Consider the following 57,671-nt stretch of genomic DNA (forward strand, 5'->3'; position numbering starts at 1 on the left):
TCGCGAGCTACCAAATGCGGAGTTCGTTCGGGGCCCACGAGTCGCGCCCGGGCCGGATGACGCTGAATGAGAGTATGCCGCCCTGGGTCCGCGATGACCTCAGGAAAATGGGCTACACCCTCGACTTTGCCCGGAGCACCTCCGGACCGATCAACGCAATCTTCTTCGACTGGGTCCACGGATCGTTTTGGGGCGGTTCGAGCACCGATGGGGAAGACTACGGCATTGCCTGGTAGGACCTTACGGCTCCAGTCGGAAGGATGGCGTGTGGCGGGGCCGGACCGCTGGAAAATGGCGCCGGTCGGTGGTGAGCAAGGTGGTGACCAGACCCCGCTCGGCCGCCGCCACGAGGCTCGCGTCGACAAAACCGAGCCCGGCCGACTCATATTGCCTGACCAGGTCGGCCACCCGGGCCAGGTCCTCATCGGCCAGGAATGGATCGAGGAGGAACTCGCCGTCGGCCAACGCCCGGATGAACAGCGATTCGGCCCGAGACCCGATCCGGGTGGCCAGCAAGTGGGTGACCTCGGCCAGGATCGTCTCGGGTAACCGAATCTCGCCGGCGTTCCGCTCCCAGAACCCGGTGACCCGGGCGTGCCACGCGTCGTCGCGATCAAGCAGCGCGAACACGGCCCCGGTGTCGGCGAGGATCACCGATGGGGATCCTGCCAAAGGAGTTCGTCGACCCGTTCCGCCGTATCGGAATGGCCCGAGGCGAACTGGCCGGCCAAGCTGGGCAGTTTGCGTTTCATGTGGTCCTCCTCCGTGATGTGCTCCAGGAGCGCCTCGCGCACCACTTGGGCGAAGCTCTTTCCCTCTTTGGTTGCGTAGCGCTGGGCCTTTTTCAAGAGATCCTCTTCCAGGAAAACCGTGGTTCGACGCATGGCATATATATGCCATCATGGATATGCCTTCGTCAAGGGTCAGCCAGCCGACGACCCAAGCTAGGGCTTGGGTGAAGTCGGTGGTAACCAGATTTTAGGGGATTTGGAGCCTTCCGCCGCTGCCGGCTACCCGGGGATGACGAGTCGCTCCATGTCTTTCCAGCGGCCACGGGTAAAATCCGGAATGGAGACCGGCTTGCTCCGGTTGGCCACCGACTGCTCGGTGGTCGCGCAGATCACGCTCCAGGCGGCGGCGTCATAGACGTTCTGGTCGGTCGGGAGCCCCTGCCGAAGGCAGTGGATCAGGCGCCAATCCTCCAGGAAGTCCATTCCGCCGTGGCCGCGGGTGGCCTGCTTGACCCGGTCCGATTTCCAGAGCGGGTGGTCGTGGCTTTCGAACCATCGCTCGATCGAATCCCACCGATCCTCCCGTTCGCTCTTGCCCTCGACGTAGACCCGGCGGGGATAGCCTTCGACCAACCCCTTGGTACCCTGCAACACGTACTTGCGGCTATAGGGCCGGGGCAGGTTGGTGTCGTGGGTGATGTAGATGGTCTGGCCCCGAGTGGTTCGGATCAGCGAGGTGTTCACGTCACCCAGCCGGTAGGTCTCCCTCCGCTTTGGGCTGTCGGCCGGGATGTGCTCGGCCGCCCAGGCTTGGAGGCCTCGGGACGGACCGCTCATCGAGACCACGTAGTCGAACTGATTGCCTCGATTGATATCCATGGCCTGGGCAATGGGGCCGAGCCCGTGGGTCGGGTAGAAGTTCCCATTCCGCTTGGTGGCGTGAGCCCGTCGCCAGAGGCCTTCACCCTCGTCGGCGAACTTGATGGCCCGAAGGTCGTGATTGTAGCCGCACTCCCCGTGGAGGATTTCGCCAAGGATTCCCTGCTGAGCCAGGTGCCACGCCAGCATTTCGAGCTGGTCGTAGCAGCAGTTCTCCATCATGACGCAGTGTTTCTGGTAGCGCTCCGCCGCCTCGACCAACGCCCAGCAATCGTCCACCGTGTAGGCGGCCGGCACTTCGGTGGCGCCGTGCTTGCCGTGCGCGAGCGCGGCCAGCAGAACCGGGACGTGCCATTCCCACGGCGTCGCGGTGAACACCAGGTCGAGCTCCTCCTCGGCACAGAGCCGCTCGAAGTCGCGCTCGCCGCGGGTGTAACCGGTCGGTTTCCGGTGGCCCGCCTTGACGGCCAAGTCCTGGGCCCAGGCAACCCGCTCGGGCACGATGTCACAGACCGCGGTGAGTTCGACCCCGTCGATGGCCAGCAGGTTCTCGACGTGGGTTCCCCCCTGACCGCCGATCCCGACGAAACCGATCCGGACTCGTTCCATTGGTGGGGCCCGGAAGAAGCCGCCCGGCTGTGGGTCGGCCTGGAGCAGCGAAGGCAGCAGCGAGGAGGCAGCCCCGAGGGCCGCGGTCTGTCCGATGAAGTTCCGGCGGGTCTGGTCGTGGCTCATGGGGGGCTCCCGGTAGTCCGCCGGATGAAGCCGGCGAACCCGGTCATATAGGTATCGCGGTCCAGTTCCCAGGCGGAGTCGTGGTCGCCGCCTAACGCGATGAACGTCTTCGGGTCGGGAGCCACCCGGAACAGCGTTTCCCCGTGCGCGAAAGGAATCGTCCCGTCGGCCCGGGCATGCATGACCAGCAACGGCATCCGGAGTCGGCCGAGTTTGGCTTCGTTGTCGAACCGGTTCTCGGCCAGGGTTTCGATCGGGAGGTACGGGTACCGCCCTTTGGCGACACGGGGCACCGACCGGAAGGTGCCTTCGAGGATCAGTCCGGCCGCGGGCGCTCTGGTGGCCAGCTCGGTCGCGACTCCGCCTCCGAGCGAGTGTCCGTAAATGACGATCCGGGCCGGATCGATCCCGATCGTGTCCCGCAGGTAGGTGTACACCGCCCGGGCATCCTGGTAGAGGCCAAGCTCGGTCGGCACTGAGTCGGTGCTGGCGCCGAATCCCCGGTAATCGAATGCCACGACGTTGATGCCGTGCTTGACCACATCCGCGTAGAACCGCTGCCGTTTGAGCAGGGTGATGTTGCCGGCATTACCATGGCACGTGATGAGCCAGGGGCCCGCCGAGTCAGCGGAACGGACGATCCAGGCTACCAGTTCGATGCCTGGCGCCGATCCAATCCGCCTGGCTTCGATTGCGAGGCCAAGCGAATCGGCGATCGGAATCTGCTCACGGCCCCCGTACGAGGTGGGTTGAAACACCATCCGGGGTTCGTTGGCCAGCAAGTAGACGACCATCCCGCCATAGCTCAGCGCCGAAATGGCCACCACGGCCAGGACGCTCCGCCGGATCAACGGCTTCATGCGCTCTTGTCGCCGGAGGTGAGCGCCTTGAGGAGTTGATACCAAAACGAAACGGCTTGGTGGAACGGCTCCACGCCGACCCGCTCATCCCGGCCGTGGGCCCGCACGTCATTCGCCTCCTCGAAGATCGCTCCGACCCCGTACACCGGGATTCCGCCGTTCCGAACGAAGAGCCCGTCGGTTGCCCCGGTCGACATTTCAGGGACCATGGTCGCGCCCGGCCACATCTGCTTGGCGATTCGTTCGACCGGCCCGACCACGTCCGAGCGGAGCGGCGACGGCGGGCTCGGCTCGGAGGGCTGGGTCACCGTGATCTGAATGGTGGGATCGGCGACGACCCGCGCCAGCTCAGCCTGCACCGCTTCTCGGGTATCATCGGGGAGCAACCGGCAGTTCACGGTGGCCTTGGCCAACTGGGGGAGGGCGTTGTCGGCGTGGCCCCCCAACAGCCGGGTCGCGACACACGTCGTCCGCATCACCGAGTTGAAATAGGGCGACTGGGCGCTCAGCCGAGCGGCGGCGGCCGGGTCGGCGGTGGCCGCGACGGCCTTCATATCGGCCGCGGTCTGGCCGGTTTCCGCCAGGGCGCTTCGCTCGAAGAACGCCCGGGTGGTTTCGTTGAGGCGGACCGGAAAATCGAACCCCGCCAGACGGCCAAGTCCCCCGACGAGGTGATAGATCGCGTTGTCCCGAATCGGCAGCGAACTGTGGCCTCCTTTGTTTCGGGCCTCGAATGAAAACGTCAGGTAGATTTTCTCGGCCGTTTGGACCGAGAATGTCTGAGGCTTCCCGTTGACCAGCAAACCGCCGCCGCCGTCGGTGTTGAGGGCGTACTCGGCGTCGATCAGCGCCCGGTGTTCCTTCATCAACCAGACGATGCTTTCCTGTACCGTCTCCTCGTCCGCCGTCAGGACCATGATCAGGTCGCGGTCGGGCACGAACTTTTCTTGCTTCAATCGGATGAAATTAGCCACCAACGTAGCCACCCCGGCTTTGTTGTCCGCCGTTCCGCGCCCGTAGTAGAAGCCGGCTTCCTCCTTGAAGATGTAGGGATCGAACGACCAGTCCTCCCTGCGGGCGTCGACTACATCCAGGTGCGCCATCAGCATGATTGGCTTCTTGCCGGAGGCGCGGCCTCGATAGCGGGCCACAAGGTTCTGATACCGCGGCTGGTGGCCAAGGACGGCGATATCGCTCGCTGGGAATCCGGCGGCCTTGAGTCGGGCCGCGATGGCTGCCGCCAGCTCCGGGGTGTGGCCGGCCGAGTCGCTGGTATTGACCTCGATCAGTTCTTTGAGGATGGACCGCTCGAGGACCCGGGCCGGGTCGGCGGATTGGGCCAGTGCGGGGGTGCTCACCAGGGACCCAATGATCCCGATTGCCAAGACGACGCGCATGCGGTGCTCCAAGAAGACCTGCGAGGGGTTGATACCGAGTCTCAAATATACGCCGCTACTACGAGGAAGGCCGTCGGGCCGTCTTGAGGACGACCCGGCGGCCGGGGTAGGGGACCGAGCTGGTGTCTTTCGAGCCTACGGGATCGGATTGCCCTCGCGGGCCACGATCGTGGCCTAGTTCGTATCGGCCACCTTGAGTCGGGCGTCTGGGTCCTTCTTCCAGCCTCTTCAACCCGATGCTGACCGATTTCTTGAAGACCCTCGGAGTCATGTAAAAAAAGCGGGCCGAAGCCCGCCTCCCTTCCCAACGATCCCGTGGTCTAGTTCTCGACCAAGATCAAGAACTTCGAATTGGCCCAGAAGCTCTCGGGGTTGGTAATCTGGAGAGTGCCCCGGACTTTCCCCTTGGCTTGGGCGGCCAAGTTGGCAAACGTCAGGTTCTGATTGGTGATGACCTTGTATTGCTTGTCGGCCTTGGGCATCGGGATCTCGGCGGTCTGGCGCCGGTCGATCGCGGTGAACGCCGACGGGTCGAGGTTGTCGGCCGGCTTCAGGGTCTCACCGGTGCGAGTCACCAACAAGAACCGGGTCCCGCCGACTTCGCGGATGATGCCCTTGTCCATCAGTTCTTTCTTGGAGCCAACGACGTAGTAGACCGTGTTCTCGCGAGTGGTCAAGGCCGAGACGGTGTCTTGGAGGACGGTCTTTTCCACGGCCAGCGTGGCCACCTGGGCCTTGGTCAGGTTGAGCTCGGACTCGAGGTTGGCGATCGAGGTCTTCTGGCCCTCGATCATCGCCTTCAAACCGTCGATCGTAGTCTGGAAATCGGCCAAGACAACCCGGAGGCTGTCGGACTCGCCGGTCAACTGTTTGATTTTCCGCTGGCTCGAAGCCAGCCGGGCTTCGCTGTTCTTGAGCCGCGCGGTCAGGTCCTTCACCTTCTTAAGGACCAAGACCAGGTGGCTCGGTGAGGCGGCCAAAGGGCTTTCCGGGGCCACGACCGGCTCGACCGCCTTCTTCTTGGCGCCGCCGACGGTCGCCAGCTCGACGTTGATGTCGGCCAGGAGCTTGGTGGTTTCCGCCAGATCGCGGAACAGGCTGTCCTTGGTGGCCGACACAGTGGACATTTGCTGGACCTGGGTCCGGAAGAACTCGGTCGAATCGGAGGGGATCGATTGGACCACCTGGCCCCGGGGGGTGGCGTTGCAGGCGAGGCCGGTCAGCAGAGCGAGGGTGACGAGATGGCGTTTCATGGAGCTGTCTTTCTCCGTAGTGGCAAGACCTATCCCTGTCTGGGTCTTCAAGATACGGAAGATGGTCTGGTCGCTTTCCAAAGCCAAGGGACGACCGAGTCGGCCCGGTTGCACATCCTTAGACAGTGTCGGGTGCCTTGACACTTGCCCTATCTGATCCCGAAATTGTAGTCAGGCAATCAGTTCGGCCTCATCTTAGGGCCGATGTCCACTTTCTAACTTGAGGGATCCGGTATGCCTCGTTTCCTGCAATCGTGGCTGTTGGTGTTCACCCTGAGTGTCGTCCCCGCCTGGCTGGCGGCCCAAACGGGGTCGATCGCGGGCCGAGTCACCGACAGCGCCCGCTCCGTCGGCTTGGGCGGCGCTCAGATCTTGGTTCGCGATCCCAGCGGTCGGGGCGCCGGGTCGGCCGTGAGTGCCTCTGATGGGAGTTTCCGGGTTGATCAGTTGGCTGCCGGGGTGTATTCGGTCTCGGTGGCGTTGATTCCGTATAGTGCGAAGCGGTTTGACGGCGTGACGGTCACGGCCGGCGGGACCGCCACGGTGACCGCGGCGCTCGTCAACCGAGCGTTCCTGCTTGATGAAGTCCGGGTCAGCTCGGTCTCCCGGGTCCCCGAGAAACTGAACGATGCTCCGGCCCGTATCACGGTGATTCCGGCGGTGCAGATCCAGGAGCGAGCGGCCCTTTCGGTGCTCGACCACTTGAAGACCGCGCCGGGCGTGTCGTTCTCGGAGGGTGGTCTGGTTCAATCGAACATCGTGTCCCGCGGCTTCAATAACATCTTTTCCGGGTCGCTGCTGACGCTGATCGACAACCGGTACGCGGCGGTGCCGTCGCTCCGGGTCAACGTACCGGCCTTCTTCTCCTCGACCAACGACGACATCGAACAGATCGAGTTCGTGCTCGGACCTGGGGCGGCTCTCTACGGCCCCAATGTCACCAACGGCGTGCTCCACATCATCACCAAGTCGCCGTTGACCTCCCCCGGCACCACGATTTCAGTCGAGGGTGGTTACCGAGGCAAGTCGCCCTCCGTGGTGGGGACCTCGGCGGCCGACAAGAACGGCGGCGTGTTCCGGATGGGCTTTCGGCACGCGACGCGGCTTTCACCGAAGCTCGGATTCAAGGTGTCGGGCGAGTATCTGGCCGGCGACGACTGGCGCTACGCCGACCGGGGCGACACTCTCCGGCCGAAGGCGACCGGTGGCAAAGATCGGTGTACGTCGACGGCCATCGGCTGCCGCGATTTCGATATCCGGCGGTGGGGCGGTGAGGCCCGGGTCGACTTCAAGCCCAACGACAACACGGAGTGGATCACCAGCTACGGTCGGACCGAGGCCGGCAGTCTGATCGAGCTGACCGGGATTGGCGCCGGTCAGGCCCGGAATTGGCGATTCCAGCACCTCCAGAGCCGGTTCCGCCACAAAGAGTTCTTTGCCCAGGTCTTCGGCAACTACAGCAACGCCGGCGAGACCTTTCTGCTCCGCGACGGCAACCCGATCCGCGACAACTCGCGAACCCTGGTTGCTCAGGCCCAACACGGTTTCGGGTTGGGTGCGAAGCAGACCTTCATCTACGGCGTCGACTACATCTACACCGACGCCCGGACCAGCGGCACGATCAACGGGTCGAACGAGGGCGACGACACCATCAAGGAAGTCGGGGCGTATATCCACAGCGTGACGAAGCTGAGCCCGACATTCGACATCGTCTCAGCGCTCCGGGTCGACAAACACAGCCGGCTCGAATCCGCCGAGTTTTCGCCCCGGCTCGCGTTGGTCATGAAGCCGAATGAGGACGTCAACCTCCGCTTGACCTACAACCGCGCCTTCTCGACGCCCAGCAACAACAGCCTGTTCCTCGACATTGCGGCCGGCCGGGCCGGCCCTTATACCGTCCGCGCCCTGGGGGTGCCGAAGTCCGGGTTTCATTTTCGGGCCAACGGGGGCTGCGCCGGCGGAATCGACAACCTGTGCATGCGGGCGATTCCGGTCCCGGGGGCGCCAACCACGTTGCTCCCGGCGCGGGCCACGGCCCTATGGCAGCTAGCGGTCGGGTTGGTTTCGGCCAATCCGCTGGTTCCCGCCCTCCTGAAGCAGTTGCTGGCGGCCATCCCGGCCCCGACGACGCAGGTCAACACTCAGTTGCGGCTCCTCAACGCCACGACCGGACAGTTCACCGCGATTCAGCCCAACCAAGTAACCGATATCGGCGCCCTCCGGCCGAGTATTTCCAACACCCTCGAATTCGGGTACAAGGGCAATGTCAGCGGCAAGGCGAGGATTTCGGTTGACGTCTACTATGAGCGGCGCGAGAACTTCGTTGGCCCGCTGATCGTCGAGACCCCGAATGTGTTCCTGGACGGCGCCTCGTTGGCGGCCTACCTCACGGCGGCCTTTACTCCCGCGATTGGCGCAGCGGGGGCGGCCCAGGCGGTGGGTGCGTTGGCCCCAGCCCTGGCCGGAATCCCACTTGGCACCGTGGTGCCGAATGACGGTGGGTCGCTGGTGGGTCGTCCTGACATTTTCCTGACCTACCGAAACTTCGGGTCGGTCGATCTTTACGGGAGCGACATGGCCTTCGACTACATCGCCAACGACCGGTGGTCGTTTGCGGCGACCTACTCACTGGTCAACAAGGACTACTTCACCGCGGCTGAAGTGAACGGCCCGACGAACATTGCACTCAACGGCTCCAAGAGCCGGGGGTCGGCCACGGTCCGGGTTCGGAACGACCCGCAGGGGTGGGCCAGTGAGGCGCGGGTCCGGTACGTCAAGGGGTTCCCAGTCAACTCCGGTGTTTACGTCAGCCCGCAGAACTCCGACGGCAGCTTCATCCCGACCGATTCCTACGGTGTGGTCGACATCCAGGGGAGCTATCGGCCCAAGTTCGGGGCTCGGAACATGATCATGTCGGTCAGCGTCAACAATGTGTTCGACAAGGGCTATGCCACCTTCGTCGGGGTGCCGAAGATCGGGCGCCTGATCATGTCGAAGGTGTCGTACACGTTCTGAGCGAGGGCCTGGGAACCACCGAATGCTGAAAAGCCTGATCGAGCGGCACCCGTGGATTTTCTACGTGGTGCCGTTCGCGGCGTTTATGGCCATGCTGGTCATCGGCCCCGCGTTGCCGGTGCCGCCCCGGGTCGAAGCCATCATCCGAGTGGCGGTGTTGATTGCGGTGATCGTGCTGGTGGCCCGACCGGTCCTGCACGTTTCGGTTGACCCAGCCACTCGGCGCGATTGGGCTCGGGGTTTTGGTCTTCGTGCTCTGGATCCTGCCTGACCTGCTGATGCCCGGCTACCGCGATTCGTTCTTGCTTCAGAACGGCCTCACCGGGCGGGTCGAAAGCTCGATTCCGGTCGAGGCGCGGACCGAGAGCTTAGGCGACCTGATCTGGTGTCACGCGGTGACGAATCGGTGTTTGTCGGTGTGGGTGGTGGGGATGGGGGAGTGGAGGTAGTTGGTGAGTTTTCGCCACTCGGCACTCGGCACTCGGCTTAGGTTTCGGGGGTGAGGGTGTCGGGGGGGGCGCTGTCGGGGGCGACGAAGATCCGGCGGACGCTCTTCCAGTAGGTTGATTTGGCCCTGGAGATGTCGCTCTCGATGACGCCCTTCCGCCGGTTGGCGGCGTGCACGTACTTGCCTTCACCGACGTAGATCCCGACGTGGGTGACCTTCCGGCCTTTCCCGAACATCAAGAGGTCGCCGGGGAGGAGTTGGGCGGTGTCCTTGGGGACGTCAATTCCGGTGTTGGCTTGCTGGGCGGCGGTGCGGGGGAGGTCCCGGCCGAACAGACCGGCGATCCACTGGACCAAGGCGCTGCAGTCGAAGGCCTGGCCGGGTTCCTTCGCGCCGAACCGGTAGCGAAGGCCGATTTGCTGGCGGGTCAAGGTCACCAACGAATCGCGCCCTTCCAGAATCGTTCGGCTGAGGGCCTCGAACGGTTTGGGCTGGGATTGAGCCACGGCCATCGATCGCGTCGAACCGACGAGACAGAAAGCCAGCAAGGCGAGGCGTGGGGACCGGATCATCACCCAGAATATTTAGCGCCCCGACCGTCCCAAGTCCACCGTAGAAAATCCGAAGAGCGGACTTTCGGTCGGTCAGGGTCGGTGGTATAATCAGCGACGTCGCTACGTCGGGACGAATCCCAATCAATTTCGAGAACCCGGATGCTCAAGACCACTCCGTTCCACCAACGGACGGCGCCGCTGATGCTCGGACAGGCGTGGCGGCGCTGGGCCGGGCACACGGTGGCGAGTTCGTATGATCTGCTCCACGACCGGGAGTATGCGGCCGTTCGGAGCGCCGCGGCGCTCTTCGACGTCTCCCCGCTCCACAAATATCTGATTACCGGCCCCGACGCCGGCCGCCTGCTCGACCGGATGGTGACTCGCGACGTGGCGAAGTGCAAAGTGGGGCAGGTGCTCTACACCCCCTGGTGCGACGGCCATGGCAAGGTGATCGATGACGGCACGATCAGTCGTCTCGCCGACACCACCTATCGCCTGACCGCGGCCGAGCCGAGTCTCCGGTGGATCGATCAGAACGCCTTCGGGCTGAACGTCGCCGTCGAAGAGGTGTCCGATGCGCTCGGCGCGTTGGCGCTGCAGGGGCCGTTGTCGCGAACGATTCTCAATCAAGTGGCCGAACACTCGCTGGACGGCCTCAAATATTTCCGGGTGATGTCGACTCGGATTGCGGGGGTCCCGGTCGATATTTCCCGAACCGGCTACACCGGCGACTTGGGCTACGAGCTCTGGATCCCGGCATCCGACGCGGTCAAAGTGTGGGACCGTCTCATGGAGGTCGGGTTCGACTACGGCATCGTGCCCGCCGGGATCTACGCCCTGGATCTCGTCCGGATCGAGGCGGGCTTGGTAATGGCCGATGTAGACTACCACTCGTCGCACCGGGCCCTCATCGAGGATCAGAAGTCGTCGCCATACGAACTGTCGTTGGATTGGACCGTCAACCTCGACAAGGGCCCTTTCAATGGGCGGCAGGCCTTAATTGCCGAGCGCCGGCGCGGGCCGGCCTGGCGTTTCGTCGGGATTGAAGTCGACTGGGAATCGCTCGAAGGGCTGTATGCGTTCCACGGCCTGCCGCCGGCGTTGCCGAGCGTGGCTTGGCGCACGAGCACTCCGGTCTATCGGGATGACCAGCAGATTGGGTACGCCTCGAGCGGGTGCTGGTCGCCGTTGCTGAAGAAGTATCTCGCGTTGGCCCACATCAAGTCACCCCATTTTGCACCGGATACCCGGGTCGAAATGGAAGTGACGGTTGAACATCACCGCCGTCGGGCCGCCGCCTGGGTCAGAAAGCTTCCGTTCTTTGACCCGGAAAGGAAGAAGACATGACCGCGCCCTATGATGCCATCATCATCGGCGGCGGCCACAACGGTTTGGTGGCGGCCGCGTATCTGGCCCGGGCCGGCAAGCGAACCGTGGTGCTGGAGCGCCGCCATCTGATCGGCGGAGCCGCGGTGAGCGAGCAGGTGTTCCCGGGCTTTACCTTTTCGGTCTTTTCCTACGTCGTGAGCCTGCTCCGGCCGGAGATCATTCGAGATCTCGAACTCCCGAAGTACGGGCTGCACATCCTGCCGTTGGAGAGCACCGTTACTCCGATGCACAACGGCGATTACCTGGCCGGCTGGGGCGATCCCGACCAGACCAGACGGGAGGTCTACCGGCATTCGCCGAAGGACGCCGAGGCGATGGTGGAGTTCGGCCGGCTGATGCATCACATGGCGATGGCCGTCAAGCCGATCTTGAGCATGATTCCACCCGATCCGACCTCGATGGCGCCGAGCGACTTGGCCGGGATGCTCAAATTGGGTGGCCACATGCGCTCGCTTGGGCCGGAGCGATTTCATGCGCTCTACAAGCTGATGACCATGAGTTCGGCCGATTATCTCGACGAGTGGTACGAGTTCGAAACGCTGAAAGCCACCAAATCGGCCAGCGGCATCATCGGCACTTTTCTCGGGCCCCGCTCCCCGGGCTCGGCCTATGTCCTCTTGCACCACTACATGGGCGAAATCGACGGCGCATTCAGGGCGTGGGGCTTTGCCAAGGGCGGAACCGGCGGCATCAGTAATTCGATCGGTCGGGCGGCCGAGGCCCTCGGGGCGACGATCCGGACCAACGCCGCGGTCCAGCAGGTGCTGGTCCGGGGCGGTAATGCCGTCGGTGTCGTGCTCGACACCGGCGAGGAAATCAAAGCCCCGATCGTGGTGTCGGGCCTCGACCCGAGGCGGACCTTTCTTGATTTGGTCGAGTCAAAAGAGCTGCCGGACGATCTGCTCGAGACGGTGCGCCGGTTCAAGTTCCGGGGATCGTCGGGCAAGGTGAATCTGGCGCTCTCGGAGCTGCCGAACTTTATCTGCATGCCGGGTATCGGGCCGCAGCACCGGGGGGCGTTCTCGATCAGTCCCGACATGGACTACTTGGAGCGAGCGTACGACGATGCCAAGTACGGAGAGTTTTCGAAGAATCCCTATATGGACGTCGTGATTCCCTCGATGATCGACCCGAGCATGGCGCCTCCCGGAAAGCACGTGATGAGTGTGTTCGTCCAGTACGCCCCTTACAACCTGAACGGCGGCTGGACCGACGACAAGCGGGAGGCCTTCGGTGATGCCGTGGTCAACACCATCAATCGGTTTGCCCCGAACTTCAAGTCGTCGATTCTTCATCGCCAGGTTTTGACTCCGCTCGACATCGAGCGGATGACCGGCCTTTCGGAAGGCAACATTTTCCAGGGAGAACTCGCGCTGCAGCAACTGTTTTTCCTCCGGCCGGCGGCCTCGTGGGCCAAGTACCGCACCCCGATCCGCGGGTACTACCAATGTGGTGCCGGTACCCATCCCGGTGGCGGGATCATGGGGGCGTCCGGCCGGTTGGCGGCGCAGAAGATCTTGGCGGACCAATGAAACAGGTCGATACGGTCGTGATCGGGGCCGGCGCCAGCGGATTGGTCGCGGCGGTGGCGTTGGCCCGCGGGGGGTCGCGGGTCGTGGTGGTCGAGCGAAGCTCGCTGATCGGAGGCGCCTTCCGGGAGATCGAGTTTGCCCCCGGGTTCAAGGCCGCCCCGCTGGCCGGCGATCTCGGCTGGATTCCGCCGGAGGTGGCTCGGGGCCTGGGCATCACGCTCGCTGCCCCGGCCGGCCCCGCGGTCTCGGTGGCGTCGGCCGACGGAAACGGCGGCTGGCTCGAGCTCCGGGCGGATCTGGCGGGCACCGCCGCGGGGATTCGGAAGTACTCTCCCAAGGATGCCGACAAATGGCCGGCGTTCGCCGCCCGGGTTCACAAGATCAGCGGGTTTCTCGGGGCGCTCTACGTCGCGCCGCCGCCCCGGATCGACGCCGACAGCCTGGGTGAGTTTCTGGAGTTACTGAAGCTCGGCCGGAAGCTGAAAGGCCTCGGCAACGCCGAGATGATCGAAGTGCTCCGGACGATTCCGATGTCGGTGGCCGAGCTGCTCGATGATTGGTTCGAGTCGGACGTGCTCAAAGGCGCGGTGGCGGCCGATGCGATCACCGACATTTGCCGGGGACCGATGGGCGGGGGCACTGCGTTCAACCTGTTGCACCATCACGTCGGTCTCGCGCCCGGGGCCATTCGGGGCCGGCCGCTCCCGGCCGAGGGAGGCGCCGGGCTGGTGAAGCAACTGGCCGACCTGGCGCGGGCCGTCGGGGTCGAGATCAAGACCGGCGTGGGGGTCAGGCAGGTCGTGGTCTCCAATGATCGGGTGTCCGGCGTGCTGCTCGACTCCGGCGACCCGATTGAATGTCGGGACGTGGTGTCGAGCCTCGATCCGTACCAGTCGCTGCTTGGGCTGGTGGATCCGGTTCACCTGGATCCGGACATCATTCGGGCGGTTCGGAACATCAGGTTCCGAGGGGTGGTCAGCAAAGTGATGGTGGCGTTGGACGGTCTGCCGCCGCTTCCCGGGGGGGCTGCTTCGGTCGGCGCGATTTCGATTTCGCCGTCGATCCGGTATCTCGAGCGAGCCTTCGACGCGACGAAGTACGGACAACGGTCGGAGGCTCCGTACGTGGAGGTCCGGTTTCCCTCGATGGGCCGGCCGGACCTGGCCCCGGGCGGCAAGCATGTGGCGGTCCTGCATGTCCAGTACACGCCCTACCAACTACGAACCGGAGGCTGGGGACCGGCCGAGCGGGCGGCGTTAGGCGATCTCGCGGTGGCCACGGTCGATCAGGCCTTGCCGGGGTTTGCGGCGCGGGTGCTCCACCGGACCGTCCTCGCCCCGCCCGACATCGAGGCGGAGTTCGGACTCCGTGAGGGCGGCATCAATCAAGGTGAGATGACGTTGGACCAGATTCTTTTCATGCGGCCGATTGCCGGATGGTCCCGATACGCCACTCCGGTGCCGGGGTTGTTCCTGTGCGGATCCGGCACTCACCCGGGCGGCGGCGTGACCGGCGCCTCCGGATGGCTGGCGGCCCAGGCGGTGCTCAAAGCGAGGAAATAGCGATGACGACCTTTCAACGCACGGTGGAGAGTTTTCAGCAGGGAACCTTGACGATGCCGGCCGAGCAGTATGTGTCGCCGGCGGTCTTTGCCGAAGAAGTCGATCGGATCGGCCACAAGGAATGGCACTGCGTCGGCCGAACCGAGCGGATCGCCAAGCCGGGCGATTTCTTCCTCCGGACTCTGGCCGGCGAGCCGCTGATCATTCTCCGCGACCGGCACGGCCAAGCGCGGGCCCATTTCAACGTCTGCCGGCATCGCGGGACCCAGATCTGTGAGAAAGAGTCGGGGCACTTTTCCGAGACGATCCAGTGTCCCTACCATGCCTGGACCTACTCGACCGACGGCCGGTTGATCGGGGCGCCCCACATGCAGGACACGGTTGGCTTTGCCAAGGCCGACTATGGCCTCCATCAAGCCCGGGTGGCGGAATGGGAGGGCTTTGTCTTCGTGAATCTCGACCCGAACGCGGCCCCGTTCGAGGAAGTGTTTGCCCCGATGATCGGCCGGTTGGCCCGGTTCGGCTTGGCTAACCTCACGATCGGGCGGCGAGTGTCGTACGACATCAATTCGAACTGGAAGCTGGTGTTCCAGAACTACAGTGAGTGCCTTCATTGCCCGACGATTCATCCCGAGCTCAACTGCAAGCTCCCCTACACCAGCGGGGCGAACGACCTCGTGGAAGGCCGCTATCTCGGCGGCTACATGGAGCTGACCGAGGGGAACGACAGCGTCACGATGTCCGGCAGACCGTGCGCCAGGCCGATTGCGGACCTCTCGGTGGCCGATCGCCGGCGAGCGTACTACTACACGCTGATGCCGAACCTGATGCTGAGCATCCATTCCGACTACGTCAACTACTACATGATGTGGCCGGTCTCAGCGGAGCGGTGCACCGTGGAGAGCGAGTGGCTGTTCCACCCCGACGCCTTCGGTGATCCGGCGTTCAATCCGGAGGATGCGGTCGCGATGTGGGATATCACGAACCGGCAGGACTGGCACATTACCGAGCAAAGTCTGATCGGCATCAAATCCCGCCGGTATCAGCCGGGCCCATTCTCGGCCCGGGAGAGTATTCCGGCCGCTTGGGACCGCGCCTACCTCGCGATGATGGGCCGCTGACCGCCTAGCGGGCCAACGCGGCTCGAGCTCTCGCGCCGCGGTGGTCGAGCGGGTCAGGTCGGTCTTGGGGTCGCCCACCAGTTCTTCGAGTCGGATTCTGGCGGAGTCGACGTCTTCGATGGCGGCGCCTCGGTTCCTCCCGAGGGTTCCCACTAGGTCCAGGAGCACCGTCCGTTCGATCTCAGTCCACTGCTCCCAATAACCATCGGGCACCTCGCGGACCAGGGCGGCTCCCTCTTTCAGCCGCTTCAGGGTGTCGTCGGCGTCGGCCAGATCGGCGGCGGCACAGATGGCGGTGGCCACCACGGGCTCCAACTGGGCCGTCGCTCGGGCCGAAGTGGACCGGGCGGTTCAAGCCGGCGGAAGGCTTGGCCGTGGACTTCATCGCCCGCCGGGTTCCGGACGAGGAGGCGTTCTACGCCAAGCTCACCCAGACGGTTTGGGATTTGACGACCGAGATGTTTTCGAGCCAGGTGGTGACGCCCGGTACGATCCGGACCAGCGACCTGGTGTGGTGGTGGCGGCAGCGGGTCAATGATCTGGGGCTCGGGACCTGGTTCCAGCCGTCGGTCGGGGTTCAACGACGGGGGAAAACCGCCAGTGAGTTAGGCGACGACCCGATCATCGAGCGGGGCGACGTGCTCTGGTGTGATGTCGGGATTACGGCCCTCCGTCTCAACACCGACACTCAGCACAACGGCTACGTGTCCCGGACCGGCGAAACCGATGTGCCGGCCGGGCTCAAGAAAGCGCTTGCCAACGCCAACCGGCTCCAAGACATCCTGCTTCAGGAAACGAAGCCCGGCCGGACTGGGAATGCGGTCTTAGCCACGGTGCTAGGGCAGATGAAAGCGGAGGCTTTGGACGGCACCATGTACCCCCCCGATTGGGATGCACAATCACGGCGCCGGACCACTGATCGGGCTGTGGGACTACCAAGAAGGCGTGCCGGGCCGGGGCGACCACACGATCATTCCAGGGATGTGGTTTTCCGCGGAACTTCAGGTGACGACCCCGGTGCCGGAATGGGGCGGCCAACCGGTCCGGATTGCCCAAGAAGAAGACTTCATCCTGGGCGCCGATGGAGCCCGGCGCTGGGCGTTCCAGCACCAGGACAAGTTCCACCTGGTTCGGTGAACGCGCGGCAGCGTCAAGGCTGCCGGAGGTCTCGCACGTTGTCCTTGGGGTCGCGGTCGATCAGTTTGTTGTACGGATCGACCCCGGCCTTCTTGGGCTGGGCGTCGACCACCACGGTAATCGTGGTGTCCCGGCTCCGAATCCAGTGTTTCGCAAGGTAGAGCGGCTTGCCGAGTTTGTTGCCCGCCTCCTTCTCACCGAACACCCCGATGTCCACCAGATCAGCCATTGGGATCTCGGTTTGGCGGCCGAGGCTGTCGGCGCGGAACTTGAGCGACCGAATTTTGATCGCCACGTCGAACTTGCCGTCCGGCCGCGTCGTAACGACGGCGTCCTCGGCCTTGTCGTCCCAGAGCGTGATGGTGCGGAAGAAGTCCTCGATGGCGTACTTCACCGAGTCCGGGGTTTCAGCGTCGAGATAGCCGAGGAACTCCCGGCTTGTGGTGAACGGCGGCTTTTGGAACGCCTTGTCTTTGAGGAAGGCCGAGAGCGCGCGGTTCATGGCCGGCTCGCCGATCAGGTCGCGAAGGGCGTAGAGGGCGAGTGACCCTTTGTTGTAGTGGATGTACCCCTGGTTTTCCACCAGCATCAGCGGCAGTTCCTTCTTGCTCTCCGTGCCCCGTCCGCCGAGATATTGATCCAGCTCGTGGGCCAGGAATTTCTGGAGGTTGGTCCGCCCAAACTCTTTTTCCATCGCGGTCAGGGCGGAGTAGTTGGCCAGGCCTTCGGAAAACAGAGTCGAGCCCTGCACGTTGGCGCCGATCACTTGGTGGGCCCACCACTGGTGACCCACCTCGTGAGCCGTCACGTAGTACGGCATGTCGAGGTCCCCGTCGCCCGATCCGGTTCGGAGAATGAACCCGATGCTTTCCGAGTAGGGAACCGTGTTCGGAAACGCTTGCGCGAATCCGGCGTACCGTGGAAACTCGAGGATCCGGACCTGCTTGAACTGGTAGGGGCTGAAGTTGGCCGAGAAGTATTCGAGGGAGGCCTTCATCGAGGCCATCATCCGGTCGAGGTTGTACTCGTGGCCCTTGTGGTAGTAGATCTCGAGCTTGATGCCGTTCCACTCGTCCCGCATCACTTCGTAGCGGGCGGACAGGAAGGCGAAGAACGCCAGCATCGGTTCGTTGGCCTGGTACTCGAACACCCGGCGGCCGTTCTCGTGGTACTCGCGGACCAGGTAGCCCGGCGCGATGGCAATCTGGTCGGGCGCCGTGCTGACGGTGGCCTTGAACGAGATCCAATCGGCGTTCGATCCGAAGTAGGTCAACGCCCGCGCCGCCTCGTCGTCGAGCGAGGGCATTCGGGCTTTCGGGGCGAGCTTTTCCTTCCGCCGGTTGTCATCCGAGGCGATTTCGCCCCCTTCTTGATACCCCAGCACCGGGAAATACTCGTAGTTGACGAACGATCCGTTTGCCACGATTGCGGTGTTGGGCCCGTTCTCCGGAAATCCCCGCTCTTCGAGCCGCGCGCGGTACCGAAGCACGACCGTATCGTTCGGGGCCAACGGCGCGGCCAGCCGATAAATGTTGGTGCCGAGGAGGCTGTCGTTCACCACCACCTCGCCGGACCGATTCCAGGCCAAGGTGTCGATTCGGAGTTCTCGGCGGCTCGTGGTGATGAGCAACGAATCGATCGGCCGGGAGTGGTTGTTGACGTAGGTGAACGTGGCGCCGATCGTGAAGGCCCGCCGCTCGGGCTCCAGGTCAGTTCGAACCACCGCATCGATCATGCGAGGCTGCGGTAGCGTGGCGAGCGGCTTGTAGGTTCGTTCGTACTGGGCCTGGAGCTTGCGATTGGCCTTCGAGCTTCGATAGTCGTTGAGCACGTTGGTGTTGTAGAAGATCGTCCCGCCGGCGGCGAACGCTACGGTCAGGCTGGCTCCCGCCACGCCGCGAACCGGGCCCGCCCACCGACTCTTGGCCAGTCGGCTCCGAACCGACCACCCCGATTCCGTGCCCCGGACCCAGAAGAGATACGCCACGACGCCGAGCAACCCGGCGACCCCAGTCCAGTAGAATGCGTTGAGGACCAGATTCGGAACGAAGGGCCCGAAGCCGTTCATGTCCGAATACGTGAGCGGTGCCGCCGCTGCGTACTGGAATAGCTGATGCTCGAGACCGATTGGGCCCGAGGCCACTCGGAGGACATACACCAGGATCATCACCACATGGCCGACATACTTGTGGTTGACCAAGGCATGCACCGCCGTGGCGAGGATGGTGAGCTGGACCAACGACGGGAAGGTCGTCCCGAAGAAGTACTTGAGGTAGAGGCCGACCTCGAAGTTGTAGTAGCCCTTGCTGGCCTGGATCACCATCCCGGTGACCATCAGCATCACGAGCAACAAGGCTTCGACCATGACAAGACCGCCGAGTTTCCCGAGCAGCGACACGCTGGTTCGGGTGGGCAGGGCATCGACGATCTGGTCGCTCTGGAGTTGCCGCTCGCGCCAGGCCGCCTCACCGGTGTAGATCGTGATCAAGATGATGAAAAACAGGAAGAACTGGCCCTCCAACACCTCGGCCATCGTGTAGGTGACCGGCCAGACTTTCGAGCCGTAGAGGGTGTCGACGAACACCGCGGTCATGCCGAGGTTGATGATCCCGATTGCCACGATCGCGACGAAGGGCACCTGCCGGACGATGGTCCAGAACGAGAGCCGCACGCTCGACACCACTTGGGTCCACCAGGCGCCGAAACCGAACCGCTGGGTCGGGGTCACGGCCCCGACGGCCGGCGCGGGTGGGGCGGCAACCTCGGCCTTTCGCTTCCGGCCGAGCGTGGGGGGCGCGCTCCGGAACCGGAATAGGGAGTAGGTCAGCGCCACCAGGCCGAGTGCCACGACCGACCAGGCGAGTCGGTTGCCCAAGAGCAGGCCGCCGAGAGGAATGAGCTGGGTGTTTTTCTCGACCACCGTCCAGTATTGGGTGAGCAGGCTGAAAGCCTGAAGCCCGAGCGGGTCGAGCAGGGCCGCCAGGGCTTTGTTGTCGAGGTCGGTCGTGAGCCGGCCGGCGATCGACCAGGCCACCAGTAGTACCATGCCTTGGGTGTAGATCGCGAACAGACTTCGGGTCAGGGCGCCGACGGCAAAGAAGATGGCAGAGAGAACCAGGACCGACGGGATGATCAACACGGCGAACGGCGCCAGGTACGCCATCAAGTTCACGGGCAACATCTTGGTCTTGTCGACCCAGGGCATCAGCGAACCGATCAGGAGCCCGAGCGGGATCCCGACGTGCACGAACACCATGATCAAGAACGATCCGAAAAATCGGCCGCCGAGGTAGGCGAAACGGGTAATCGGGGTCGTGAACAGCAACTCATGGGTGCGATACTGGTAGTCGCGGAGCACCGTGCTGCCGACCAGGCCCGTGGTGATCACTTGTCCGATAGCCACCAGGATCAGCATGGCCTGGGCAATGACCCAGGGGGCGTTCCGCATCACCTGTCCGGACCCGCCGCTGATCGTGATGACGTCGGAGGCCGACAAGGAGAAGGCCAGAAGGAAGTAGATCGCGACATACAGATAGGTGACCGGCCGGGTCAGGTGATATCGGACCTCGAACTGAAACATGGTTCCAAACATGGCTCAGGCCGCCTGGCGGGCGGCCAGGCCCAGGTGATGGAAGTACGCGTCTTCGAGGTCGGGTTCCATCGGTTCGAACCCGGCGGGGGCGGTGTCGCTGTAGACGTGAACCACGGGTACGCCCGCCAGCATCTGGGTGGAGATGACGTGGTGGCTGGCCTGAACGCCGGCCAGCTCGCTCTTGGCGATTTCCCGGCGCCAGAGTTTGCCCCGAAGGCCCGCCACGATTTCGCGAGGGTCGCCCGCCAGGACCACTTGGCCTTTGTTGATGATGGCCATCGCGTGGCAGAGTTCCCGGACGTCTTCGACGATGTGAGTCGAGAGGATGACGACGATGTCTTGGCCGATTTCGGCGAGGAGGTTCAAGAACCGGTGGCGCTCGGTCGGGTCGAGGCCGGCGGTCGGTTCGTCGACAATGAGGAGCTTCGGGCTCCCGGCCAACGCGATCGCGATGCCGAGCCGCTGTTTCATGCCGCCGGAGAAGGTCCCGACATGCTTCTTCCGGGCGTCGGAGAGATTGGTCTGCTGCAGCAGGTGGGTAACCAGGTCTTTCCGCTGGCGGCCGTCGGTGACCCCCTTCATGGTCGCGAAGTGATCGAGCGTCAACTCGGCCGAAAGGTTGGGATAGAGACCGAACTCCTGGGGCAGGTAGCCGAGCACTTTCCGGAGTTCGTCCGGTTGGGCCAACCCGTCCAGGGTTCCGAACCGGATCGACCCGCTGTCGGGCGGTTGCAGGGTGGCGATGGTCCGCATCAGGGTCGACTTGCCGGCGCCGTTGGGGCCCAGCAGGCCGAACATCCCGGTGCCGATGGTGAGGCTCACACCGCCAAGGGCCCGAACGCCGTTCGGGTAGGTCTTCGAGAGGTTGTCGATGATCAGCTGCACCAGTCGCTCCGCACGAGGAAGGTGGATTCAAGCCCCGGTAATGTCGTGCCGATACTGGAGGATTGGAAGGATCCCCCTCATGTCGCCCTCTGCTTCCGCCGTGTGGCCTGTCGACGTCCTCCGGCGAAGCTCGGATCAGATCCGGCGGGCCGCTCAGATACTCGCGGACATTACCGACGAGTCCGCCGAGGATCGGGCCGAGCGGTTTGCGGTGCTGTTTCCGGGGCAGGTGCCGCTCGACATCGAGGAGATGAATGCCCACCGCCAGGTCACGCTCCTCACGGCCCAGCGGGCTTTTTCGGCGGGTCTTCGGCTCGGTCAGGACGAAGATCGTCTCTAGCCCCCTCTACCGTCTCCTCCTATATCACCTTATTCTAGGGTGCAACACCCCTTCGATGACGAGGTTGATGTGGCAGACGAGCCAGAATACCTGCAACGACTTAGAAAGAGCCGTGAAGAGCGCGAGGCCCGCCGTGCGGGTCCCGCCAGGGTCGCCGTTGCCGGACCCGTGCTTTCCACCCAGGAGCAGGAGGCGGTCCGCTGGGCCAAAGCGGCCGCCAAGGGCACCGAGCTCCGGTCGGTCCGGAACCTCAATGGGGCCCGGTTTGCGGCCATCCTCAGGCTCCAGGGGGCAAGCGGAGTGAAGTTCGTGTCCCTGGAAGGCTTTGCGAACCGGGAGGCCCTCGTTGAGCGGGTCAAGCCGGGGGCCACGGTCGGCGAAGAGGTCTTGGGTGCCTACGAGGTTAAAGGTGGCCGGCCGGTCGAGGTCACCCTGGACGAGGCCAATCAGGTGGTGCTCAAGATGGGCGCTCCCCGGCCCGGCGCGAACCCGATGACCCCGGCCCAAATGATCCGGAAAGCTGAGGCCGAAGCGGTTGAGCGGGAAAAGAACCGGCCGAAGGACCGGGACAAGGGCGGCCGCCGCTAGCCCAGGCCAGCCGGTCATTCGAACCAAACGGGGGCGCCTCGGCGCCCTCGTGCTATTTCACCAGACCCCTCATATTCGGTCCATGATTGGCCCCCCGGTTCCGGCCCGTGCCCGTCCAGTGATTTGGCGGTGATCGTCGTCATTGGGGCCGGTGCCGCCGGCTTCATGGCGGCCATCCAGGCCGCCCGGACCGGCCAGCCGGTCACCCTGTTGGAACGGACCGCCGACGGCGCCCGGAAGGTCCTGATCAGCGGGGGCGGTCGCTGTAACATCCTCCCGTCGGAACTCGACGAGCGTCGTTTCGTCACCGACTCCTCGCGCCATACCATGGCCAAGATTCTCCGATCCTGGCCGGTGGCGGCGCAGCGGGATTTCTTTGAACAGTCGTTAGGGGTACCGCTAGCGCTGGAGCCGGCCACCGGCAAGCTCTTTCCGGTCTCCAATAAGGCCCGGGAGGTTCGGGATGCCCTGCTGTTCGCGACCCGCCAAGCGGGAACCAGGGTTCGGTTCGGAGCCACGGTAACTGCCGTAACGCCCGCCGCCGGAGGCTGGCAGGTGGGACTCGGTGATGGCTCCTTGGAGCGAGCCGACCGGATCATTCTGGCTACCGGGGGCCTGAGCGTGCCAGCCACCGGCAGCGACGGTTTTGGGTTGTCCGTCGCCCGCCAGCTGGGCCACACCATCCATCAGACCTACCCGGCGCTCACGCCGCTGGTGGCAGACCCGGCGGTCCACGCGGGTCTCGCGGGCGTTTCCCTCGAGGTGACCCTCCGAGGCCGGGACGACCAGGGGCGGGATCTCGCGACGACGGGCGGCTTCCTGTTTACCCACCGGGGGTACAGCGGGCCGACGGCGCTCGATCTTTCCCATTTGGCGGTCCGGTCGCGACTCGCCGGCGGGCCCCGGGCAGAAATCCGGGCTCAATGGACCCGGCATGACCGGGAAACGTGGGAGGGCATGCTTCGGAGCCAGGGTCGTCAGTCGGTGGCCACCGTCGTCCGTCGCGAGCTGCCCACTCGGCTGGCGGATCGGTTGCTCGAGGAAGCGGGTATCTCCGCCGATCGGACCCTGGCCCAGTTGGGTAAAGACGAGCGCCGGGTGTTGGTTGGGCTGCTGACCGACTACGAGCTGCCGTGGACCGGGGATGAGGGTTACCGGAAGGCCGAAGTGACGGGCGGCGGCCTCGCGTTGTCGGAAGTGAACCCGGAGACCCTCGAAAGCCGACGGTTCCCCGGGCTCTTTTTCTGCGGAGAAATGCTCGACGCGTTCGGCCCGATTGGCGGCTACAACTTTGCCTGGGCCTGGGCCACCGGACGAGCCGCAGCGCTCGGCGCCGCGGCGTCCTGACCCTCTTTACTGACTGAGCCCGATCCGAGCCTGGTCGATCACCCGGGCCGCGGCTTCCAGGCGCCCCGCAATCCGGGCCGCCTGTTCCTCGGCCTCTTTCCAGACTCCCTGCTCAATGGCCTCCCGAACGCCGGGCATCGTCTTGACGCCGTAGCCGGTGTAGAAACCGGGGGCATAGATCTGATGACGGTACCAGGATCGCCGGGGTAGGCCTTCAGGGCTGGTGAACGCCTGCTCGACTTGGATCAGGACTCGGTTGGCCGTGGTGCGAGCGGTGCCCGTCAGTTTGAATCCCGCGGCGGCCTGGTCGAACCGATCCGCGGCAAGCCGGAGGGTTCCCATCGCGTTGTCGAGCGGTGCCCAGTTGAGGTGGGGCGCGACGTCCGCTCGGCCGGGCGCTTTCCGAACCAGCCGAGGGTCCTGGATGGCCGCGAAGACTCCTTCGTCCAACTGCCGGTTCCGCTCAATGGCTGCCTCGCGCCGGGCGGCCAGCAAGGCCTTGATCTCGTCGATGTAGGCCTGGTAGGTGTCCGTCATGTTGCCGAACTGGAACGGAAGCAGTTCGGCGCTCGCCAGCCGCATCATGGCCGTCCCCACCGTTTGCGCCAACGCCCGGCCATACACGAAGCTGGTATCACTGAAGCGCATGAAGTGTTCGACATTGTCGTAGATCGAGTGATAGACTCCGTCGCCGCCTTCACCCCCGAAGCCGAGGTTCAGCGAGGCGATACCGGCATGCTGCAGGAACGGCGAGAAATCGGACCCTGAGCCTAACGCCTCGATCCGGAGCTCGGCACGAGACCGGAGCTCGGCCCGGTCAGGCCCGCTCCCGGAGGCCAACCCCGCCAACTGGGCTCGTTTCCAGGCCGACAGTCCGGTTTCGGGGTCGGTGATGTCCCGGGCGACGTCGTTGATGAACCGTTCCAGCGAGTGCGAGCCGGCCATCCCGAGGAAGCCCCGGCCGTTCGAATCGGTGTTGAGGTAGGCGATGGCTTTGTCGGCGAGTTCGGCCCGGTGGGTTTCGACCCATTCGGTGCTGCCGAGCAGCCCTTGTTCCTCGCCGTCCCATGCCGCGTAGATGATGGTGCGGCGCGGTCGCCAGCCCTGTTTGAGCAGCGTGGCCAGCCCGCGCAGCTCCTCCATCTCCGCGATCAGCCCCGACAACGGATCGGAGGCGCCGTTGACCCAGCCGTCCCGGTGGTTGCCCCGAATGATCCACTCATCGGGCCGCTCGGCGCCGGGGATTCGGACAATCACGTTATAGAGGGGGACCCGATTCCAGTTGAAGGCCAGCTTGATCCGGACCCGGGCCGGTCCAGGCGCGCCAGTCTTGTAGGTGATGGGGAGCGCCCCTCGCCACGACGGCGGGACGACGTCGCCGCCGAGGGCCGCCAAGAGCGGTTGGGCATCGCCGTAGGAGATCGGCAGCACCGGGATTTTCGTGATGGTCTCGATCTGATTCAACGGGAGCGGGGTGACACCCGGCACCGAGCCGCGGCCGGGGGTCGACGGATCGCCGGGGTAGAGCGGCATGTCGGCCACGCTGCCCCGCTGCACGCCGTCGGAGGGCCGGTACGGTCCCTTGGGATAGACGTCACCCTGCCCATAGCCATCATCGGCTGGATCGGAGTAGATCAAGGTCCCGATCGCGCCGTGTTCGGCGGCCACTTTGGGCTTGATGCCGCGCCACGAGCCGCCGTACTTGGCAATCACGATGGCGCCTTTGACGGAAATGCCCCGGCGTTCGAGTTCTTCGTAATCGGCGGGCACGCCGTAGTTCACGAAGACGAGCGGGCCGGTGACATCGCCATCGATCGAATAGGCGTTGTAGGTCGGTAGTTGCTCGGCGAGCTGGGCGGACGAGGCGTCGCCCGGCACGATCGGTTCCTTCAGCTTGGCCACGAACCGGGTCGGCGCCACCATCTCGACGATTCGCTCCTTCGGAGTCGGGAAGAGGACCTCGAAGGTTTCGATCTTCGCGTCGAGGCCCCAGCTCGTAAAGAGTTTGACCAGCCACTCGGCGTTGGTCTTGCCATAGGGCGAACCGAGGTGCTGGGGCCGGGCCGCCAGCACTTTGAGATACGACCGGAGGCTGTCGGGGGCCGGGATAGCCTTGAACTTGGCCTCCCACTGTCGCTGGACCCGGCTGCCATCGGCGGAGAAGCCCCGCAGCGGGACGGGGTCCTGGGCCGGTTGCGCGATCAGGATACCGGGAAGGACAAAGATGGCAATGCGGGGCAGCAGGGCCTTCATGAGTAGTTCCTTAGGGGGCAGGGGTCGGACTCAGGCAATTTGGCGGGGCGTACAGTCGCCCGCCACTGGCTGGTTTCGACTCAGCAGGCTTTACCCTTGCCTAGGGGCGAGCCGGGGTGCAACTTTCCGGTATCTACCATCTTAGGGCTGCCCAGTTTGACGACGATCAGCATCACCTTTCCCGCCAAAGACGCCGAGTCCTTCGTGCGCGACGTCAAGAAGGAAGCGGATGCGTATTTCGCATCCCGGAACCTGTCGCCGAAGGCCACCCCGGGGATGGTGATCAAGACCGTTGCCTTACTCACGCTCACCTTCGGCAGCTACGCGGCCATGTTGGTGCTCGATCCGACCTTCTGGCCGATGCTTGGTCTGATGATCCTGATGGGAATCGGGTTTGCGGGGATCGGCTTTGCCGTGACCCACGATGCGCTCCACGGTGCCTACTCCGACCGGCCCAAGGTCAACGCCGCCATCGGCTGGTTGTTCGACTTGCTCGGGGCCAACGGGTACATGTGGAAGATTACCCATAATGTCATTCACCACACCTATACCAACATCGAGGGAATTGACGAGGACCTCACGGTCTCGCCGTTGCTCCGGTTGTCGCCGACATCGCCCTTGCTGCCGATTCACCGGTTTCAGCACTACTACGCGTTTCTTGCCTACGGCTTCTCGACCATTTTCTGGGTGTTTGTAAAGGATTTCAAATATTTCTTCCAGAAGGATCTCGGGCCGTACAAAGACAAGAAGCACCCGACGGGCCAGTGGATCAACCTGTTTCTGACCAAGGCGATCTACTACACCTGGGCCATCGTGGCACCGCTCGTGGTGCTCACAAATGTGACCTGGTGGCAGTTTCTGATCGCCTTCGCGGCCCTGCATTTGGTGGCCGGATTCATCCTCGGGGTGGTGTTTCAGTTGGCCCATGTGGTCGAGGGCATCGAGTATCCGGCCCCGGACCACCATGGCCGGATGGAACACCAGTGGCTTCTACATGAAATGGAGACGACCTCAAACTTCGCCCGGGGCAATGCCGCCCTGACGTGGTATGTCGGTGGTCTCAACTATCAGGTCGAGCACCATCTGTTCCCGAAGGTGTGTAGCGCGCACTATCCGGCGCTCAGCCGGATCGTCGAGTCGGTGGCCCGGCGAAACGGGGTGCCGTATCATGAGCAGCCGACGCTGATGGCGGCGGTCCGGTCTCACTATCGGATGTTGAAACGTCACGGCGCGGAGGCGTGGCGGGCCGGGCACGGCCGAACCGCCCCAATCGCCGCCTAACCCGGACGTGGCGGTCCCCCCGGTCGAGCGGTTCGAATCGAGCACCGGGGTTCGGATTTATCGAGTCTCCTGCCAGGCCTTTCCGACCCTCGTCGTTCACACCTATCTCCTCATTGGCGCCGGTCCGATCACCCTCGTCGATACCGGGAGCGGCTACGGCGATTCCACTCCCCAGTTGATGGCCGGCCTCGACAGCATCCGGACCGAGTTCGGTGAAGCCGTTTCCGCCCGCGATATCGGCCGGGTCATCATCACCCACGGCCACATGGATCACTTCGGCGGCCTGGCACAGATGGCCGGTCCGATCACCGCCGAAGTGGGGATCCACGACCTCGACAAATGGGTCCTCGAGTCGTATGAGGAACGGGTCGTGGTCGCCACCAAGGGCATGGCGTTCTACTTGGAGCAGGCCGGGGTTCCGGCCGAACGCCGGGTCGGCCTGCTCGAACTCTACAGCTACGGCAAACGCCATGTGAAGAGTGTCGGCGTCGATTTCACGTTGTTCGACGGGCAGGTCTTCGACGGACTCGAGATCATCCACACTCCGGGGCATTGCCCGGGCCAAGTGTGCATTATGATCGGGGACGTTCTGCTGTCAGCAGATCACGTGCTGCCGAGGACCACGCCGCATCAGAACCCCGAGAGCATTACGGCGTGGACCGGCCTGGGCCACTATCTCGAAGCGCTCGTCAAGATCGGCAAGGTGCCGGGGGTGCGGTTGGCGTTAGGTGGGCATGAGACGCCGATGACCGATTTCTATCCGCGGATCGAGGCGATCCGGGTCGATCATGAGCGAAAGCTGGACCGGATCTTCGGGATCTTGAAGGAGCCGGCCGGGCAGACGATCCAGGATCTGACCACACGGATGTATCCGATGCTTGACGGCTGGAACGTCCTGCTGGCGCTGACGGAGGTGGGGGCGCACGTGGAGTATCTCTACCAGCGGGGCTCGCTCCACGTGGCGAACATTGACCAAGTGGAGCGCGAGGTGAACCCGCCGCTTCGCTACGCCGCTCGTTAGGCGACGCCGCTTCGGACAGCCTGAATCATCATCTCGGCGAACAAGTCGACGTCATCGATGGTGGTGAACACGTTCGGGGTGATGCGGAGGCCGCCAAATTCCGGGTGGACAATGGCGACCGTCTGGATCTTGTGCTTGTCGAGCAGCCAGGTGTGCAGCTTGACCGGGTCGACACCGTTGATCCCGACCAGCGCGATGGCTCCGGCATAGGGGGTATCGAGCTGAGTCGGGATCATGACCCGGCTGCTCTCGGCCAGGAGCCGCTTGGCCCACCGATCCCGGAGATACCGCAGCCGCGCAATCTTCCGGTCGGCGCCGATCGACCGGTGAAAGGCCAGCGCCGCGGCGATGGCATTGTGATTCGCCGCCGGGTGGGTGCCGATCTCCTCGTATTTCCGAATATTCTCGTCCATCTCCTTCGGCGCCGCCATCAGCGGCCAAAGCCCCTTCTGCTTGTCCTTTTTGACATAGAGGAAGCCGGTGCCGATCGGTGCCAGCAGCCACTTGTGGAGGCTCGTCCCGTAGTAGTCGCATTTGAGGTCATCGCAGCGGAATGGAAAATGGGCGTAGGCGTGGGCGCCGTCGACGAAGACCTCGATCCCGAGCGGACGGGCCATCTCGACGATTTCCCGGACCGGCATGATCTGGCCGGTCAGGTTGGTGATGTGGGTGACTTCGATGACCCGGGTGCGCGGAGTGATGGCGGCCCGAAACTGATCGACCAGGTACTGTGGTGACGGCGGCGGCACCTTGAAGGCAATCTGCTTGACGACGATTCCATCTCGGCGGACCCGTTGGTCCCAACTGGTGAGCATCCGGCCGTAATTCTGATTAGTGACGATCACTTCGTCGCCCCGCTTGAGATCCAATCCAAAAATCATGATCTCGTTGGCCTCGGAGGCGTTCCGGGTAATGGCGATCTCCTCCGGGTCGCAACCGAAATCTCGGGCCAGATCGCGGCGGACACTTTCGATCCGCGGTTCGAGGACGGACCACATGTGGTTGACCGGGAGTTCGTTGCTGAACCGGAGATCGCGAATCATGGCATCGAGCACGTGGGTCGGGGTCGGGCAGACCCCGCCGTTGTTCAAGTTGACCATGGTGCGGTCGGTGTCGAACGCCCGCTGAATTTCGCCCCAGTAACTCTCGTCCTCGGGGCCGCCGTCGCCCCGGTCGTTAGCCCGGAGCACCTTGCGGAAGGCGTCCGAGCGGAAGGCCGGCATGGCGGCGGACACCCCGACGACTGTGGACACGAAATCCCGGCGACTGGCCATGGTCGGACTCTGGGTGGGAGATGCTGCAATCTCCGCATTCCAGGGGATTCCCGCAAGCGGGCACGCGACTTGCCCCTGCCTCACTCCCATGCGAGCCTCCGAATGGAAGGTCCGAAGCGTCGATCTGCATGCCGTTGTCCCGCCGCGATTTGGGCGGCCGACTGCAGTCCGCTGCATCGGTGGGATCGGGCGGTCACTCTTGCGGGTTGCCCGAACCGGCTTGGGCCTCGGCTTGGTGGCCCTCGCCGGATGCAAGGGCACCGGCACCGCCGGGCTCGACCAGGAACCGCCGAAGCCAGGGTCGGCGTTGGTCTCGGTGGCCGGGCTTCCGAGCGGGGCGCCGGCTGCCCTGGTCCTGTCGGGGCCGGCGGGCTACAGCCGATCGATTACCGAGTCGGGGCCGATCGCCAACCTCCCGCCGGGCACCTACACGTTGGCCGCGGCCGACGTGGTGGTCGACGGCGATGGTTATGCGGTCGCGCCGGTGACGCAAGACGTCGTCGTACGTTCCTCCGCCACCGCGCCGGTGGGCGCCACCTATGCGATCCTAACCGGCCGGTTGCTGTTGTCGATCGATGGCGTGGCCGCCGGAACGGCCGATGTCCTCGTGACGGGCCCCACCGGATTCAGCCGGACCGTGACGGGGGCCGATACCGTGAAGGGTCTCCCGAATGGCACCTATGTGGTCCGGCCGAGGCCGGTCACGTTCGCCGGTGACCGCTACGAGTCACCGGTCGATTCCAGCGCCGTGTTGGTGACACCGGGCACTACGCCTTCGCCGGCCTCGGTGCAATACCAGTTGGCCTCGGGCCGGCTCGACCTGTCCATCACCGGCGTCCCCGCAGGGGCCACCCCGATGATCGCGCTCGACGGCCCGAGCGGGTTCTCGCTTGCGGCCACCGGACCCCAGCTGCTGAAGGGGCTCTTGCCCGGACCCTATTCGCTCCATGGCGCCGTCATCAACAGCGACGGCGACCTCTACGAGGCCGACATCGTTCCCTCGACCGTCCAGGTGACGCCGACGCCCGTCGCGCTGAGTGCGGTCGCCACCTATCAGATCAAGACGGGAGCCCTGACGGTCAATCTGACTGGGCTGCCGAGCGGGGTCCTCGGCAATGTGACCGTGACCGGCCCCGGCGGGTTCTCGGACCAAGTCAACGCTGATCGAACCCTCCGGGGACTGGCCCCTGGTACCTACACCCTCGCGGCCGCTCCGGTCGCCGTCGGTGCGTCGTCATATCAGGGGCAGCCCGTGAGTCAGACCGTTGCGGTCACCGCCGGGAAACAGCCGGTGGTCCGCTCGGTGGCATACTCGTTAGGCGTCGGCAGCCTTCGGGTCACCATCGCGGGGGTCCCGTCTGGCTCGGTGGCCGCGGTGTCGGTGAACGGACCCAACGGATTTTCCCAGAACCTGACCGTCACGACGACGCTGTCCGGGTTGGCCCCCGGCAGCTATGTCATCGGCGCCGCCGGACTAGTGGCGGGCGGCTACACCTATGGGGCCACGCCGGCGAGCCAAGCCGCCGTGGTCTCGATCAATGCCACGACCAACGCGACGGTAACGTACGCAGCCACGACCGGGAGCCTCGCCATTGGGGTCAATGGATTGCGGGGCGGGGCGCCGGCCGCCGTCACGGTGACTGGGCCCGGTAGCTTCAACCAGAGCGTGACCGCCGGCACCACGCTGGCTGGGTTGGTCCCGGGGACCTACACTGTGGCTGCTGCATCAGTCAGTTCCGGAGGCACGACCTACAACCCGTCGCCCACGAGCCAGAGTGCCGTCGTCATGGCCGGCGCGACGGTGACCGCGACGGTGAACTACGCGGGGAACTCGGGCAACTTGGCAGTGACGATCACTGGCCTTCCGGGCGGGGCGTTAGCGGCGCTCACCGTGACCGGGCCCGGCGGATTCAACCAGAGCCTGACCGCCACCAAGACCCTCACCGGCCTGACCGCGGGTTCCTACACCATCGCCGCGACCAATGTGACGTCGGGCGGGATCGTGTACCTAGCCGGTCCGGCCTCGCAATCGGCGTCCGTTACCGTGGGGGGAACGACGCCGGCCACCGTGACCTACACGGCGACCGGCACGCTCACCGTGACGATCACCGGTCTGCCGGGCGGCAATCCGGCCGCCGTGACGGTGACCGGTCCGGGCGGATTCAACCGGGCGCTAACGGCGACTCAGTCCCTGACCGGTTTGACGGCCGGCTCCTACACCATCGCTGCTGCCAACGTCCTGGTTGGCGGTACCACTTACCTCGCCGCCCCGGCCTCGCAGAGTGCCACCGTAACCGCCGGGGCCACCACCACCAAGTCGGTGGCCCACACCGCCACCGGCTCGCTCGCCGTGACCGTAGTCGGTTTGCCGGGCGGAGCGATCGCTGCCATCACCGTGACCGGCCCAGGTGGCTACAACCAGTCCGTTACCGCTACGACCACGTTGACGAGCCTCGCGGCCTGGTCGTACACGATCGCCGCCGGGAACACCTCCTCCGGCGGGACCTCCTATACGCCGGCTCCGACTTCTCAGTCGGCGACCGTGACCGGCGGGGCCACGGCCTCGGCGACCGTCACGTACACCATTGGGGCTCCGGTCCCGCTCAACCTGGTCATCGACGGCATGTATCTCACCCAGGCCGCCGCCAAGTACGACGGATCGACTCCGGTCATTGCCGGACGCGATGCGTACCTCCGGGTGTTCGTCAAGGCGAATCAAGCCAATACCGCAACGCCGACGGTCCGGGTCCGGCTGTATTCAGGCCCCTCACTGATCCAAACCTCGACCGTCATCGCGTCCGCCGCGAGCGTCCCGACCACGATCACGGAAGGAACCTTCTCGAGCTCCTGGAATCTCCTGATCCCGGCCGCGACCGTGCAAGCCAATCTCCGGATCTTGGCCGACGTCGATCCGACCAATGCCGTGGTGGAGTCGAGCGATGCGGACAACACGTTCCCGGTGACCGGGACGCCGTTTGTGCTCGATGTCCGGACGGTCCCGACCTGGAATGTCCGGTTCGTTCCCGTGCTTCAGTCGGTGAACAGCCTCCAAGGCAACGTCACCGTCGGCAACGCCGCCACGTTCTTGGTCGATCCGCTCAAGCTGGTTCCGGTCGCGGCCTACAGCGCCGACGTCCGGGCCGTCTACACGACCAGCGCGCCGGTGCTGCAGTCCGGGAACGGCAACGGAGCGTGGGGGACGATCTTGAGCGAGGTGGCGGCGCTTCGGAGTGCGGACGCGAGCAGCCGGTACTACTACGGTGTCGTCAAGACCAGTTACGGCGGCGGCGTGGCCGGCATTGGATATGTCGGCGGCGGAATCCAGACGGCGTTAGGCTGGGACGCCCTGCCGAGCGGATCTGAGATCATGGCCCACGAACTCGGGCACAACATGGGCCGGTGGCATTCGCCCTGCGGTGGAGCCGGCAGGCCTGATCCGGCCTATCCCTACGCCGGTGGCATCGTCGGAACCTACGGATTGGATTTGACGACCCTGGCCGTCAAGGCGCCGACGACCAACTTCGACTTCATGGGGTACTGCAGCCCGAATTGGGTGAGCGACTATACCTGGTCCGGATTGATCACCTACCGGCAAGCCGGGCCGAACAACGCGCCGCCCGCGCCGTCGAGTGCGGTGAGCGGCCTGCTGGTCTGGGGCCGAATCGGTCCGCTCGGTGTCGTGCTCGAACCGGCCTTCCGAGTAGCGCCGCCGGCCGCGATGCCGGCAGCGGGCTCGAGCGGCTATCGGGTCGAGGGCTTAGCGGCCAACGGCCGGATGCTGTTCTCCCATCCGGTTCAGCTCGAGCATACCATGACGATCAACATGGAGCATGAGGAGCACTTCGTGGCGGTCATCCCGCTCGACCAGGCTCAGGATGACGGGCTGGCCCAACTCCGCTTGGTCACGCCGGCGGGGCCGGTCAACCGGCTCTCGCCCCAGGCCATCGTTCAGGCCGGGGGCCGGCTCTTCCTGCGGAATCCCGGGGCCGCTATCACCTCACCCGCGGCGGCGCAGGCCACGATCACGTGGGATGTGGCGACCTATCCAATGGCGATGGTGCGGGATGCCGCCACCGGCGAGATCCTGTCGTTCGCCCGCGGCGGCGCGACGACGATCTGGACCAAAAGCCGGCAGTTTGACGTGACCTTCACCGACGGCGTTCGGTCGACGGTCCACCGGGTGTCGCTGCCCTAACCGCCGAGTTCGCGGTACCACGCGATGAACGCGACCCCGATGAACTGCTTGGTGAAGAGCGTCCACTCCCCGAGCGAGGCGAGGAACGGCCTAGCCCGCCGCCGCGGCCGCCAGGTGAGCGGTGCAGGAGCCGGTCTGGGCCAGGAACTGGCGGCGGGTGTGGGTGGTCATGTCAGAAGGCTCCGAGGGTCGATCCGAGAATCAGCACGGCCACCAAGGCCACCAGCGGCCCGACGACGCTGACCATGAAGATGTCGAGGTACGACTCGCGATGGGTGAGCCGGCAGATGCCGAGCAGGGTAATGATCGCGCCATTGTGGGGCAGCGAATCGAGGCCCCCTGAGGCGATGGCCGCCACCCGGTGGAGTAACTCCGGACTGATCCCGGCGGCGGTGCCCATTTCGAGGTAGGTCTTGCCTAACATGCCGAGCGCGATGCTCATGCCGCCCGATGCCGAGCCGGTGATGCCGGCCATGACGTTGATGGCGATGGCCTCGGAAATGAGCGGGTTGCCGGGGGTGATCCCGATCAACAAGGCTTTGATGGCGGCGAACGCCGCCAGGGAGGCGATGACTGATCCGTAGCCGACTTCCGAGGCGGTGTTGAAGATTGGGAGCAGGGAGGACATCGTCCCCTGATTGACCGTACTCAACAGGTCCGACCACCGCCGCCAGTGCAGCACGATGGCCGCGACCACGGCCACGCCCAAGGCCACGATCAGTGACCAAATGCCGCGCACGTCGTTCAAGGTCACCCCGCCGTACTTCTTGTCGGCCAAGTACGACACGTCCATGGCCGGGATGACCCACTTCGTGACGGCCAGATTGACGCCGATGACCAGGAGGATCGGGAGCAACGCCATCGCGAGTCCGGGTTCAGGCACCGTCGGACCGGCGTCCTGACCCTCGAGCGGGTGATCGCCGTACCCCTCGGCGGCCAAACCGGCCGACCGGCTCCGGTGGTTGATCCAGAGCATCCCAAAGGCCGCCATGACGAGCGCGGCGAGCATCCCGATGCCCGGCGCCGCAAACGGATCGGTGCCGAAGTACGGCATCGGGATGGCGTTCTGGATCGCCGGGGTTCCCGGGAGTGCGCTCATCGTGAAGGTCGCCGAGCCTAGGATGATGGCACCGGGAATCAGCCGTTTGGGTGCGCCGGCGGCGCGGAACAAAGCCACCGCGACCGGGTAGGCCGCAAACGCAACCACGAACACGGATACCCCGCCGTACGTCAGGATCGCGCAGGAGAGCACGATGGCCAACGGAGCCCGCTTGGCGCCCAATCGGGCCACGATCCACCGGGCAATGGTCGAGGCCGAGCCCGAGTCGCTCATCAGCCGCCCGAAGATGGCGCCGAGCAAGAACAGGGGAAAATACTTGACCAGGAAACCACCGAGGCTGGTCATGAAGACCTGGGTGTAGGTCGCGAGCAGCCGAGGCTCACCGCCGAGCAGCGCGGCGAGCAGCGCCAGGACGGGGGCCAGCACCAGCACGTTGATTCCCCGGTAGGCGAGGTACATCAGCAGCGCCAGCGAAACGAGAATGCCGATGACACCGATCATGGACTGAGAATGTCCCCGGGCCGCGAAAAGAGCAAGAGGGTTCGGGGGCGGCTAAGTTTGCCCCAGGCGAATCCATCCCCGACCCGAATCCTGGACGCGACCGTTGGTACTCTTTTTTGTGACTGCTCTGGCGGCGGTAGACCTGGCCGCTACCCCAGATACCCTCCGGCCCCGGTTGGTCGTCGAGGCCGTTACGACGCCGATCCGGCTTGATGGGGTCCTCGACGACGAGGTCTGGCTCCGCGCCAAACCGGCTACCGGCTTCGTCCAAAGCGAGCCCGCCGAAGGCCAGCCGGCGTCCGAGGCTACGGAGGTCCGGGTGGCGTCCGACGGCCGGACGATCTTCATTGCCGCCTATCTCCACGACCGGGAGCCGGGCCGGTTGATCGTCAACGATATCAAGAAAGATTTCAAGGAAGAGGACCAAGACGATTTCGAAGTGCTCCTCGACACCTTCGGCGACCGGCGGAACGGCTACGTCTTCATCACCAACATCGCGAGCGCCAAAGCCGACCGGCAGGTGGCCAATGAAGGGCGAGAGGTCAATACCAGCTGGGACGCGGTCTGGTCCGTCAAGACCCGGGTCACCGAGGACGGGTGGATAGTTGAGATGGCCATCCCGCTTCGGTCGCTCCGGTTTGATCCGGCCGCCGGTCACTCGTGGGGGATCAATTTCTCCCGCCGGATTCGCCGGCGAAACGAAATTTCGTTCTGGGCGCCGATCCCGCGGTCATACAACCTGGCCCGGGTGTCGTTGGCCGGCGATCTGGCCGGCCTCGCGATCGACGGGGCCGGAAAGAACCTCCGGATCAAACCGTACCTGCTGGGTCGGGCGGTCAGAGAGGTCGGCGGCGGGTCGTTTGCGGAACAGTTCGATGCTGGCGCGGATGTGAAGGTCGGTGTCGGATCAGGTCTGACCCTCGACGCCACGGTCAATCCCGATTTTGCCCAGGTCGAAGCCGACGAGCAACAGGTCAACCTGACCCAGTTCAGCCAGTTCTTCCCGGAAAAACGCGAGTTCTTCCTTGAGAATTCCGGAATTTTCTACGTCGGCGACGCCGCCCGCAACAATCGCGTGGTTCTCAGCCCGGCGCCCGATGAGGATCTACTGCTCTTTTTCAGCCGGCGAATCGGGCTCGACAAAACCGGGCGGGAGGTTCCGATCCCCGCCGGCCTCCGCCTGACCGGAAAGCTGGGCGGCTTTTCCCTCGGCGCCGTCTCGATGCAGACGCGCGCCTCCGCGGGATCGCGGGCAACCAACTACGCGGTCTTTCGGCTCCGCAAGAATGTCCTCAAGGGATCCGATTTCGGGATCCTGTTCATGAACCGCCAGGCGACCGATACCTCCCGGGACTACAACCGGGTCTACGGCGTGGACGGGAACATCCGATTCTTCGGCAAGGTCGACTGGAATTCCTACCTGATCGGGAGCGCCACCCCGGGCAAGACCGAGGGTCAATATGCGGCCCGGACTTCGGTCAACTATGAGGGAAACTTCGTGCACGCCAAAGGCGGCGTGCTTCAAGTCGGTGATGGATTCCAGGACGACCTCGGCTATTACCGGCGGACCGGGGTCCGGAAGTATCTCTTCGATATCGGGCTTCGGCCCCGCCCGGCCTGGCTCAAGCGCCGCGGCGTCCGAGAAGCCCACCCGCATATCGTCTGGGACTTCTATACCAATCTCTCGGGCCGGCTCATCGCGAAGAAACTCCACACCGGCAATACGTTTTTCTTCAGTAACGGGGCCTTCGCCGAACTGTCGTGGAATCCCGCCCTGCAGGAGATCATGTCGCCATTCAAGATCAGTCCGGACATCGCGCCGATCCCGGCCGGCCGCTATGCCTGGACGGAAAAACAGCTCTTCGTGAGCACCGATCCTAGTCGGGCATTGAGTCTGTCGAGCCGGTTCATCGTCGGCGGACTCTGGAGCGGCACCCAGCGAACGGTCAATGGCACCCTCACGATCCGGCCGAATTACCGGTTTCGCTTTTCCGCCGGCCTCCAGCGGACGTCGGCTGATCTCAATGCCCCGGCCGGGGCCCATTTTACCAGCACCTTGGTTACCGCCCGGGGCAATTACAGTTTCAGTACCACCATGTTTCTCGACGCCATGGCCCAGTACGATCCGGGCCGCCACACGTTTAACGCCAACGTCCGGTTCAACTTGATTCACCATCCGCTCAGCGACCTCTACGTGGTACTGAATGAACAACGGATCAACGATCCGATGCAGCCCGACCTTGTGCCGGGCCGAAGCCTGATTGTCAAAGCCACCCACATGTTGGCCTTCTGACGAGGTGGCCGTGAACCGTTCCCACGTCCTCGTCACCGGCGCCTCGACTGGAATCGGCCAGGCCTGCGCCGTCCGCCTCGACCGCCTCGGGTATTCCGTCTTTGCCGGGGTCCGAAAGCCCGAGGATGGGGTTCGGCTTCAGGCCGCTGCCTCGGCCCGTCTGGTCCCGGTTCAGCTGGATGTCACCAAGCCGCTCGAGATCGCTGCGGCGGCCGCTCAGATCGCCCTGGCGGTCGGCCCTCGAGGATTGGCCGGTCTCGTCAACAATGCCGGGGTCGCCGGCGGGGGACCGATCGAGTTCGTGCCGGTCGATACGGTGCGCCAGATCTTCGAAGTGAACGTGTTCGGGTTGCTGGCGGTGACCCAGGCGTGCCTCCCGATGCTCCGGACCGCCCGCGGCCGGGTGATCAACATCGGCTCGATCGCCGGCAAGGCCGTGTCGCCGATGGTGGTGCCGTATGGGATGTCGAAACACGCGGTCGAGGCGCTGACCGATGGCCTTCGCCTCGAATTGGGCGAAGCCGGGATTCACGCCTCGGTCATCGAGCCGGGCGCGGTCAAGACCCCGATTTGGGACAAGGGCGTGGAGGCTTTGGGTGACGCCGAGCGAACGTTGCCGAAGGTGGCGCTCGAACGATACGGCGCCAAACTCAAGGTGTTCGGCAAGGTCCTCGCCCACCTCAATGACCGGGGCGTCCCGGTCGAACTGGTGGCCGATGCCGTCGTTGATGCCCTCGAGGCGACCACACCGAAGACCCGCTACCTCGTCGGCACCGACGCGAAGATCCGGGCCTTCATCGCTCGGTTTCTGCCGAATCGTCTGGTGGACAGACTGGTACTTCGGGCCATTCAGCGGATGGAGGACGGACTGTCGTGACCAGCCGCTGGCGGCCGCTGCTGGTCCTGACCGTCGTCCTCGCCGGATGTCTCGATCAGGAGCCGACCGGTGTGGGGGCCCTGCCGGGTTCGGCCGGTCGGATCGTGCCGGCCACCGCATGGCTCGAAACCGGGTCGGCCCTGACCTACCGGACGGTTCCCGACGGACCGTTCTCGCTCCGGCCCTCTCGCTCGGGCGTCGTCTCCCTGGCCGGGGCCACGGCCACCGCGGTGTCGCCCGGCGCCGTCGACCTCGAGGTGTTCGTACCGACGGGCAAGACCCGGGCGCGGGTTCTGGTCCTGCCGCCGGTGCCGTCGCTCCAACAGGGCGGGCTCGATCAGGGGCTAACCGAGGTCAGTTTGTTAGGCGTTTGGTCGGCCGATACCCGGACGGTGTTCGCGGTTGGCGGGGGCGGGACGATTCTGCTCTCCCGCGATGGCGGTCAGACGTGGCGGCCGATGGACTCCAAGGTCAAGGCCGATCTCACTGCCGTCTGGGGCACCAGCGAACAGGACGTCTACGCCGTCGGGGCTCGGGGCGCGGTGGTCCACTACGACGGCGTCCGCTGGGAGCAGATCAACCTCCCGACAGTCGACGCGTTGCTCGAAGTCTGGGGCCTCGATCGCGACCACGTCTACATCGTCGGCGCGAACGCGGCATTCGCCTTTGACGGGACGGCCTGGCGGTCGATGCCCGGTGCCTCGGGTTCGGAACTCTGGTCGGTCTGGGGGACTCGGCCGAATCAGCTGTTCAGCTCGGGCCAGAACGGTGTGATTCTCCAATGGGACGGCCTCCGATGGCGGCCGATGCAGACTCCGACCCAGTACATCCTGTTCGGCCTGCTGGGCTTCGCCCCTGATGACGTCTACGCCGTGGGGATTCGGGGCACCCTGCTCCACTACGACGGTATTCGGTGGAGCCCGATCGTGATCCCGAGCCAGGCCGATTTCTTCGCCATCGCCGGCACCTCGCGGAACAACATCATCTTGGTCGGGAACGGCGGGGCGGTGGTGAGCTACAACGGGACCGCCTGGACCCAGGCGCCCCAAACCGCCTCGTACGAGAACCTCCGCGCGGTCCATTTCGACCCCGCCGGCACGGCCCGGATCGTCGGGTGGTCTGGTACGGTCATCGAGCGGGGCCGCCAGGGCTGGATCAGACGGCTCACCTCCGCGACCCTGTTCGCTTCGGCGCTCGGTTCCGACGGCGCGCTCTACGCGGTCGGATTGGGAAGCACGGTGCTCCGTCGGCGCGGGGGCGTGGTCACGCCGGTGCCGGTGCCGGTGCGGCGCGATCTCTACGGCGTGGCGCGCGGGGCTGACGGGTACCTCTACGTCGTGGGAGACACCGGCACCGTACTCCGCTCGGCGGATGGCGCCACCTGGGAGATCGAAGCCACCCCGTCAACGGTGCTGCTCCGCTCGATCTGGGCCGATCCGACCGACCGGAATGCCATCTTCGTCGTCGGCGACCGGGGGACGATTCTCCGCCGCACCGGCGGGCAGTGGCAGGTCATGCCCGCACCGACCACCCGCTTTCTCCGGCATGTGTTCGGCGTCGGGAGCCGGGATGTTTTTGCGGTGGGCGATAGCGGCATGATCCTCCAGTTCGAGGGCCGAGGCTGGGTCACGATGGAAAGCCCCGTGTCAGAGCGGCTCCGCGGCGTCTGGGGCACGGCCCGAGACAACCTGATTGCCGTCGGCGAGGGCGGGGTGGCGATTCGCTATGACGGCCGGCGCTGGTACCGGCTCGAAACGGGCACCGACAAAGAGCTTCGGGCGGTTTCTGGAACCGGGCCCGCCGCGGTCTATGCAGTGGGCCAGGAAGGCATTGCCCTTCGATTCAACGGTGCCATGTGGAAACCGGTTTCGACTACGTCGCCGGCGTTTCTCGTAGCCCTGAGCCCCGGCCCCTCGGGCGGCCTCGTCGCGGTCGGAACGATCCAGACTTTCCTGGACTTGGTGCCGCCCTGAGGGCGCGATTCGGCGGCGCCGCTACGGCCGCATCGGGCCGCTTCCACGCGGTGAGGGTGCCCCGTAATGAAGGTACAGAACGGTCGCGGCGGCGTTCGGCTTGAGGGTCACAATGTACAGTCGATCGTAGTCGGCGTCGGTCAACTCTCCCACGAATTCGCCCGAAAGCTTCTCGACGATCATCGGCACCACGTTACTGTGACTGACCACGAGGGCCTTGCTGCCGGGCGGCAACGCTTTGAGCGCCGCGATCAGTTCGTCGGTTTTGGCGGCGCCGAGGACGGTCGTCACGAGGCTGAGTTCCTGGCCGAGGGGCGCAGCGGTTTCCTGGGTCCGCTTGAACTCGGAACTGAAAATGGCCGAGACCTTCTGGTCCCGGAGGGTGTGTGCGAGGGCGCGGGCCCGAACGTTGCCCGCGTCAGTCAACGACGGGTCGGGTGTTCCGGGCCCCTTTTCCGCATGGCGAATAACGAAAACCGTGATGGCGCTGTCCTGGGCCACGGCGGGGCGAAGGCTCAAGAGGCCGAGCAGAGCGGTAAGGGCTAGTCGGGTCGAACGCATCGGGTTCCTCGGTATCGGGAGGTTCGAAGCATAAACGGGGCCAGCCGCCAGAGCCGGTTTGGCGTGGCTATCTTGGAGGCATCCTGCAGGGCATCCACCGCGGAGGGATCGCATGGAGTTGGCCTCGATGAACGTGGCGATGGTGGGCGCGGCGCTGGCCGTGGCGGTTGGGTGCGCCCCGAACCCGGCGACCGGCCGACGTGAGTTATCCCTCGTCTCCGAGAGCCAGGAAATCGCCATGGGCCAGCAGGCCGCAGCCGAGGTGCGTCAGTCCATGGGCTTGGTGCCGGATTCAGCGCTCCAATAGTATGTCCGCGCGATCGGGCTTCGGCTGGCCAAGGCGTCCGAGCGGCCCAACCTCCCCTGGTCCTTCGACGTCGTCGACGATCCGGCCGTCAACGCCTTCGCGCTGCCGGGCGGATCGATCTTCGTCACCCGCGGCATTCTGAGTTACATCCAGAACGAAGCCGAGCTGGCGTCGGTCATCGGACACGAAATCGGTCATGTCACCGCCAAGCACTCGGTCCAGCAGATTTCGCGAGCGCAATTGGCGCAGGGCCTGCTCGGGGTCGGCAGCATTCTGAGCAGCGAGGTGGCGGCCGTCGCGGGGGTGGCGAGCCAGGGCCTCGGGATCATGTTCCTCAAGTTCGGCCGGGATGCCGAGACCCAAGCGGATGACCTGGGCTTTCGGTACTCCCTCAACGAGGGCTACGACGTCCGCGCCATGAAGGGCATGTTCGAGATGCTAGGCCGGGTCAGTGGAGGTGCCAGTGCCGGGCGGTTGCCGCAGTGGCTTGCCACCCACCCCGACCCCGAGAACCGGATCGTCAAAACCGAACAGCGGCTGGCCCAAATCACTGTTGATCTGAGCCGGGCCAAGCTCAATCGGGATCTTTTCGTCCGGAACTTGGACGGGATGGTCTTCGGCGAAAACCCGCGTCAGGGGTACTTCGACCAGCAGCGCTTCAACCACCCCGATTTGGCGTTCCGGGTCGACTTTCCCGCCGGCTGGAAGACCCAGAATCAACCGACGGCGGTCGTCGGGGTCAGTGCCGCAGAGGATGCCATGTTCGCGCTGAGTATTCCCGGCAAGGAGGCGCCGTCCCAATCCCTGGCCAAGTTTCTCAGCCAACCGGGGATCCAGTCGGCCAATCAGACCACCGCTGCCGTGAATGGAATGGTCGCCGCTGCGGCGGACTTCCAGGCCACCACGCAGGACAGCCAGGTGGTGGCCGCCCGGATCGCGTTCGTCTCGTATGGGGGAAGCACCTACCAACTGCTTGGCTACACGAAGCAGGCCGGCATCGCCGCCTACCGGGGCGTGTTTGCCCAGATGAATCAGAGCTTCAACCGGCTCACGGACCCAGCCGCACTCGCCAAGCAGCCGATGCGATTCAAGTTGGTCCGGCTCTCCAGAGACCTGAGTGTGGATGAGTTCAACCGCCAGAACCCAAGTGTGGTGCCGGCGCCGACGGTGGCGTTCCTGAACGGGGTCGATGGGGTCACCGACTTGCTCAAGGCGGGCACCTGGGCCCGCCGGGTCCAGTAGCGGTTAGTCCTCTTCCCGGAGGCACTCCTCCAGGATCCCCATCCCGGTGTCGACGTCATATTCGTCGAGGATCAGGGGCGGAGCCAGGCGGAAAGTGCTCTGGCCGCAGCCGAGGAGCAGCAGACCCTTCTTGAAGGCCCGGTCGGTGAGCCGGTCGATCAGCTCCGGAGCGGGTTCTTTCGTGCTCCGGTCTTTCACAAACTCGATCCCGAGCATCAGGCCGCGTCCCCGGACGTCGCCGATCACGCCATAGTGCTCCTGTATCCGCCTGGCCTGGCCGATCATCCGGTCGCCCATCGCCTGGATGTGGGGCAGCGATTGCTCGACGATGTCGAGCGTTGCCAATGCCGCCGCGCAGCACACCGGATTTCCCCCGAACGTGGAGCCGTGGGATCCCGGCTCCCAGGTCATGACGGACTCCTTGGCGATAAAGGCGCCGATCGGCATCCCGCTCCCCAGGCCCTTCGCGGTCACGATGATGTCCGGCTCGACGTTGTCCCAATCGCAGGCCCACATCTTCCCGGTCCGGCCAACGCCGCTTTGGACTTCGTCGGCCACTAGCAAGATCCCATACTGATCGCAGAGATCGCGGAGGGCGTTGAGAAACCCGACCGGCGGGATCACATAGCCGCCCTCGCCCTGAATCGGCTCGACGAAAATGGCCGCGACGTCGTCTGGGCTTACCTGGCGAAGGAACAAGTCGTGCAAAGCCGCCAGCGACCGTTCGACGGCGTTCGGGTTCCGGTACGGGTTGGGGTAGGGTATGTGGTACACTTCCGGCAACAGCGGTCCGAAGTGCTTGTGCTGCTTGACCTTGCTCGACGTTAGGCTGAGCGCGCCGCAGCTCCGCCCGTGGAACGACCCCTGAAACGAAATCAAGGCCGTCCTACGGGTGTGGTAGCGAGCCAGCTTGATGGCTCCTTCAATGGCCTCGGTGCCCGAATTCGACAAGAAGGTCCGCTTCCGGCTCGGCCCCGGCGCCAGTTGCGCCAGGCGCTCGGCCAGCTTCGCAAATCCCTCGAAATAGAAATCGGTGCCGCAAATGTGAAGGAATTTCTCGGCTTGGTCCTTGATGGCGGCGACTACGGCCGGGTGATTGTAGCCCGTCGAGGTGACCGCGATCCCCGCCATATAATCGATGTACCGGTTGCCGTCGACGTCCTCGACCATGGCGCCCCGGCCTCCGGCGATCACGAGCGGATATTCCTTGATATACGAGGTCGACGTCCAGGCGGCATCACGATCGATGATCGCCCGGCCCTTGGGGCCGGGAGGGGTGGTTAACATTCGGGGGTAGTCGCGATTGGTCATGGGGCCCGCCACAATGAAAAGGTCCTGAGTTGTTAAGACGCCGCCGTCTGCGCGGCGGCCTGGTCCCGCCACCACTGCTGGCCTTCGGGCGGCAGGGTGTGAATCGGATCGTAGTATTCATGGCGCTGACCGAGGGCCTCGGCGTTGCCCCATTCGATGCTGGTGAGATAATTCTTGGTCCAGTACGAGATCCCCTTTTCCCGGTCGTACTCGGCCAGTTGGTGGATCCACCGCTTCCCGACGAACGGCACGTCACAAACGATCCTGGGAGTCGCGAACCCGGGGAGGTACCCCATGATGTCGTGCTGAAGCTGTTGCGCTTCTGCGATCGACGTCCGCCAGTGCTCGGAGTTCGGGATCATGTCGCACATATAGAAGTAGTACGGCAGGATCTTGGCGTGGTCGAGCAACATGAAACAGAGGTCCAGCAGATCTTGGCTGGTGGCGTTGACGCCCTGGAGCAAGACCCCCTGATTGCGCACGTCACGGAAGCCGATCTCGAGGAGCCGCTTGGTGGCGCGCCCGACGAGCGGGGTAACCTGCTGGGCGGCGTTGGCGTGGGTGTGCAGGGCCAGATCGACGCCGCGATCGAACGCCTTCTTCGCTAGCCGCTCGAGTCCTTCGAGGACGTTGTCCTGGAGGTAGTGCTGCGGCAACCCGATCAAGCCCTTCGAGGCGAGCCGGATGTCGCGAATGTTCGGAATGTCGAGCAGGGCGGAGACGAACGGCTCGAGCTGGGTGATGTGCAAATTGGCAATGTCGCCGCCGGAAACGACCACGTCGCGGACCGTGGCCGTCTTCCGGAGATAGTCCAGCATCTGCTGATGGCGGTCCTTCTGCGGAATCTGGAACTTGAGCTTGGCGACTTGCGGCACATCGTTGCCGACGAGGTCCATCCGGGTGCAATGCCCGCAATACTGCGGGCAGGTCGTCAGCAACTCGGCCAGGACCTTGGTCGGATACCGGTGGGTCAGCCCCTCGACGACCCACATGTCATGCTCGTGAAGACTGTCGCGCGAGGCCTTCGGATGGTTGGCCCACTCGGTCAGCCGGTCGTTCAGGGCCGGGAGCATGTACCGCCGCACCGGGTCGTTCCAGAGGTCGGCCATGTTCATTGTACTGAGCATGTGCGGAGGCAGCAACATCGACATCGTGGCCCGTTGCTCCTGATCCTGGGCAATGCTGTCCATCAGGCTTTGGGGCAACAGGTCGCCCAAGGTGCTCTTCAATTCCCGAAGATTCTTGACCGAGTGCTTCCGCTGCCAGGTCGCATTCTCCCAGTCCGCCGTCGACACGCCGTGATAGCCGGGAATTCGAGTCCAATCCGGCTCCACGTACTGTTGGGGCGGCGGGTACGGAATCGGTTGGCCGGTCTTCAGTGGCGCTTGGGTCGGGTGCATTTAGGCCTCGCGGACGGAAGTACAGCTTGACGGGAACCAAGATAATATATTATATATTATCGAGCAACCTGAAGGATTCCCCTCAAACTGGTGGAGGTAAGCGCTGTGGATCTCGCGGGGGTGCTCACCCGGATGCCGCGGGTTCGAAAGCAGGCTACCCATGAGTTGGTGGCCTCCGTGCTGCGGGAAGCGATCACGGCAGGCCACCTGCGCGGCAACGAGCCGCTCCCCCAAGACGAGATCGCGGCGCAACTCGACGTCAGCCACATTCCGGTTCGCGAGGCCCTTCGGCAGCTCCAGTCCGAGGGCCTGGTCACGTACCAGCAGAATCGCGGGGCCTCGGTGGCGGCGCTGACCCCCGAGGAAATTCGGGAGATTTACGAGATCCGGGCCATTCTCGAGACCGCTGCCATCACCCAGGCCTGTGCGGACATCGCCCCCGAGAAATTGAAGCGGGCGGTCCGGATTCTGGCCGAGTCGGAGCGAACCGATGACCCAGCCCGATGGGGCTCCCTCGACGTCGAATTCCACGAGTTGATCTATGCCTTGGAGGGTCGGCCCCGGCTTCACGAACTGATCGCCGGGCTCCTCAGACGGGTCGACCGGTATTGGCTGTCCCATGGCTTGATGCTGCGTCACCGCTCGGAGTTCGAGCAGGAACATCGCGCCCTCCTCGGGGCCGTTGCGCAAGGAGATGTGGGCGGGGCCGGCCGGTGTCTTCAGGGTCACCTGGCCGGCGCCTCGCGTCGCCTGATTGCCGAAATGGTTCGCCTGGAAGCCGCGGCTCCGAGCAGTTTGCCCGGAGCCTGACGCCCCGTCCGGGACCGGCTCCGGGGCCGAGTCGTTAGGCACCCCTGGCTATTCCGTTGGGACGACGCAACATGACGCTCAGGTCGCTCCTCCAAAGAGGCCCGGCATCTCACTTGCCTCTCTCGATGCCGACTCCTCAAACGGCACCGTCCTGAATGGCAACTGCCAGCGATCGAAAACCCGAGTTGAGCTATGTGCTCGCGGCCACCACGACCGATGAAGTGCATAAAGCTGCAGCGTGGCTTCGCGAGGCCCGCCTTTCCGAGCGCGTCGAAATTGTCTTGGCGGCCCCCGGCAAGGTGTTTGGTCTGGTCGCCGGCCGGGTTATTCCGCCGTGGGTCCGGCTGGCATCGGCCGACAACACCCCCGACCGGAAGGTGATTCAGGTGGCGGGCGCCCGGCAAACGACGGGCGCGGTGGTGATCGTGGTGAGTTGTGACGATGATCTCGACTTGAAGGTCCGGGATCCCTTTTCCGTCGAGGGCTCGCCCGCCGAAGGCCACGATCCGTAACTATGGGCCGGCAGCGAGCAGGTTGCGTTGCCGCCCATCATGGTCGAAGTCCTGGTCTAGCCGCTTCCGCCGCTACTGCCGGGTGGTCCGCCGCCGCATGAAATCCATCAGGATGAACTGGCCTAACGTCATGGTATTGGTGAAGTAGGCCTTCCCGCGGCAGATCTCGCCGATCGCTTTGACGAACTCGACCAAGGCCCGGTCTCGGGCGAGCATGAAGGTGTTGATGACGATGCCGCTTCGGCGGCAGGCGGCCACCTCATGAAACGTGGCTTTCAGGATGGCGGGGTCGAGCCCCATCGAGTTGACGTAGACCTCGCCGGACGGCATCGTCATGGCCGATGGCTTGCCGTCGGTAATCATGATGATCTGCCGCATGTCTTTCTTCTGCCCCATCAGCAGCCGCCGGGCGAGCTTGAGCCCTTCGGCTGTGTTGGTGTGATACGGGCCGACCTGGGCGCCGGTGAGGGTGGCCAGTGGAATTTCCTCGGCCCGGTCATGGAACAACACCACCTTCAAGGAATCGCCGGGGTACTGGGTCCGGATCAGGTGCGTCAGCGCCAACGCCACCTTCTTGGCCGGGGTAAAGCGGTCCTCTCCATAGAGGATCATCGAGTGCGAGCAGTCGAGCATCAAGACCGTCGCGGCCGAGGAGCGGTATTCCGACTGTTGGACCAGCAGGTCGTCGTACTCGAGATCCAATGGCAACGTCAGTCCGCCGCGGGCAATCGCCCTCCCCAGCGTGCCGGGCACGTCGAGGTTGAGGACGTCCCCGAATTCGTAAGGTTTTGACGATGACTCCGCCTCGACTCCGGTCGAGAGGAACGGGGTGTCGTGAGTACCCAGGCTCGCCTTCCCAACGGTGCCGAGGAGGTTCTTGAGAGTTCGGTAGCCCAGGAAGTCGAGTCCTTTCCCGGTCAGATCAAACTGAACCTGCTCCGCCGCCGCCCGGGCTTGGCCCCCGGGACCGACCACCGCCGAGTAGCCGGCGGGAACCTGGGGGGGCTCTTTTGCCTTGAGGTACCCTTCGTCCATGAGCCGCTGAACGATCTGGTCGAGCATCCGGGACAAGTCCTGGTCCAGTTGCCGGCCCGCGGGCGACTCGGGATCGATCTCGCCGCGGAGGTACTTGACCATGTCCTGGGTGAGTTGGCCGGATTTGAGAAGGGCCTCGAGAATGGCCTCCTTGAGCGAGTTCATCGACCGGTCGCCGCCCTGGGGCGGTTCGGCCCACCAAGGCCATTCCTCGGGTCCGCCGGCAAACCCGGACTGGAGCAGGAAATCGCCGAGTTGGTCCAACAAGGCCTGGAGGTTGACGGCATCACCAAGCTCGGCGGTGTATTTGCCGTAGGTCGTGTATCGCATCATCCGTAAGGTCGTCCGGTCGGGCGGCCGGGGCAACTATCTTTCCCGCGTGCTTTCCAAAGTCCGCGCGGCAATCCTGTCGATCGGTGCCCTCCAGCACCGTAATTTCCGGTTGTTCATTGCGGGGCAATTCGTGTCGCTCTGCGGGACGTGGATGCAGAGCGTGGCCCTGTCCTGGCTGGTGCTCGAGTTGACCGACTCGACCTGGAAGACCGGCCTGGTGAGTTTCTTCGGCGCCTTTCCGGTCCTGCTGTTGACGCTCTGGGGCGGAGCGGTGGCCGATCGGGTCGACAAGCGATTCTGGCTGATGGTGCTCCAGACCTTCTTTCTGGTCGAGGCGTTGGCCCTCGGGATCTTGGCGTGGGCGGGGATGATTACCGTGCCCTGGGTCTACGCGCTGGCGCTGTTGACGGGCGTGGTCAGCGCCTTCGAGATCCCGATCCGCCAAGCGTACCTCGTGGAGATGGTCGGGAAGTCCAACCTGATGAGCGCCATTGCCCTCAACAGCTCGGCGTTCAATCTCTCACGGGTCGTCGGCCCGGCGCTGGCCGGCGTGGTGAACGCCACCCTCGGGCCGGCGGCCTGCTTCTTCATCAATGCCGTCAGTTTCTTCGCGGTGTTGATCGGCCTTTACAAGATCGACCCGCGCGAGGTTCGCTCCGACCAGAGCGGTCGCCGGGCTGGGCTCCGAGCCGGATGGGATCACGTCCGGGCCCTTCCCCTTCCCCGGGCGCTGGTGATACTCACCACCGTGTTCACGTTGTTCGGGTCGGCCTTGATCGCGATTCTTCCGGCCTTTGCCCGGAAGGCCCTGGGCGCGGAGGTCGGCGGGTACGGCGGGTTGATGTCGGCGTTCGGGATCGGGGCGGCCCTCGGCGCCCTCACCTTGGCCGCGATCGGCCAGCGGTTCCAGCGAGAGCGGGTGGCATTCATCGCCGCCATCGCCGTCGGCGTCAGCTTACTGCTGTTGGGGTTGGTTCACGTGTTCGCGGTGGCTGTCGTCCTACTCGTCGTGGCGGGATTGAGCATGGCGCTCAACGCCATCATGACGAATACGATCCTGCAAACCAGCGCCCCCGATCACATCCGGGGCCAGGTGGTCGGCCTTTATTCCTTCATCGTCATCGGCCTGGCGCCGTTCGGTTCCGCGCAGGCGTCGTGGATCGGCGAGCAGTTTGGACCGTCGTTCGCGATCGCATTGGGCGGGGCCGTCTGTTTGGTGGCGGCCCTGGTCATGGCGTGGCGGAATGGGCTCTTTCGTCCCCGGCCTGATGTCGGGCCGCTCGCGCGGATGACCGGGGAATACCCGGTCCTCGATTCCCCTGATGGCCAAGGAGGTGGGCGGTGATCATCACGATCTCTCGCGAACTGGGCGCCGGTGGGAGCGAGGTGGCCCGTCAGGTGGCCGAGGCGCTCGGGTGGCGGGTGGTGGATAACGAGTTGGTCGACCAGATCGCCGCCCGGACCGGGCTGAGCCCGGCCGAGGTCAGAGAACGTGAAGAGCGGGCGCCGGGGTTCCTCGAGCGGCTGATCCGGATGCTCACCAAGGCCGCGCCGGAAATGCTGACCCCGGCAGCCGAACACGTGCCTGAGTTGGAAGAAGCGCATTTGGTCCAGATGACCCAGACGGTGGTGGAAGAAATTGCGCGGGAGGGGCGGGTGGTGCTGGTGGGCCGCGCGGCCCCGGCGGTGTTGAGCCGCGATCGCGATGCGATCCACCTCAAGATCGTCGCTCCGAAAGCCTGGCGGGTCGAGGCTGTCATGGCCAGGCTCGGGATCGGACCGGATGAGGCCGCGGCCGAGGTCGAGTCGTCCGACGCGAACCGGAAGCGCTATCACGAGCAGTATTACGAACGGGACTGGAACGACGCCTCCTACTACCACTTGGTACTCAATACGGCGGCGTTAGGTATCCCGCACACGGTGGCCACGATCGTCGGCCGGGCCAAGACGCTGTGGCCCCACGAAACCCGGGAGCGCCGAGTCCCGCCGCCGGCGCCTTAGTCGTCGACCTCCCGGCGTTTGTCCTGCCGCTGCGTCCGGAGCGCCGTCCAGCCGTAGTCCTCGCTCCGGCTGATCCGATTTTGGGCGGCGAGGGCCTCCAAGACCAACTCGCACGCGGTAACCAGGGTGCCCGGGTCGGTGCCCGGGCCTTCGCTCACCAACTCCGCCACGGTCACCAGCCCGGGAACCACCCGGAACGCCTTGAGGCAGAGGTCGCTCGCTTCGTCGCCGGAGACCTTGAGGGCCTGCCCGCTGTCGAACCACGTCACGATCCGCTCCACTGATTCCGCCTCGATACTGTCGGCCCGGCCCAGGAAGGTTCGGTTGCAGGCCCTCCGGATCAGCTCCTTGGCGATGGCCTCGGATCCCTGCAGCTCGCCCTCATACTCGAGTTCGAGCTTGCCGGTGACCGCCGGGAGCCCGGCGTAGAGATCACTGATCCGGGGCACGACCGGCTGTTCGCGGTGGGCTATGGCGCGGCGTTCGGCATTGGACACAGCGGTCTCGAGCAGCGCGATCGGGAGACGCTGGCTCACCCCGGATCGCTTGTCGACTCGCCGGTCGGCGCGGGCTTCGAAGGCCACCCGTTCAATCACTTCCCGGACAAACTCCGGAATCCGAACCGGTGGTCCCCCCCGCTCGACCCACGCTTCCTGGGCCGTAATCCGGACCCCGAGGTCGACGTCGCGAGGGTAATGAGTTTGGATTTCCGCCCCGATTCGGTCCTTGAGCGGGGTCACGATCTTGCCTCGGGCGGTGTAGTCCTCGGGATTGGCGGTGAACACGAGCAACACGTCGAGGGGGAGCCGGATCGGATATCCTTTGATCTGGACGTCGCCCTCCTGCATGATGTTGAACAGGCCGACCTGGATCTTGCCGCCCAAATCGGGGAGCTCATTGATGCCGAAAATTCCCCGGTTGGCCCGGGGCAAGAGGCCGTAGTGCATCGTGAGCTCGTCACTCAGCAGGTGCCCTCCCTTGGCTGCCTTGATCGGATCGAGGTCGCCGATCAGATCGGCGATCGTCACGTCGGGCGTCGCGAGTTTCTCGACGAATCGCGACTCGCGGTCGAGCCACCCAATCGGCGTCCGGCCGCCCAACTCGGCCAACTGGGCCCGGCCGAACTTCGAAATCGGTCCGAAGGGATTGTCGTTGACTTCGCTTCCCGCGATGATCGGGAGGTGCTCGTCGAGGAACCGAACCAGGCTTCGGAGCAGCCGGCTCTTGGCCTGCCCGCGAAGCCCGAGAAGAATAAAATCCTGGCGGGCCAGCAAGGCATTGACGACTTGCGGCACGATCGTGTCGTCATAGCCGTGGATATCCGGGAACAGAGGCTGGTCGGATTCGAGCGCGGCCAACACGTTGGTCCGAATCTCGTCACGAACCGATCGGTGCCGGCGGCCCATCGCGCTCCAGGGGCTCGATTCCAGCTCGGCGAGGGTGCTCGGGAGTAATAGCTTCGGCATGTTTTCGGTGTAATCGGGGTGGGGTCGCGGTCAATCCGGACGTAAGTCGTTGCGCGCGATTGACAAAGGCTGTTCAATTCGTATCTTAACAAGTCGTGTTTCCCCGCGTCCTGTGCGCGGATTGTCGGTTCCATACCAATGTAAACCCCGCTCACGGAGGAGTACCATGTCGAAGTACGTCTTTGCTGCTGCCCTGCTGGCCTTGTCGGCCTGCGGCGAGAAGAAGGCTGATGCCCCGGCTGTTGATACCGCTGCCGTTGCCGCCCCGGCTCCTGCCGCGCCGGCCGCCGTTGACTCGATGGCTGTCGACACCACCAAGGCGCACTAACGCCTCGGGTGGTTGCAGTCCGAAAGAGCCCCGGTGCTAACGCTTCGGGGCTCTTTAACTTTCTGCCGGTAACGATTCGATCGTCACGCCGTTGATCGTGGTCCCGGGTTCGATTTCGCGCCGGACTTTGGCCAGCCCGAGGGACGACCCATCCTCGAGCTGGAGGACAGAGCCGATTCGGACCACGACCTTCCCGGCCTCGAGAAGCTCGCCGGATGGGGGCGGATTCGTGCCCGGTGACCAACGAACCCGCCGGAGCAACCAATTGGGGTGGCCGCGAAAGTGGAGACGGGCCACCGTCTCCTGACCCACGTAGCATCCCTTGCTATGCGAGACGCCGCCGATCCCCCCATAGTCCACCTCCGCCGGCATGGTTCGGGCGTCGATTTCGGCGCCGAGGGCCGGAAACCCGCCGAGCACCCGGGCCGCGACGAGGTCGTCCTCGGTTCCGAGCTCGGCGTCGCCGGCCGCGAGCTCCGCCGCCGCGGCCAGACACCCACCGGCCGAGCCCAATATCAGGATGCTGAACGGAGCTCGGTCGCTCCCTGGGGCGGCGACTTGGACGGTCTCGTCGCCGATCGGCCAGGTCGAGACCCGGCCCGGTTCGACCGGGTGGCCGAGTCGGTTGCTGATCAGATCCCGGGCCTGGGGGCCCACCACCCAAAGGCACTGGTCCACCGCGGTCCGGTTGGTGACCTTGGCCACCCGGGGCGGGAATTGGCGCCGCAGGAGGTCGGCCAACTGCGATTCGACCGATCCGTCGGCCACGAGGATCAAGTCCGTGACACCGGCAGGACGAAGGACCCAGCAGTCGGCGATGATCATGCCTTTGGGGGTCAAGAGGGCCCCGTACACCAAACTGCTCGGACCCGGCTTGACGATGTCGTTCGTGGTTATGCCTTGGACGCATTGCACCGCGCCGGGTCCGGTCACGGCGAATTGGGCCGGCCGACCTGCGACGACGATCGCGCTGCTTTGCAGCTGGCTCAGCCGGGTATTGGAAATTGCGATGGTCAGCACAACTCAACGATAGGCTAGTGGGGGGACGGGTCGTAGTAGCCGGCCACCCGGTAGGACCAATCGAGCAACTCAACCGGATGGGCCACCTTCGTCCGGAGCCCGGCGGCGGCGAGCCCGGCTCCGATCTGCATCAGGCAACCTGGGTTGCCGGTGACGATCAAGTCGGGCACCGGCGATGCAGCGCCGATCGCGGCGACCTTGTCGTCCAAGACGGCTCTCGAGAGTTCGGGGTGGAGGACCCCGTAAATCCCCGCGCTTCCGCAACACCGATCTGATCCCGGCAGCTCCCGGGCCACCAGGGAGGGGATAGCGGCCAAGACGTCGAGGACTTCGCGATGGACTCGTTGGGCGTGTTGGAGATGGCAGGGCGCATCGTACCCAACCGTGAGGGCGAGCGGCCCTCCTGGCCTCGGTCCGGCGGCGGCCAGGAGCTCGCTGACGTCCCGCGTCCGGCTCCCGACATCGGCCGCGTCCACGGTGCCGAGGAGGTGGCCGAGATCCTTGAGGAGCGCACCGCAGCCGGCGCTGTTGACGACGACGAAATCGGCGCGGCCCAGGAACGCTTTGACGTTGCCCATCGCCAGGGCTCGGGCACCATCCTGATCGCCGGCATGGTCGTGCAGGGCGCCGCAGCATCCCTGGCCCTCCACTTCGACGACTCGGTATCCATTCACCTCGAGCGTCCGGCGGGTTGCCTCATGGACGTGACCGAACAGTCCATCCATGACGCAGCCGCGAAAGAGGGCCACGGTGCCACGGCTCTCCGGCAGCCGTTCCGGATGGCCTCCGCCCTCCCGGCGACTGGGCCGGGTGGCGGCTACCATGCCCGCTAAGAATCCCAGCCGCCCGGATCCGGCAACGAGCCGAGCCAATCCGGTGGCCCGTGCCACTCGAGCGAGGGCCGTGGCGAACCGCCATCGCCACGGTTGACTGAACATGCCGAGGACCGCCCGGGCCTGACCCGAGAGGCCGCGTTCGGCGGAGATCCGGGCCCGGGCGGCCTCGAGGCCCCGGCCATACCCGACACCCGATGGGCACACCGGTTCACAACCGCGGCAGCCGAGGCAGGCATCGAGATGCTGGACCAGGCCGGGATCGTCGGCCGCCAGCTCGCCCCGTTCCAACGCCCGCATCAGCAAGATCCGGCCCCGGGGGCTGTCGCTCTCGTCGCCGGTGGCCAAATAGGTTGGACACGCGGGAAGGCAGAACCCGCAGTGGACGCACGGGTCGAGCGCTTCGAACCCGGCGCGAGCGGTTGAGACCCCGGGGTCAGGCATGGTCGGGGACATCGAGCGGGGCCATCAGAATGCCGGTGGGATCGAACACGGCGCGGACTCGGTCACTTAATGGCCGGACCCCCTCACGGAAGGCGCCGAAATGCCCGGTCTTGGCGCGGAAGCTCCACGGGGCCCGTTCCACGGTGACGGGAATTTCCCGGGCGGCGAGTTGGTGCCGGAGGGTGATCAGCGTGCCCGCCGCCGGGTGCCCCGTCCACCGGAGGCCGCCCCGCCCGGCCGACGCGCTCAGCCGACCGGGGCCGAGGCGTTCGACCACGAGATCGGCCACTTCGGGAATCGACTGGGGGAGGACGCCAAGCCGGATCGTCACCGGCCCGTCGAGCGCCGCTTCAGCGATGGCTGATTGGAACGCCGCCGCCGCGGGGCCGGACAGGACCTCAAATGCCAGGTCGGCCCCGATCCTCCGGGCCCGCTCAGCCTCCGCGAGGACGCCCTCCTCGGTACCCGCGATGTCGACCAAGAGCCACCAGCCTAACGAGCCGGTGGCGGCCGGCGACACCAGTTCGACGGTGACGGCATCAACGCCGGCGTCGACCAACGCCCGGGCCGCGTTGGCGAGGGGATCGAGGTCGCCGATGGCAAGCAGAGTTCGGTGAGCGGCCGGGAGCGCCCGGAGCCGAAGGTTGGTTTCAGCGATGATGCCGAACGCCCCAAACCCGCCGATCTGGACCTTGCTCAGGTCGAAGCCGGCCACGTTCTTGACCACGATGCCGCCGGCCCGAACAATCCGGCCGTCGCCGGTGACGACGGTGGTGCCAAGGACCTGATCGCGGAGCGGCCCGAACCGATGCCGCACCGCGCCGGCCGTGCCGGTGGCGAGGATCGAGCCGAGGGTTCGCTCCGGTGACCCGGGGGGATCGATGGCCACCCAAGTTCGGTGGGCCGCCAGGCGCTCGGCCACCGCGCGCCGAGTGGCGCCGCCCTGCACGGAGGCCACTAGGTCGGACGGGGCAACCGAGAGAATCCGGTTGAGTCGCTCCGTGCTCAGGGTCAAGTCGGCCGGCGCGTCGGCCGGCATCCAGGTGCGGGCGCCCTCGATTCGGACCTTCCACCCCTGCTCGTTAGCCAGCCCCAAGGCCGCGGCCAGCCCGTCGATCGAGTCGGGACTGATCCGGGGGCGCCCGTCCGGTCCCTCGGATCCGGTGAGGCCAAGCGTCGCCTTGATCCGGCCGAGAATACCGGGCGTCATCCGAGGGGTCCCGGTCGCCATTCGCGGCAGTAATGGATCGGAACGACTTTGCCGGGATTGGCCGACTCCGTGGGGTCGAAGGCTCGCCGTACGGCGCACATCGTGGCGAGGGTGGTCGGGTCGAAGATCAGCGGCATGTAGTCGATCTTGTCGGACCCGACCCCGTGTTCGCCGGTGATCGAGCCCCCGGCGGCGATACAGGCCTTCATGATGGCCGCGCTCGCGGCTTCGACGCGCTCGCGAAGTTCAGGGTCGCGATGATCATAGCAGATATTGGGATGGAGGTTGCCGTCGCCGGCGTGGAAGACGTTGGCGATGGTCAGGCCGTACTGGCGGCCCAACGCCGTGATGGTGTCGAGGAGGTCGGGCAGGGCCGTCCGGGGGACGACGGCGTCCTGCACCACCAAGTCCCGCGCGATCCGGCCCATGGCTCCGAACGCCTTCTTCCGGCCCTGCCACAACTTGGCTCGGGCGTCCGGGGTTTCGGCCGACCGCACGGTCCGGGCGCCGAATCGATGGAGCAGGGCTTCGACGACGACGGAATCGGCCCGCACCCCGGACTCGGTGCCGTCGAGCTCCACCAACAGAACCGCCGCCGCGTCGGTCGGATAGCCCGCGGCGTAGATCGATGCTTCCACCGCCTTGATGCAGGCTTGATCGAGCAGCTCGAGCGCGGCCGGCACCACGCCGGATTCGATGATGGTGCCGACCGCCTCGGTGGCGGCCCGCACCGATGTGAAGTCGGCGAGCAGCGTCCGGATCGCGGCCGGAATCGCCTCGAGCCGGACGGTAATTTCGAGAGCAATGCCGAACATGCCTTCCGACCCGACGAAGAGGCCCACGAGGTCCGGTCCCCAGGGTTCACCTTGGCGGCTACCCAACGTGGCGACGGTGCCGTCGGCCAGGACGACCTCGAGGGCCACCACATGGCTGGTTGTCGCGCCGTATTTGAGGCAGTGGGGCCCGCCGGCGTTCTCGGCCACGTTGCCGCCGATGGTGCAGGCGGTTTGGCTCGAGGGGTCGGGAGCGTAGAGGAGTCCGTATGGTGCGGCCGCGTCCGACAGCTTGGCGTTCACGACGCCCGGCTCGATCACCGCCCGGCGATCGACCGGATCGATGGATAGGATCCGGTTGAGCCGGGTCAGCGGGATCAGCACGGCGTTGGGGTTGGCCAAGGCGCCGCCGGACAACCCGGTGCCGGCGCCGCGAGCCACCCAGGGGACCTGTCGCGTCGCCAACAGGCGCACGACGGCAATGACCTCGTCCTTCGAGCCGGGGAGCACGACGAGCATCGGGACCGAGGCATGGGTCGGGAGGCCATCGCCTTCATAGGTTCGCCGCTCGGCGTCCCGGACTTTGACCCACCGGGTGCCGACGATGGCGGCGAGTCCCGCTGCGAGCTCCGGGGCCGTCGTGCCCATCAGTGGTGGGTTCCGTGGCCGTTGGTGCGGGCCCGGGCATGGATGGCGGCCCGGGCCTCGAGGTCCTCGACCAACCCGGGCATCGCGTCGAGCAGGCGGGTGACTCGCTCCCGGTCCGACCTGATGGCCAGAAACGCCCGCTTGGCCTCGAAATCCCACTCGAGGAGGGCGGCCACTTGGAAGCTCAACGGTCCGGGGTCGTTCGAGAGTTCGGATTCTTCCGAACCGGCGGCCATCTCTGTCCGGGCCTTCGCGTATCGTTCGCCGAGTTGTCGCAACGTGAGGTAGTCCGCGGGGCTCGGGACGGTGGCGTCGAAACGGTCGGGGAGTTCGGTCGTCTCGCCGAGCGGGTAGGGAGTGTCGGTGGCCAAAATACCGAGGAGGACCACTCGCTCTTCTCCCGACACGACGAGGTTCGATCGCCCGTCGGGCAAAGGCTGAATGGCCCGAATCCGGGCCACGGTGCCGACCGTGCCGGTCTCGGGCATTCCGCCGCCGGGCCCCGGCGGCAGGATCACGAAGCGGTGGTCGTCTTCGGCGGCGTCCGCCGCGAGGTGGCGGTATCGTGGTTCGAAGACGTGCAGGGTGGTCAGCGCCCCAGGGAAGAGCACGAGGGTCAACGGAAAGAGCGGCAGGCCGGCCATGACGGTAATCTAGTGAGGCCACGAGAGGCGGGACGGAGCCCAAATCCTCTCGTGACCCGCCGTCGAGGGCGGCTAGGCGAGCGGGACGGCGTGTTGCAGGTACTTCACTTCCTCTGAGTTCCGGAGTTTCTCGAAGGCCCGCTCGCGGATCTGCCGCACCCGTTCGCGGGTGACGCCGAGGAGCGCCCCGATTCCTTCGAGCGTGAGGGCTTCCGAGCCCTCGTCAAGTCCGTAGTAGAGCGAGAGGATCCGGCGCTCGCGAGCTGTCAGGTACTGCTCGAACAGCTTGCCGAGGAACTGCTTCTGCAGGCCGGCATCGACGAACTCCTCGATCTCGCCGCTGGCTTGCCCGGAGACCCGTTCGCCGAAGGTAGCGGAGCCGGAGTCGCCCTTCTCGATGGGGGCGTCGAGGGAGATTTCGACGGTCGACACCAACCGAGAGGAGCGGATCGTATCGACCGATTGGTCGAGCACCCGGGCCGTTTCCGCATCAGTCGGCGACCGGCCGAGCTCCTGGCTGAGGAGGCTCTCGACCTTGGCCATCCGGAGCAGGGCGGCGTTCTGGTTGAGCGGAATCCGCACCGTCCGGGTCTGCTCAGCGAGGGCCTTGAGCACGCACTGACGGACCCACCACACCGCATAGCTGATGAATTTGACGCCGTGGGCCGGGTCGAACTTCTTGACGGCCTTGAGCAGCCCT

Annotated in this window: 44 protein-coding genes and 1 pseudogene (2 of these 45 cut by a window edge); 23 read left to right on the forward strand and 22 right to left on the reverse strand. The window is 65.2% G+C overall.

Translation table 11 applies throughout. The features are described 5' to 3' along the window. On the forward strand, positions 1 to 236 hold the 3' end of the coding sequence (locus tag EXR94_08525) for a gamma-glutamyltransferase family protein (protein ID MSR02767.1). Its footprint begins 1,612 nt before the window's first position; only the last 236 of its 1,848 coding nucleotides appear in the window; its start codon lies beyond the left edge, outside the window; its stop codon occupies positions 234 to 236. 4 nt (positions 237 to 240) lie between these two features. On the opposite strand, the gene EXR94_08530 is transcribed toward EXR94_08525, so the two are convergent. The 5 genes from EXR94_08530 to EXR94_08550 form a co-directional block, all read right to left on the reverse strand. Next, positions 241 to 903 carry a PIN domain-containing protein gene (locus EXR94_08530; GenBank protein MSR02768.1) on the reverse strand — a complete coding sequence of 221 codons (663 nt, stop codon included), beginning with the start codon at positions 901 to 903 and terminating at the stop codon, positions 241 to 243. Between the two features lie 107 nt (positions 904 to 1,010). Further along, positions 1,011 to 2,345: a Gfo/Idh/MocA family oxidoreductase gene (locus tag EXR94_08535; GenBank protein ID MSR02769.1), complete on the reverse strand. Its 1,335-nt coding sequence runs from the start codon at positions 2,343 to 2,345 to the stop codon at positions 1,011 to 1,013. After that, positions 2,342 to 3,205 (reverse strand): alpha/beta hydrolase, encoded by an 864-nt coding sequence (locus tag EXR94_08540; protein MSR02770.1) that lies wholly within the window; start codon positions 3,203 to 3,205, stop codon positions 2,342 to 2,344. The genes EXR94_08535 and EXR94_08540 overlap by 4 nt, the downstream gene beginning before the upstream one ends. After that, the gene (locus EXR94_08545; GenBank protein ID MSR02771.1) at positions 3,202 to 4,602 is read right to left on the reverse strand and encodes a M20/M25/M40 family metallo-hydrolase; all 1,401 of its coding nucleotides are present in this window, start codon (positions 4,600 to 4,602) and stop codon (positions 3,202 to 3,204) included. Before EXR94_08545 ends, EXR94_08540 begins: the two co-directional genes overlap by 4 nt. A 320-nt stretch (positions 4,603 to 4,922) precedes the next feature. Then, positions 4,923 to 5,855: a hypothetical protein gene (locus tag EXR94_08550; protein ID MSR02772.1), complete on the reverse strand. Its 933-nt coding sequence runs from the start codon at positions 5,853 to 5,855 to the stop codon at positions 4,923 to 4,925. A gap of 234 nt (positions 5,856 to 6,089) precedes the next feature. Here EXR94_08550 and EXR94_08555 point away from each other — a divergent pair, with 234 nt between their 5' ends. Genes EXR94_08555 through EXR94_08565 form a run of 3 tightly spaced genes read left to right on the forward strand, consistent with a single transcriptional unit; the run spans position 6,090 to position 9,319 of the window. Next, positions 6,090 to 8,870 (forward strand): TonB-dependent receptor, encoded by a 2,781-nt coding sequence (locus EXR94_08555; GenBank protein MSR02773.1) that lies wholly within the window; start codon positions 6,090 to 6,092, stop codon positions 8,868 to 8,870. A 22-nt stretch (positions 8,871 to 8,892) separates the two neighbouring features. Then, positions 8,893 to 9,141 (forward strand): hypothetical protein, encoded by a 249-nt coding sequence (locus EXR94_08560; protein ID MSR02774.1) that lies wholly within the window; start codon positions 8,893 to 8,895, stop codon positions 9,139 to 9,141. After that, positions 9,122 to 9,319, forward strand: coding sequence for a hypothetical protein (locus tag EXR94_08565; GenBank protein MSR02775.1), 198 nt, complete (start codon positions 9,122 to 9,124; stop codon positions 9,317 to 9,319). Before EXR94_08560 ends, EXR94_08565 begins: the two co-directional genes overlap by 20 nt. Before the next feature lie 37 nt (positions 9,320 to 9,356). Here EXR94_08565 and EXR94_08570 read toward each other — a convergent pair whose 3' ends face one another. Continuing rightward, entirely contained in the window at positions 9,357 to 9,890 is a 534-nt protein-coding gene (locus EXR94_08570; GenBank protein ID MSR02776.1) for an NlpC/P60 family protein, read from the reverse strand. Positions 9,891 to 10,031: 141 nt separating this feature from the next. Between EXR94_08570 and EXR94_08575 the strand changes: the two genes are divergently transcribed. From EXR94_08575 to EXR94_08595, 5 genes and pseudogenes are all read left to right on the forward strand, one after another. Continuing rightward, complete coding sequence (locus tag EXR94_08575; GenBank protein MSR02777.1) at positions 10,032 to 11,219, forward strand: aminomethyl transferase family protein; 1,188 nt, start codon at positions 10,032 to 10,034, stop codon at positions 11,217 to 11,219. Continuing rightward, positions 11,216 to 12,793: an NAD(P)/FAD-dependent oxidoreductase gene (locus EXR94_08580; protein ID MSR02778.1), complete on the forward strand. Its 1,578-nt coding sequence runs from the start codon at positions 11,216 to 11,218 to the stop codon at positions 12,791 to 12,793. The genes EXR94_08575 and EXR94_08580 overlap by 4 nt, the downstream gene beginning before the upstream one ends. Further along, positions 12,709 to 14,355, forward strand: a complete 1,647-nt coding sequence (locus EXR94_08585; protein MSR02779.1) for an NAD(P)/FAD-dependent oxidoreductase — start codon at positions 12,709 to 12,711, stop codon at positions 14,353 to 14,355. Before EXR94_08580 ends, EXR94_08585 begins: the two co-directional genes overlap by 85 nt. After that, entirely contained in the window at positions 14,229 to 15,476 is a 1,248-nt protein-coding gene (locus EXR94_08590; protein MSR02780.1) for an aromatic ring-hydroxylating dioxygenase subunit alpha, read from the forward strand. The genes EXR94_08585 and EXR94_08590 overlap by 127 nt, the downstream gene beginning before the upstream one ends. A 368-nt stretch (positions 15,477 to 15,844) precedes the next feature. Next, a pseudogene (locus EXR94_08595) lies at positions 15,845 to 16,613 on the forward strand (M24 family metallopeptidase). A 13-nt stretch (positions 16,614 to 16,626) separates the two neighbouring features. On the opposite strand, the gene EXR94_08600 reads toward EXR94_08595, so the two are convergent. Both EXR94_08600 and EXR94_08605 read right to left on the reverse strand, forming a co-directional pair. After that, the gene (locus EXR94_08600; GenBank protein ID MSR02781.1) at positions 16,627 to 20,205 is read right to left on the reverse strand and encodes a hypothetical protein; all 3,579 of its coding nucleotides are present in this window, start codon (positions 20,203 to 20,205) and stop codon (positions 16,627 to 16,629) included. 3 nt (positions 20,206 to 20,208) lie between these two features. Then, on the reverse strand, positions 20,209 to 21,090 hold the full coding sequence (locus EXR94_08605; protein MSR02782.1) for an ABC transporter ATP-binding protein: 882 nt from the start codon (positions 21,088 to 21,090) through the stop codon (positions 20,209 to 20,211). Between the two features lie 79 nt (positions 21,091 to 21,169). On the opposite strand from EXR94_08605, the gene EXR94_08610 reads away from it, so the two are divergent. The 3 genes from EXR94_08610 (at position 21,170) to EXR94_08620 (ending at position 23,365) form a co-directional block, all read left to right on the forward strand. Then, entirely contained in the window at positions 21,170 to 21,430 is a 261-nt protein-coding gene (locus EXR94_08610) for a hypothetical protein (GenBank protein ID MSR02783.1), read from the forward strand. A 168-nt stretch (positions 21,431 to 21,598) separates the two neighbouring features. Continuing rightward, on the forward strand, positions 21,599 to 22,018 hold the full coding sequence (locus EXR94_08615) for a hypothetical protein (GenBank protein MSR02784.1): 420 nt from the start codon (positions 21,599 to 21,601) through the stop codon (positions 22,016 to 22,018). A gap of 123 nt (positions 22,019 to 22,141) precedes the next feature. Next, the gene (locus EXR94_08620; protein ID MSR02785.1) at positions 22,142 to 23,365 is read left to right on the forward strand and encodes an aminoacetone oxidase family FAD-binding enzyme; all 1,224 of its coding nucleotides are present in this window, start codon (positions 22,142 to 22,144) and stop codon (positions 23,363 to 23,365) included. A 6-nt stretch (positions 23,366 to 23,371) separates the two neighbouring features. On the opposite strand, the gene EXR94_08625 is transcribed toward EXR94_08620, so the two are convergent. Further along, on the reverse strand, positions 23,372 to 25,618 hold the full coding sequence (locus EXR94_08625; protein ID MSR02786.1) for a M28 family peptidase: 2,247 nt from the start codon (positions 25,616 to 25,618) through the stop codon (positions 23,372 to 23,374). Between the two features lie 156 nt (positions 25,619 to 25,774). Here EXR94_08625 and EXR94_08630 point away from each other — a divergent pair, with 156 nt between their 5' ends. Next, a complete protein-coding gene (locus tag EXR94_08630; GenBank protein ID MSR02787.1) occupies positions 25,775 to 26,899 on the forward strand; it encodes an acyl-CoA desaturase in 1,125 nt (374 codons plus the stop codon). Between the two features lie 7 nt (positions 26,900 to 26,906). Continuing rightward, positions 26,907 to 27,920: an MBL fold metallo-hydrolase gene (locus EXR94_08635; protein MSR02788.1), complete on the forward strand. Its 1,014-nt coding sequence runs from the start codon at positions 26,907 to 26,909 to the stop codon at positions 27,918 to 27,920. On the opposite strand, the gene EXR94_08640 is transcribed toward EXR94_08635, so the two are convergent. Beyond that, complete coding sequence (locus EXR94_08640) at positions 27,917 to 29,194, reverse strand: aminotransferase class V-fold PLP-dependent enzyme (protein MSR02789.1); 1,278 nt, start codon at positions 29,192 to 29,194, stop codon at positions 27,917 to 27,919. The two genes, EXR94_08635 and EXR94_08640, sit on opposite strands and share 4 nt — an antisense overlap. A gap of 199 nt (positions 29,195 to 29,393) precedes the next feature. Between EXR94_08640 and EXR94_08645 the strand changes: the two genes are divergently transcribed. After that, positions 29,394 to 33,389 (forward strand): hypothetical protein, encoded by a 3,996-nt coding sequence (locus tag EXR94_08645; protein ID MSR02790.1) that lies wholly within the window; start codon positions 29,394 to 29,396, stop codon positions 33,387 to 33,389. A gap of 172 nt (positions 33,390 to 33,561) precedes the next feature. Here the strand turns inward: EXR94_08645 and EXR94_08650 are convergent, their stop codons facing one another. Further along, a complete protein-coding gene (locus EXR94_08650; GenBank protein ID MSR02791.1) occupies positions 33,562 to 34,950 on the reverse strand; it encodes a GntP family permease in 1,389 nt (462 codons plus the stop codon). 70 nt (positions 34,951 to 35,020) lie between these two features. Between EXR94_08650 and EXR94_08655 the strand changes: the two genes are divergently transcribed. Genes EXR94_08655 through EXR94_08665 form a run of 3 tightly spaced genes read left to right on the forward strand, consistent with a single transcriptional unit; the run spans position 35,021 to position 40,093 of the window. Further along, on the forward strand, positions 35,021 to 37,243 hold the full coding sequence (locus tag EXR94_08655; protein MSR02792.1) for a hypothetical protein: 2,223 nt from the start codon (positions 35,021 to 35,023) through the stop codon (positions 37,241 to 37,243). 4 nt (positions 37,244 to 37,247) lie between these two features. After that, positions 37,248 to 38,120, forward strand: a complete 873-nt coding sequence (locus EXR94_08660; GenBank protein MSR02793.1) for an SDR family NAD(P)-dependent oxidoreductase — start codon at positions 37,248 to 37,250, stop codon at positions 38,118 to 38,120. After that, positions 38,117 to 40,093 carry a hypothetical protein gene (locus EXR94_08665; protein ID MSR02794.1) on the forward strand — a complete coding sequence of 659 codons (1,977 nt, stop codon included), beginning with the start codon at positions 38,117 to 38,119 and terminating at the stop codon, positions 40,091 to 40,093. Before EXR94_08660 ends, EXR94_08665 begins: the two co-directional genes overlap by 4 nt. 21 nt (positions 40,094 to 40,114) lie before the next feature. On the opposite strand, the gene EXR94_08670 is transcribed toward EXR94_08665, so the two are convergent. Beyond that, positions 40,115 to 40,894 (reverse strand): hypothetical protein, encoded by a 780-nt coding sequence (locus EXR94_08670; protein ID MSR02795.1) that lies wholly within the window; start codon positions 40,892 to 40,894, stop codon positions 40,115 to 40,117. Between the two features lie 79 nt (positions 40,895 to 40,973). Here EXR94_08670 and EXR94_08675 point away from each other — a divergent pair, with 79 nt between their 5' ends. Continuing rightward, positions 40,974 to 42,203, forward strand: coding sequence for a peptidase M48 (locus EXR94_08675; GenBank protein MSR02796.1), 1,230 nt, complete (start codon positions 40,974 to 40,976; stop codon positions 42,201 to 42,203). Positions 42,204 to 42,206: 3 nt separating this feature from the next. Here the strand turns inward: EXR94_08675 and EXR94_08680 are convergent, their stop codons facing one another. Together EXR94_08680 and EXR94_08685 are read right to left on the reverse strand one after the other, a co-directional pair. After that, positions 42,207 to 43,514: an acetyl ornithine aminotransferase family protein gene (locus tag EXR94_08680; protein MSR02797.1), complete on the reverse strand. Its 1,308-nt coding sequence runs from the start codon at positions 43,512 to 43,514 to the stop codon at positions 42,207 to 42,209. A 32-nt stretch (positions 43,515 to 43,546) separates the two neighbouring features. Next, positions 43,547 to 44,914, reverse strand: coding sequence for a lysine 2,3-aminomutase (locus EXR94_08685; GenBank protein MSR02798.1), 1,368 nt, complete (start codon positions 44,912 to 44,914; stop codon positions 43,547 to 43,549). 105 nt (positions 44,915 to 45,019) lie between these two features. Between EXR94_08685 and EXR94_08690 the strand changes: the two genes are divergently transcribed. Both EXR94_08690 and EXR94_08695 read left to right on the forward strand, forming a co-directional pair. Beyond that, entirely contained in the window at positions 45,020 to 45,724 is a 705-nt protein-coding gene (locus EXR94_08690) for a GntR family transcriptional regulator (protein ID MSR02799.1), read from the forward strand. A gap of 155 nt (positions 45,725 to 45,879) precedes the next feature. Next, the gene (locus EXR94_08695; protein ID MSR02800.1) at positions 45,880 to 46,236 is read left to right on the forward strand and encodes a hypothetical protein; all 357 of its coding nucleotides are present in this window, start codon (positions 45,880 to 45,882) and stop codon (positions 46,234 to 46,236) included. Positions 46,237 to 46,308: 72 nt separating this feature from the next. Here EXR94_08695 and EXR94_08700 read toward each other — a convergent pair whose 3' ends face one another. Further along, positions 46,309 to 47,601: a VWA domain-containing protein gene (locus EXR94_08700; protein MSR02801.1), complete on the reverse strand. Its 1,293-nt coding sequence runs from the start codon at positions 47,599 to 47,601 to the stop codon at positions 46,309 to 46,311. On the opposite strand from EXR94_08700, the gene EXR94_08705 reads away from it, so the two are divergent. Both EXR94_08705 and EXR94_08710 read left to right on the forward strand, forming a co-directional pair. After that, entirely contained in the window at positions 47,591 to 48,949 is a 1,359-nt protein-coding gene (locus EXR94_08705) for an MFS transporter (protein ID MSR02802.1), read from the forward strand. The genes EXR94_08700 and EXR94_08705 overlap by 11 nt on opposite strands. Further along, a complete protein-coding gene (locus tag EXR94_08710) occupies positions 48,946 to 49,605 on the forward strand; it encodes a cytidylate kinase-like family protein (GenBank protein ID MSR02803.1) in 660 nt (219 codons plus the stop codon). Before EXR94_08705 ends, EXR94_08710 begins: the two co-directional genes overlap by 4 nt. On the opposite strand, the gene EXR94_08715 is transcribed toward EXR94_08710, so the two are convergent. The 7 genes from EXR94_08715 to EXR94_08745 all read right to left on the reverse strand — a co-directional run. Continuing rightward, complete coding sequence (locus tag EXR94_08715) at positions 49,602 to 51,071, reverse strand: magnesium chelatase (protein MSR02804.1); 1,470 nt, start codon at positions 51,069 to 51,071, stop codon at positions 49,602 to 49,604. The two genes, EXR94_08710 and EXR94_08715, sit on opposite strands and share 4 nt — an antisense overlap. Before the next feature lie 382 nt (positions 51,072 to 51,453). Continuing rightward, entirely contained in the window at positions 51,454 to 52,419 is a 966-nt protein-coding gene (locus tag EXR94_08720) for a hypothetical protein (GenBank protein ID MSR02805.1), read from the reverse strand. A 14-nt stretch (positions 52,420 to 52,433) separates the two neighbouring features. After that, positions 52,434 to 53,708 (reverse strand): (Fe-S)-binding protein, encoded by a 1,275-nt coding sequence (locus EXR94_08725; protein ID MSR02806.1) that lies wholly within the window; start codon positions 53,706 to 53,708, stop codon positions 52,434 to 52,436. Beyond that, positions 53,689 to 54,927, reverse strand: a complete 1,239-nt coding sequence (locus tag EXR94_08730) for an FAD-binding oxidoreductase (protein MSR02807.1) — start codon at positions 54,925 to 54,927, stop codon at positions 53,689 to 53,691. The genes EXR94_08725 and EXR94_08730 overlap by 20 nt, the downstream gene beginning before the upstream one ends. Beyond that, entirely contained in the window at positions 54,903 to 56,327 is a 1,425-nt protein-coding gene (locus EXR94_08735) for an FAD-binding protein (GenBank protein MSR02808.1), read from the reverse strand. The genes EXR94_08730 and EXR94_08735 overlap by 25 nt, the downstream gene beginning before the upstream one ends. Further along, complete coding sequence (locus EXR94_08740; GenBank protein MSR02809.1) at positions 56,327 to 56,971, reverse strand: hypothetical protein; 645 nt, start codon at positions 56,969 to 56,971, stop codon at positions 56,327 to 56,329. The genes EXR94_08735 and EXR94_08740 overlap by 1 nt, the downstream gene beginning before the upstream one ends. 72 nt (positions 56,972 to 57,043) lie before the next feature. Next, positions 57,044 to 57,671, reverse strand: the 3' portion of a protein-coding gene (locus tag EXR94_08745; protein ID MSR02810.1) for an RNA polymerase sigma factor RpoD/SigA. 266 nt of this gene lie beyond the right edge of the window; 628 of the gene's 894 nt are visible here — the last part of the coding sequence; the start codon falls outside the window, past its right edge — the gene reads right to left on this strand; it ends in the stop codon at positions 57,044 to 57,046.

The sequence above is a fragment of the Gemmatimonadota bacterium genome (assembly GCA_009692115.1).
Classification (GTDB): Bacteria; Gemmatimonadota; Gemmatimonadetes; order Gemmatimonadales; family GWC2-71-9; genus SHZU01.

Excerpts from the sequence above, each read along its gene's own strand:
- EXR94_08535 (MSR02769.1), bottom strand. The coding sequence starts at position 2,345 with ATGAGCCACGACCAGACCCGCCGGAACTTCATCGGACAGACCGCGGCC.
- EXR94_08585 (MSR02779.1), top strand. The coding sequence starts at position 12,709 with ATGTGGTGCCGGTACCCATCCCGGTGGCGGGATCATGGGGGCGTCCGG.
- EXR94_08740 (MSR02809.1), bottom strand. The coding sequence starts at position 56,971 with ATGGCCGGCCTGCCGCTCTTTCCGTTGACCCTCGTGCTCTTCCCTGGG.
- EXR94_08570 (MSR02776.1), bottom strand. The coding sequence starts at position 9,890 with ATGATCCGGTCCCCACGCCTCGCCTTGCTGGCTTTCTGTCTCGTCGGT.
- EXR94_08545 (MSR02771.1), bottom strand. The coding sequence starts at position 4,602 with ATGCGCGTCGTCTTGGCAATCGGGATCATTGGGTCCCTGGTGAGCACC.
- EXR94_08680 (MSR02797.1), bottom strand. The coding sequence starts at position 43,514 with ATGACCAATCGCGACTACCCCCGAATGTTAACCACCCCTCCCGGCCCC.
- EXR94_08575 (MSR02777.1), top strand. The coding sequence starts at position 10,032 with ATGCTCAAGACCACTCCGTTCCACCAACGGACGGCGCCGCTGATGCTC.
- EXR94_08540 (MSR02770.1), bottom strand. The coding sequence starts at position 3,205 with ATGAAGCCGTTGATCCGGCGGAGCGTCCTGGCCGTGGTGGCCATTTCG.
- EXR94_08650 (MSR02791.1), bottom strand. The coding sequence starts at position 34,950 with ATGATCGGTGTCATCGGCATTCTCGTTTCGCTGGCGCTGCTGATGTAC.
- EXR94_08670 (MSR02795.1), bottom strand. The coding sequence starts at position 40,894 with ATGGCGATTTCCTGGCTCTCGGAGACGAGGGATAACTCACGTCGGCCG.
- EXR94_08590 (MSR02780.1), top strand. The coding sequence starts at position 14,229 with ATGGTCCCGATACGCCACTCCGGTGCCGGGGTTGTTCCTGTGCGGATC.
- EXR94_08580 (MSR02778.1), top strand. The coding sequence starts at position 11,216 with ATGACCGCGCCCTATGATGCCATCATCATCGGCGGCGGCCACAACGGT.
- EXR94_08550 (MSR02772.1), bottom strand. The coding sequence starts at position 5,855 with ATGAAACGCCATCTCGTCACCCTCGCTCTGCTGACCGGCCTCGCCTGC.
- EXR94_08555 (MSR02773.1), top strand. The coding sequence starts at position 6,090 with ATGCCTCGTTTCCTGCAATCGTGGCTGTTGGTGTTCACCCTGAGTGTC.
- EXR94_08530 (MSR02768.1), bottom strand. The coding sequence starts at position 903 with ATGATGGCATATATATGCCATGCGTCGAACCACGGTTTTCCTGGAAGA.
- EXR94_08730 (MSR02807.1), bottom strand. The coding sequence starts at position 54,927 with ATGGCGACCGGGACCCCTCGGATGACGCCCGGTATTCTCGGCCGGATC.
- EXR94_08725 (MSR02806.1), bottom strand. The coding sequence starts at position 53,708 with ATGTCCCCGACCATGCCTGACCCCGGGGTCTCAACCGCTCGCGCCGGG.
- EXR94_08640 (MSR02789.1), bottom strand. The coding sequence starts at position 29,194 with ATGGCCAGTCGCCGGGATTTCGTGTCCACAGTCGTCGGGGTGTCCGCC.
- EXR94_08695 (MSR02800.1), top strand. The coding sequence starts at position 45,880 with ATGGCAACTGCCAGCGATCGAAAACCCGAGTTGAGCTATGTGCTCGCG.
- EXR94_08610 (MSR02783.1), top strand. The coding sequence starts at position 21,170 with ATGTCGCCCTCTGCTTCCGCCGTGTGGCCTGTCGACGTCCTCCGGCGA.
- EXR94_08600 (MSR02781.1), bottom strand. The coding sequence starts at position 20,205 with ATGTTTGGAACCATGTTTCAGTTCGAGGTCCGATATCACCTGACCCGG.
- EXR94_08715 (MSR02804.1), bottom strand. The coding sequence starts at position 51,071 with ATGCCGAAGCTATTACTCCCGAGCACCCTCGCCGAGCTGGAATCGAGC.
- EXR94_08560 (MSR02774.1), top strand. The coding sequence starts at position 8,893 with ATGCTGAAAAGCCTGATCGAGCGGCACCCGTGGATTTTCTACGTGGTG.
- EXR94_08685 (MSR02798.1), bottom strand. The coding sequence starts at position 44,914 with ATGCACCCGACCCAAGCGCCACTGAAGACCGGCCAACCGATTCCGTAC.
- EXR94_08625 (MSR02786.1), bottom strand. The coding sequence starts at position 25,618 with ATGAAGGCCCTGCTGCCCCGCATTGCCATCTTTGTCCTTCCCGGTATC.
- EXR94_08735 (MSR02808.1), bottom strand. The coding sequence starts at position 56,327 with ATGGGCACGACGGCCCCGGAGCTCGCAGCGGGACTCGCCGCCATCGTC.
- EXR94_08700 (MSR02801.1), bottom strand. The coding sequence starts at position 47,601 with ATGCGATACACGACCTACGGCAAATACACCGCCGAGCTTGGTGATGCC.